At 26.4% G+C, this 57671-nt stretch carries 77 protein-coding genes and 1 riboswitch (2 of these 78 cut by a window edge); of the genes, 9 read left to right on the top strand and 68 right to left on the bottom strand.

What is annotated here, in order from left to right:
* The 6 genes from D3Z33_RS01555 to D3Z33_RS01580 all read right to left on the bottom strand — a co-directional run.
* Positions 1-407, bottom strand: partial view of an anaerobic ribonucleoside-triphosphate reductase activating protein gene (locus tag D3Z33_RS01555; RefSeq protein ID WP_160196039.1) — the 5' portion only. 274 nt of this gene lie to the left of the window's left edge; the window shows 407 of its 681 coding nt (coding positions 1-407); its start codon is at positions 405-407; the stop codon falls past the left edge of the window.
* Positions 408-412: 5 nt separating this feature from the next.
* Positions 413-2518, bottom strand: a complete 2106-nt coding sequence (locus D3Z33_RS01560) for a ribonucleoside triphosphate reductase (protein WP_160196040.1) — start codon at positions 2516-2518, stop codon at positions 413-415.
* Positions 2519-2670: 152 nt separating this feature from the next.
* Positions 2671-3636 (bottom strand): polyprenyl synthetase family protein, encoded by a 966-nt coding sequence (locus D3Z33_RS01565; protein ID WP_160196041.1) that lies wholly within the window; start codon positions 3634-3636, stop codon positions 2671-2673.
* 34 nt (positions 3637-3670) lie between these two features.
* Positions 3671-4186, bottom strand: a complete 516-nt coding sequence (locus D3Z33_RS01570) for a Gx transporter family protein (protein ID WP_130807858.1) — start codon at positions 4184-4186, stop codon at positions 3671-3673.
* Between the two features lie 9 nt (positions 4187-4195).
* Positions 4196-4573, bottom strand: a complete 378-nt coding sequence (locus tag D3Z33_RS01575) for a NusG domain II-containing protein (protein ID WP_160196042.1) — start codon at positions 4571-4573, stop codon at positions 4196-4198.
* Positions 4574-4678: 105 nt separating this feature from the next.
* Positions 4679-6511, bottom strand: a complete 1833-nt coding sequence (locus D3Z33_RS01580; RefSeq protein WP_160196043.1) for an FAD-dependent oxidoreductase — start codon at positions 6509-6511, stop codon at positions 4679-4681.
* A 285-nt stretch (positions 6512-6796) separates the two neighbouring features.
* Here D3Z33_RS01580 and D3Z33_RS01585 point away from each other — a divergent pair, with 285 nt between their 5' ends.
* Complete coding sequence (locus D3Z33_RS01585; RefSeq protein WP_160196044.1) at positions 6797-7843, top strand: FAD:protein FMN transferase; 1047 nt, start codon at positions 6797-6799, stop codon at positions 7841-7843.
* Between the two features lie 25 nt (positions 7844-7868).
* On the opposite strand, the gene D3Z33_RS01590 is transcribed toward D3Z33_RS01585, so the two are convergent.
* The 3 genes from D3Z33_RS01590 to D3Z33_RS01600 form a co-directional block, all read right to left on the bottom strand.
* Positions 7869-8216 carry a DUF2680 domain-containing protein gene (locus D3Z33_RS01590; protein WP_160196045.1) on the bottom strand — a complete coding sequence of 116 codons (348 nt, stop codon included), beginning with the start codon at positions 8214-8216 and terminating at the stop codon, positions 7869-7871.
* A gap of 76 nt (positions 8217-8292) precedes the next feature.
* Entirely contained in the window at positions 8293-9399 is a 1107-nt protein-coding gene (locus D3Z33_RS01595; RefSeq protein ID WP_160196046.1) for a mechanosensitive ion channel domain-containing protein, read from the bottom strand.
* Positions 9400-9502: 103 nt separating this feature from the next.
* Positions 9503-10012 carry a type 1 glutamine amidotransferase domain-containing protein gene (locus D3Z33_RS01600; protein WP_160196047.1) on the bottom strand — a complete coding sequence of 170 codons (510 nt, stop codon included), beginning with the start codon at positions 10010-10012 and terminating at the stop codon, positions 9503-9505.
* A gap of 136 nt (positions 10013-10148) precedes the next feature.
* On the opposite strand from D3Z33_RS01600, the gene D3Z33_RS01605 reads away from it, so the two are divergent.
* Together D3Z33_RS01605 and D3Z33_RS01610 are read left to right on the top strand one after the other, a co-directional pair.
* Positions 10149-10628: a hypothetical protein gene (locus D3Z33_RS01605; RefSeq protein ID WP_160196048.1), complete on the top strand. Its 480-nt coding sequence runs from the start codon at positions 10149-10151 to the stop codon at positions 10626-10628.
* A gap of 129 nt (positions 10629-10757) precedes the next feature.
* Positions 10758-12035 carry an SLC13 family permease gene (locus D3Z33_RS01610; protein WP_160196049.1) on the top strand — a complete coding sequence of 426 codons (1278 nt, stop codon included), beginning with the start codon at positions 10758-10760 and terminating at the stop codon, positions 12033-12035.
* Between the two features lie 41 nt (positions 12036-12076).
* Here the strand turns inward: D3Z33_RS01610 and D3Z33_RS01615 are convergent, their stop codons facing one another.
* Positions 12077-12727: an HAD family hydrolase gene (locus D3Z33_RS01615; RefSeq protein ID WP_160196050.1), complete on the bottom strand. Its 651-nt coding sequence runs from the start codon at positions 12725-12727 to the stop codon at positions 12077-12079.
* Between the two features lie 56 nt (positions 12728-12783).
* Positions 12784-12851, top strand: a riboswitch (Fluoride riboswitch).
* A 54-nt stretch (positions 12852-12905) separates the two neighbouring features.
* On the opposite strand from D3Z33_RS01615, the gene D3Z33_RS01620 reads away from it, so the two are divergent.
* From D3Z33_RS01620 to D3Z33_RS01640, 5 genes are all read left to right on the top strand, one after another.
* Positions 12906-14081, top strand: coding sequence for a cation:proton antiporter (locus tag D3Z33_RS01620; protein WP_160196051.1), 1176 nt, complete (start codon positions 12906-12908; stop codon positions 14079-14081).
* A 50-nt stretch (positions 14082-14131) separates the two neighbouring features.
* Positions 14132-14623 (top strand): superoxide dismutase family protein, encoded by a 492-nt coding sequence (locus tag D3Z33_RS01625; protein WP_160196052.1) that lies wholly within the window; start codon positions 14132-14134, stop codon positions 14621-14623.
* Positions 14624-15013: 390 nt separating this feature from the next.
* Positions 15014-15823: a TrmB family transcriptional regulator gene (locus D3Z33_RS01630; RefSeq protein WP_160196053.1), complete on the top strand. Its 810-nt coding sequence runs from the start codon at positions 15014-15016 to the stop codon at positions 15821-15823.
* Positions 15824-15833: 10 nt separating this feature from the next.
* The gene (locus D3Z33_RS01635; protein WP_160196054.1) at positions 15834-16724 is read left to right on the top strand and encodes a sulfite exporter TauE/SafE family protein; all 891 of its coding nucleotides are present in this window, start codon (positions 15834-15836) and stop codon (positions 16722-16724) included.
* A gap of 29 nt (positions 16725-16753) precedes the next feature.
* On the top strand, positions 16754-17761 hold the full coding sequence (locus D3Z33_RS01640) for an ornithine cyclodeaminase family protein (protein ID WP_347561168.1): 1008 nt from the start codon (positions 16754-16756) through the stop codon (positions 17759-17761).
* A gap of 43 nt (positions 17762-17804) precedes the next feature.
* Here the strand turns inward: D3Z33_RS01640 and D3Z33_RS01645 are convergent, their stop codons facing one another.
* Complete coding sequence (locus tag D3Z33_RS01645) at positions 17805-18713, bottom strand: DMT family transporter (protein ID WP_347561169.1); 909 nt, start codon at positions 18711-18713, stop codon at positions 17805-17807.
* Between the two features lie 114 nt (positions 18714-18827).
* A complete protein-coding gene (locus D3Z33_RS01650; RefSeq protein ID WP_160196055.1) occupies positions 18828-19691 on the bottom strand; it encodes a DUF1002 domain-containing protein in 864 nt (287 codons plus the stop codon).
* 179 nt (positions 19692-19870) lie between these two features.
* Here D3Z33_RS01650 and D3Z33_RS01655 point away from each other — a divergent pair, with 179 nt between their 5' ends.
* Complete coding sequence (locus D3Z33_RS01655) at positions 19871-20197, top strand: hypothetical protein (protein WP_160196056.1); 327 nt, start codon at positions 19871-19873, stop codon at positions 20195-20197.
* A gap of 39 nt (positions 20198-20236) precedes the next feature.
* Here D3Z33_RS01655 and ric read toward each other — a convergent pair whose 3' ends face one another.
* The 56 genes from ric to D3Z33_RS01935 form a co-directional block, all read right to left on the bottom strand.
* A complete protein-coding gene (gene ric, locus D3Z33_RS01660; protein WP_160196057.1) occupies positions 20237-20938 on the bottom strand; it encodes an iron-sulfur cluster repair di-iron protein in 702 nt (233 codons plus the stop codon).
* A 13-nt stretch (positions 20939-20951) separates the two neighbouring features.
* A complete protein-coding gene (locus tag D3Z33_RS01665) occupies positions 20952-21701 on the bottom strand; it encodes a DUF438 domain-containing protein (RefSeq protein WP_431768823.1) in 750 nt (249 codons plus the stop codon).
* A 14-nt stretch (positions 21702-21715) separates the two neighbouring features.
* The gene (locus D3Z33_RS01670) at positions 21716-22942 is read right to left on the bottom strand and encodes an FprA family A-type flavoprotein (protein ID WP_431768825.1); all 1227 of its coding nucleotides are present in this window, start codon (positions 22940-22942) and stop codon (positions 21716-21718) included.
* Between the two features lie 147 nt (positions 22943-23089).
* Complete coding sequence (locus D3Z33_RS01675; RefSeq protein ID WP_160196059.1) at positions 23090-23455, bottom strand: hypothetical protein; 366 nt, start codon at positions 23453-23455, stop codon at positions 23090-23092.
* 79 nt (positions 23456-23534) lie between these two features.
* Positions 23535-24152, bottom strand: coding sequence for an SGNH/GDSL hydrolase family protein (locus tag D3Z33_RS01680; protein ID WP_160196060.1), 618 nt, complete (start codon positions 24150-24152; stop codon positions 23535-23537).
* A 681-nt stretch (positions 24153-24833) separates the two neighbouring features.
* Positions 24834-26132 carry a DUF4179 domain-containing protein gene (locus tag D3Z33_RS01685; protein WP_160196061.1) on the bottom strand — a complete coding sequence of 433 codons (1299 nt, stop codon included), beginning with the start codon at positions 26130-26132 and terminating at the stop codon, positions 24834-24836.
* On the bottom strand, positions 26125-26646 hold the full coding sequence (locus D3Z33_RS01690) for an RNA polymerase sigma factor (RefSeq protein ID WP_160196062.1): 522 nt from the start codon (positions 26644-26646) through the stop codon (positions 26125-26127). The genes D3Z33_RS01685 and D3Z33_RS01690 overlap by 8 nt, the downstream gene beginning before the upstream one ends.
* A gap of 149 nt (positions 26647-26795) precedes the next feature.
* Complete coding sequence (locus tag D3Z33_RS01695; RefSeq protein WP_160196063.1) at positions 26796-27269, bottom strand: ASCH domain-containing protein; 474 nt, start codon at positions 27267-27269, stop codon at positions 26796-26798.
* A gap of 72 nt (positions 27270-27341) precedes the next feature.
* Positions 27342-28166 carry a GNAT family N-acetyltransferase gene (locus D3Z33_RS01700; protein ID WP_160196064.1) on the bottom strand — a complete coding sequence of 275 codons (825 nt, stop codon included), beginning with the start codon at positions 28164-28166 and terminating at the stop codon, positions 27342-27344.
* 1 nt (position 28167) lies between these two features.
* Entirely contained in the window at positions 28168-28434 is a 267-nt protein-coding gene (locus D3Z33_RS16860; protein ID WP_160196065.1) for a GrpB family protein, read from the bottom strand.
* A complete protein-coding gene (locus D3Z33_RS16865; protein ID WP_160196066.1) occupies positions 28415-28630 on the bottom strand; it encodes a GrpB family protein in 216 nt (71 codons plus the stop codon). Before D3Z33_RS16865 ends, D3Z33_RS16860 begins: the two co-directional genes overlap by 20 nt.
* Before the next feature lie 14 nt (positions 28631-28644).
* On the bottom strand, positions 28645-29202 hold the full coding sequence (locus tag D3Z33_RS01715; protein ID WP_160196067.1) for a GrpB family protein: 558 nt from the start codon (positions 29200-29202) through the stop codon (positions 28645-28647).
* Complete coding sequence (locus D3Z33_RS01720) at positions 29199-29489, bottom strand: hypothetical protein (RefSeq protein WP_160196068.1); 291 nt, start codon at positions 29487-29489, stop codon at positions 29199-29201. The genes D3Z33_RS01715 and D3Z33_RS01720 overlap by 4 nt, the downstream gene beginning before the upstream one ends.
* Positions 29490-29508: 19 nt before the next feature.
* Entirely contained in the window at positions 29509-29868 is a 360-nt protein-coding gene (locus D3Z33_RS01725) for a DUF6483 family protein (protein ID WP_160196069.1), read from the bottom strand.
* Positions 29869-29922: 54 nt separating this feature from the next.
* Entirely contained in the window at positions 29923-30396 is a 474-nt protein-coding gene (locus D3Z33_RS01730) for a GNAT family N-acetyltransferase (protein ID WP_201750392.1), read from the bottom strand.
* Positions 30397-30419: 23 nt separating this feature from the next.
* Positions 30420-31463 carry a S66 family peptidase gene (locus tag D3Z33_RS01735; protein WP_160196070.1) on the bottom strand — a complete coding sequence of 348 codons (1044 nt, stop codon included), beginning with the start codon at positions 31461-31463 and terminating at the stop codon, positions 30420-30422.
* 22 nt (positions 31464-31485) lie between these two features.
* Positions 31486-32259, bottom strand: a complete 774-nt coding sequence (locus D3Z33_RS01740; RefSeq protein ID WP_160196071.1) for a class I SAM-dependent methyltransferase — start codon at positions 32257-32259, stop codon at positions 31486-31488.
* 54 nt (positions 32260-32313) lie between these two features.
* Entirely contained in the window at positions 32314-32859 is a 546-nt protein-coding gene (locus D3Z33_RS01745) for a GNAT family N-acetyltransferase (RefSeq protein ID WP_160196072.1), read from the bottom strand.
* A gap of 54 nt (positions 32860-32913) precedes the next feature.
* Positions 32914-33465 carry a 2-phosphoglycerate kinase gene (locus D3Z33_RS01750; protein WP_160196073.1) on the bottom strand — a complete coding sequence of 184 codons (552 nt, stop codon included), beginning with the start codon at positions 33463-33465 and terminating at the stop codon, positions 32914-32916.
* 286 nt (positions 33466-33751) lie between these two features.
* A complete protein-coding gene (locus tag D3Z33_RS01755; protein ID WP_160196074.1) occupies positions 33752-34612 on the bottom strand; it encodes an AraC family transcriptional regulator in 861 nt (286 codons plus the stop codon).
* Positions 34613-34731: 119 nt separating this feature from the next.
* Entirely contained in the window at positions 34732-34902 is a 171-nt protein-coding gene (locus tag D3Z33_RS01760; protein ID WP_160196075.1) for a hypothetical protein, read from the bottom strand.
* Positions 34903-35022: 120 nt separating this feature from the next.
* Positions 35023-35493 (bottom strand): NUDIX hydrolase, encoded by a 471-nt coding sequence (locus tag D3Z33_RS01765; RefSeq protein ID WP_160196076.1) that lies wholly within the window; start codon positions 35491-35493, stop codon positions 35023-35025.
* Positions 35494-35563: 70 nt separating this feature from the next.
* On the bottom strand, positions 35564-36208 hold the full coding sequence (locus D3Z33_RS01770) for a CatB-related O-acetyltransferase (RefSeq protein WP_160196077.1): 645 nt from the start codon (positions 36206-36208) through the stop codon (positions 35564-35566).
* A gap of 85 nt (positions 36209-36293) precedes the next feature.
* Positions 36294-37118, bottom strand: a complete 825-nt coding sequence (locus D3Z33_RS01775; protein WP_160196078.1) for a class I SAM-dependent methyltransferase — start codon at positions 37116-37118, stop codon at positions 36294-36296.
* A 20-nt stretch (positions 37119-37138) separates the two neighbouring features.
* The gene (locus D3Z33_RS01780; RefSeq protein ID WP_160196079.1) at positions 37139-37636 is read right to left on the bottom strand and encodes a GNAT family N-acetyltransferase; all 498 of its coding nucleotides are present in this window, start codon (positions 37634-37636) and stop codon (positions 37139-37141) included.
* 21 nt (positions 37637-37657) lie between these two features.
* Complete coding sequence (locus tag D3Z33_RS01785; RefSeq protein ID WP_160196080.1) at positions 37658-38566, bottom strand: metallophosphoesterase family protein; 909 nt, start codon at positions 38564-38566, stop codon at positions 37658-37660.
* Entirely contained in the window at positions 38559-39218 is a 660-nt protein-coding gene (locus D3Z33_RS01790) for a Type 1 glutamine amidotransferase-like domain-containing protein (RefSeq protein WP_160196081.1), read from the bottom strand. Before D3Z33_RS01790 ends, D3Z33_RS01785 begins: the two co-directional genes overlap by 8 nt.
* Before the next feature lie 14 nt (positions 39219-39232).
* The gene (locus D3Z33_RS01795) at positions 39233-39700 is read right to left on the bottom strand and encodes a GNAT family N-acetyltransferase (protein ID WP_160196082.1); all 468 of its coding nucleotides are present in this window, start codon (positions 39698-39700) and stop codon (positions 39233-39235) included.
* 33 nt (positions 39701-39733) lie between these two features.
* Complete coding sequence (locus D3Z33_RS01800) at positions 39734-40201, bottom strand: hypothetical protein (RefSeq protein WP_160196083.1); 468 nt, start codon at positions 40199-40201, stop codon at positions 39734-39736.
* 69 nt (positions 40202-40270) lie between these two features.
* Positions 40271-40783 carry a GNAT family N-acetyltransferase gene (locus D3Z33_RS01805; RefSeq protein WP_160196084.1) on the bottom strand — a complete coding sequence of 171 codons (513 nt, stop codon included), beginning with the start codon at positions 40781-40783 and terminating at the stop codon, positions 40271-40273.
* Positions 40784-40859: 76 nt separating this feature from the next.
* Complete coding sequence (locus D3Z33_RS01810) at positions 40860-41582, bottom strand: TIM barrel protein (protein ID WP_201750394.1); 723 nt, start codon at positions 41580-41582, stop codon at positions 40860-40862.
* 168 nt (positions 41583-41750) lie between these two features.
* Entirely contained in the window at positions 41751-42242 is a 492-nt protein-coding gene (locus tag D3Z33_RS01815) for a GNAT family N-acetyltransferase (RefSeq protein ID WP_160196085.1), read from the bottom strand.
* Positions 42243-42280: 38 nt separating this feature from the next.
* Positions 42281-42568 (bottom strand): hypothetical protein, encoded by a 288-nt coding sequence (locus D3Z33_RS01820; RefSeq protein ID WP_243153387.1) that lies wholly within the window; start codon positions 42566-42568, stop codon positions 42281-42283.
* Between the two features lie 178 nt (positions 42569-42746).
* On the bottom strand, positions 42747-42932 hold the full coding sequence (locus D3Z33_RS01825) for a hypothetical protein (protein ID WP_160196087.1): 186 nt from the start codon (positions 42930-42932) through the stop codon (positions 42747-42749).
* Positions 42929-43465: a GNAT family N-acetyltransferase gene (locus D3Z33_RS01830; RefSeq protein WP_160196088.1), complete on the bottom strand. Its 537-nt coding sequence runs from the start codon at positions 43463-43465 to the stop codon at positions 42929-42931. Before D3Z33_RS01830 ends, D3Z33_RS01825 begins: the two co-directional genes overlap by 4 nt.
* Before the next feature lies 1 nt (position 43466).
* Positions 43467-44447 (bottom strand): DUF4003 family protein, encoded by a 981-nt coding sequence (locus tag D3Z33_RS01835; RefSeq protein WP_160196089.1) that lies wholly within the window; start codon positions 44445-44447, stop codon positions 43467-43469.
* A 73-nt stretch (positions 44448-44520) separates the two neighbouring features.
* Entirely contained in the window at positions 44521-44973 is a 453-nt protein-coding gene (locus tag D3Z33_RS01840) for an HIT family protein (RefSeq protein WP_160196090.1), read from the bottom strand.
* 109 nt (positions 44974-45082) lie between these two features.
* Positions 45083-45601 carry a hypothetical protein gene (locus tag D3Z33_RS01845; RefSeq protein WP_160196091.1) on the bottom strand — a complete coding sequence of 173 codons (519 nt, stop codon included), beginning with the start codon at positions 45599-45601 and terminating at the stop codon, positions 45083-45085.
* Between the two features lie 140 nt (positions 45602-45741).
* Entirely contained in the window at positions 45742-46395 is a 654-nt protein-coding gene (locus D3Z33_RS01850) for a CPBP family intramembrane glutamic endopeptidase (RefSeq protein WP_201750395.1), read from the bottom strand.
* Between the two features lie 267 nt (positions 46396-46662).
* A complete protein-coding gene (locus tag D3Z33_RS01855; RefSeq protein ID WP_160196092.1) occupies positions 46663-47196 on the bottom strand; it encodes a GNAT family N-acetyltransferase in 534 nt (177 codons plus the stop codon).
* 79 nt (positions 47197-47275) lie between these two features.
* The gene (locus D3Z33_RS01860; protein WP_160196151.1) at positions 47276-47482 is read right to left on the bottom strand and encodes a GNAT family N-acetyltransferase; all 207 of its coding nucleotides are present in this window, start codon (positions 47480-47482) and stop codon (positions 47276-47278) included.
* Positions 47425-48015, bottom strand: coding sequence for a hypothetical protein (locus D3Z33_RS01865; protein WP_160196093.1), 591 nt, complete (start codon positions 48013-48015; stop codon positions 47425-47427). The genes D3Z33_RS01860 and D3Z33_RS01865 overlap by 58 nt, the downstream gene beginning before the upstream one ends.
* A 24-nt stretch (positions 48016-48039) precedes the next feature.
* Positions 48040-48984 (bottom strand): hypothetical protein, encoded by a 945-nt coding sequence (locus D3Z33_RS01870; RefSeq protein ID WP_160196094.1) that lies wholly within the window; start codon positions 48982-48984, stop codon positions 48040-48042.
* Between the two features lie 102 nt (positions 48985-49086).
* Positions 49087-49812 (bottom strand): HAD family hydrolase, encoded by a 726-nt coding sequence (locus tag D3Z33_RS01875; RefSeq protein WP_160196095.1) that lies wholly within the window; start codon positions 49810-49812, stop codon positions 49087-49089.
* A gap of 106 nt (positions 49813-49918) precedes the next feature.
* Positions 49919-50791, bottom strand: coding sequence for an alpha/beta fold hydrolase (locus D3Z33_RS01880; RefSeq protein ID WP_160196096.1), 873 nt, complete (start codon positions 50789-50791; stop codon positions 49919-49921).
* A gap of 71 nt (positions 50792-50862) precedes the next feature.
* On the bottom strand, positions 50863-51303 hold the full coding sequence (locus D3Z33_RS01885) for a hypothetical protein (RefSeq protein WP_160196097.1): 441 nt from the start codon (positions 51301-51303) through the stop codon (positions 50863-50865).
* 100 nt (positions 51304-51403) lie between these two features.
* Entirely contained in the window at positions 51404-52282 is an 879-nt protein-coding gene (locus D3Z33_RS01890) for an SPL family radical SAM protein (protein ID WP_160196098.1), read from the bottom strand.
* Between the two features lie 109 nt (positions 52283-52391).
* The gene (locus tag D3Z33_RS01895; protein WP_160196099.1) at positions 52392-52937 is read right to left on the bottom strand and encodes a GNAT family N-acetyltransferase; all 546 of its coding nucleotides are present in this window, start codon (positions 52935-52937) and stop codon (positions 52392-52394) included.
* A 64-nt stretch (positions 52938-53001) separates the two neighbouring features.
* Complete coding sequence (locus tag D3Z33_RS01900; RefSeq protein WP_160196100.1) at positions 53002-53322, bottom strand: DUF3784 domain-containing protein; 321 nt, start codon at positions 53320-53322, stop codon at positions 53002-53004.
* Between the two features lie 35 nt (positions 53323-53357).
* Complete coding sequence (locus D3Z33_RS01905) at positions 53358-53870, bottom strand: GNAT family N-acetyltransferase (RefSeq protein WP_160196101.1); 513 nt, start codon at positions 53868-53870, stop codon at positions 53358-53360.
* Positions 53871-53910: 40 nt separating this feature from the next.
* Positions 53911-54381: a GNAT family N-acetyltransferase gene (locus D3Z33_RS01910; protein WP_160196102.1), complete on the bottom strand. Its 471-nt coding sequence runs from the start codon at positions 54379-54381 to the stop codon at positions 53911-53913.
* Between the two features lie 77 nt (positions 54382-54458).
* Complete coding sequence (locus tag D3Z33_RS01915) at positions 54459-54944, bottom strand: GNAT family N-acetyltransferase (RefSeq protein WP_160196103.1); 486 nt, start codon at positions 54942-54944, stop codon at positions 54459-54461.
* 72 nt (positions 54945-55016) lie between these two features.
* Positions 55017-55418, bottom strand: a complete 402-nt coding sequence (locus D3Z33_RS01920) for a GFA family protein (protein WP_160196104.1) — start codon at positions 55416-55418, stop codon at positions 55017-55019.
* Between the two features lie 70 nt (positions 55419-55488).
* Positions 55489-56259, bottom strand: coding sequence for an aminoglycoside adenylyltransferase domain-containing protein (locus D3Z33_RS01925; protein WP_160196105.1), 771 nt, complete (start codon positions 56257-56259; stop codon positions 55489-55491).
* Positions 56260-56413: 154 nt separating this feature from the next.
* Positions 56414-56920: a 2'-5' RNA ligase family protein gene (locus tag D3Z33_RS01930; protein WP_160196106.1), complete on the bottom strand. Its 507-nt coding sequence runs from the start codon at positions 56918-56920 to the stop codon at positions 56414-56416.
* A gap of 115 nt (positions 56921-57035) precedes the next feature.
* A protein-coding gene (locus D3Z33_RS01935) for a 5'-methylthioadenosine/adenosylhomocysteine nucleosidase (RefSeq protein WP_160196107.1) crosses the window boundary here: on the bottom strand, positions 57036-57671 show its 3' portion. The gene runs 60 nt beyond the window's last position; only the last 636 of its 696 coding nucleotides appear in the window; its start codon lies off the right edge, out of view; it ends in the stop codon at positions 57036-57038.

Below are 57671 nucleotides of genomic sequence, written 5' to 3' on the forward strand. Positions count from 1 at the left end.
TCAACTAAAGAATTAGTAACTTTATTATATTCACTAAATGAAGTCTTAATATCCATAGCTATATAATCTATAAGATTATCTTGAACTAATCTGTTAAGCATATCCGGATTTGTTCCATTTGTATCTAACTTAACATAAAAATTTTTATTTTTAATTTTACTAATTAATGTATACAACTCATTATATAATGTAGGCTCTCCACCTGTTATAGTAACTGCTTCTATATATTTTTTCCTGTTTTCTAAAAAAGTTAGTATATATGTTTCATCAATACTTTCCTTACTATTTAAAATATGTGAATTATGACAATATGGACATCTAAAATTACAACCTTTTATAAATAAAACTGTAGATATCTTATTAGGATAATCAATAAATGAACTTTTTTCCATTTCACATATATCCATAATTACTATATTACCCTTTCATTTTCTAGGCTATGTTGAGTATCAAACTCTAGCCTATCATTATATTCTTGCTTCTTACCTTTATTCCATGATTGAACTGGACGATGAAAGCCTACTACTCTAGTCCAAACTTCAGTATCTTCACCACATTGAGGACATTTGAATTGTTCACCTTTTATATACCCATGTTTTTCACAAATACTATATGTAGGGGTAATTGTTAGATATGGTATTCTGCTATTAGCAAATCCTCTCTTTAATAGCTGTTTAACAGTTTCTATATTATCTATTTCTTCTCCTATAAATCCATGTAGTACCGTACCACCAGTATATTTAGTTTGTAAATCTTCTTGGAGTTCTAATGCTTCAAATATGTCTTTTGTATGACCCACTGGTAATTGAGTGGAGTTAGTATAATATGGCTCTTCTTCTCCTTGAGTAATTATATTTGGAAACATCCTTTTATCCATCCTTGCAAATCTATAAGCAGCACCTTCTGCTGGAGATGCTTCTAAATTCCATAGACTGCCTGTTTCTTCCTGGAATATTTGTATAACTCTATTCATAAAATCCATTATTTCAACAGAAAATTCCATACCTTCTTTAGAAGTGATATCCTTACCTAATAAATTCATACAAGCTTCATTCATTCCATTTAATCCAATAGTACTAAAATGATTCTTAAAATACTCTCCTTCTCCATCTTTAATTCCTTGTAAATAGTATCTAGAATATGGATATAGTCCTACATCCATATATTTTTCAAGAACTATTCTCTTAGCTTCACAAATTTCCTTCGCTGTCTCCATCAATTCTCTAACTTTCTTTTTAAATTCCTCTCTTGTTTTTGACTTATATCCAATTCTTGGCATGTTTAATGTTACAACATTAATAGATCCTGTCATTGGATTTGCTCCAAATAAACCTCCACCTCTTTTCCTAAGCTCTCTATTATCTAACCTCAAACGACAGCACATGCTCCTAACATCTTCTGGATTCATATCGCTATTTACAAAGTTAGCAAAGTAAGGTGTACCAAACTTTCTTGTCATTTCCATTATACTATTTGATACTTCGGAGTTCCATGGAAAATCACTAGTAATATTTATTGTAGGAATCGGAAAACTAAAGCTTCTTTCTGCTCCATCTCCCTCCATCATTACCTCACAATACGCTTTGTTAAATATATCCATTTCCTTTTGAAATTCTCCGTATGTTTTATCCTTTAATTTTCCACCTATTATTACTTGTGTATTTTTAAGCATAGGATGAGGAGTTATATCTAGTGTTATATTTGTAAATGGAGTTTGAAAACCAACTCTTGTTGGTACATTAAGATTAAATACAAATCCTCTCATTAATTTCTTAACTTGGTAATAGCTTAAATTATCATAATATATAAATGGTGCAGCATAAGTATCTAAAGAACTAATTGCTTGAGCTCCTGCTGCTTCTCCTTGTAATGTATATAACCAGTTTACTATTTGTCCTAAGAATGTTTGTAAATGTTTAGGTGGTTTAGATTCAATTTTTTCCTTTGCTCCTCTAAATCCTTTTCTTAATAGTGCCTCCAAATCCCATCCACAGCAATAAGGTGCCAATAATCCTAAGTCATGAATATGTAAGTCTCCATTTATATGAGAATCTCTCATTTTTTTTGTATAAATTTTATTTAACCAATATTTCTTTGTTATTGATTCAACTATATGATTATTAAGTCCCTGAAGACTAAATCCCATATTTGCATTTTCATTTATTCTCCAATCTTCAAATGAAACATACTCATCAATCATTTTTTCTGCATCCATAAAAAGATTTTTTACTTCTCTTAATTCTTCATGTTTATTTCTATATAATATATATGCTTTTGCAGTTTTTGCATGTCCTTCTTCTATAAGTACTTTCTCCACTATATCTTGTATAGCTTCTACATTTGGTATGCCTACTCCATAAGCTTCATTTAAGATTTTTTCTACCATATTAGATAGCCTTTTTGTTTCTTTCTTATCATTTCCACCAACTGACTTTGCCGCTTTAAATATTGCATCTTCAATCTTTTCTAAAGTAAAATCAACTATATCTCCATTTCTTTTCTGTACCCTTGAAATCAAACTATTACCCCCTTATATTGTGTTATGTTATGATTTCATTCATATATATTGTATGTTATAGTGTTGAAGTTGTAAAGTAGCTTTTTATAATTTAATAATTTTTATAATGAAAAAAGGACCCTAAGGTCCAATTCCCATAAAAATTTATGAATTTAGTATTTTCTCTTCAATAATTTTTCTGTTATTTCATATATAATTTTTTTATTTTCACTTTCTGGAAGTAATTCTATATTTTTAAATGCTCTATTTGTATATTTTATAGCTAGTCTCTTTGATTTTTCTATTCCATCTGAATTTTTAACAATATTTATAATTTCTATTACATCTTGGTTATCAATACTATCTTTTTTTATTATATCTTCTAAATTATTATTTCCTTCTAAAATAGCATATATTAAAGGTAAAGTAAAAAATCCTTGTTTAAGATCATTTTTTATACTCTTTCCCATTATATTTTCATTTGCTGTATAATCCAATATATCATCTATTATTTGAAAAGCCATACCTATATTATACCCAATTCGTCCTAATTTCTTTGACAACTTTTCATCACAATCAGCTTCTTTTGCACCTATTGTAAAGCTCATTGCAAAAAGAGCTGCAGTTTTACCTGAAATTATTTTCAAATATCTTTTCAATGATACATTTTTATTAAATCTAAAATGATGTTGTCTTATTTCTCCAATACAAATCTTTAATATAGATTGAGATATCTTTTTTATATTTTCCATAGAATAATCTTCACTTAACATAAGAAAACATTTTGAAAAAAGATAATCTCCCATATATACTGCCTGATCCTTACCATATTTTGATTGTATTGTTACATTTCCTCTTCTTAATTTTGATTCATCTATTATATCATCATGAATAAGAGTAGCCATATGGAGCATTTCTATTACTGCTGCTAAGTTTTTATGCTTTTTATCATTATAATTACCAAATTTGGATGATAACAATAAAAATGCAGGTCTAAGCATTTTTCCACCTGAAAGAATCAAATCAGTCAAAGGTTCTTCTATATATTTCTCTGTTGTTTTTACATTTTCTATCATTATTTTATTTACATCTTGTAATTCATTTTTAATTTGAGGATAATCATCCCAAAACATATTCATATTATTTATCACCCTTGATATTTACTTTTAATTTTTAAGTCTTAAAAAATAAACCAGTATCTTTTAAAAATTTCAATATATATTTTACTGTAATACCTACAAATAACCCTGTAATAACTGAAGATAATAATAATAGAGGTAGATATATAAATATATTTAAATTTTCTATTATTAATGCCGCCATTAAAATTTGACCTATATTATGAAATACAGCTCCTACAATACTAATACCAATTACACTTATTTTTTCTCGTCCTATTACTTTTAATATATACATTATTAAAAAGCTTAATATTCCACCAGAAATACTAAATAGAAATCCTGATACATTTCCTCCCAGTAGACTAGCAAGTATTACTCTTAAAATTACTACAGTAAGTGTTTCTTTAAAACCAAATAAATATAAAGACACAAGAGTAATAATATTAGCAAGTCCTAATTTAGCACCTGGAACTCCAAAATTGAATGGTATCAATCTTTCTACCAAATGAAGTACTAATGCTTGAGCTACTAATAATGATATCACTACTATTTTCCTTGTTTTATTCATAATTCCCTCCTAATAAGAGGTATCATCTAATCCATCCTCTTTTTCTCCTATAATTTCTACTACAACTTTATTTGGAAGGCATACTAAAATCTCACCAGGTTCATCTATGGATCCATCCTCTACACAAACCTTGTCAGGACAATTTGCATCTATAATATTTGCTTTATTATCAGATAATTTTATAGTATTCTTCCCAAACTCAGTGTCTAAATTTATTGTTTCATCTGTTGTTTCTGTTAATTCAACAGTTTTATAAACTTGTCCATCTATTGAAATTTGAGCTTTCTTACTATTAAAATTATCGTCTTTTATATAATTTAAATATAAAAACCCTAATAATGAAATTAAAAGTACAGAAATGATAATTATCTTATCAAATTTTTTCATAAATATTCCTCTTTCTAAACTATTATCTTCTATAGTTTATCAATTTTCAAACCTTTAATCAAATAAAATCCTTTCGCAAAAAAATAGTGCGAAAGGATAATATTTCTAATCTATATATAAATATGATTTCCTTGCAAATGGAGTTTTCATCCACCATTTCTTTAGTATTGGCATTACATAATAATCTAATCCAAATACTCTTCCTGCACCACCTATTAAAGCTATCCCTGCTGCTAAATACCAAAGCATTTCATAAGGTGCCATACCTGATGTCCAAATCATTATACCCATTACTACAGATACTATAGAAGCTATCGCTGTAAATAACCCAAGAATTAATAGTCCACCTACTATAATTTCAGCTATTACCATTCCTGTTTGGAATACACTAGCAAGTATTGTGAAATCACCATCATCAGTATAGAAAAATATATTCATAAACCAATCCATAATATCACTTATAAAATCTGGTACTGGTAAAGCGTCTCCCCACTCTGCTGCTTGTTCTCCAGCTGCTGCAGTTGTTTCACTTGCACCTGTAGTCCCTTCTACAGATAAAGGAGATTGTGGAATTAAGAATATATCAGTTGGATCTTCTAATACTTGAGGTATCTTATTTAATCCTTCTCTTAACCATTTATATCCTACAAATACTCTTAAAGGTACTAACCAGAAATTAGGACTTCTATATGAGAAATGTCCTCCTAATATTGATCTATTCTCTTTTATAGTAAAGAATTGATGCATTATATAAGACCATACTACATTAAAGCCACCTACTCCAAATAAATAATGAACATTTACCATATGCTTCATAAACATTGCAAAGAAACCTGATAACTCCATATTTCCTAAATGAGCTACTGCATATCTTGACCCTATTGAAACCATAAATCCATGATAATTAGATTTAAATCCTTTTAAATCCTTATTATTAATATCAGATTCAATATTTTCTACTGCTGTTTCTGCTGTTTGAAGTGCTGTTTCAACTATTTGAGGTGTAGGTCCTGATTCTTCTTCAAAATATGAATTATCACCTATAACATATATATTTTTATGATCTACAGACTGCATATATTCATTTGTTTGAATACGACCTCTTTTTCCTAAAGTAAGACCTAAATTGGCTGCAAAGCTACTTCCTTGTACTCCAGCTGTCCAAATAAGAGTGTGTGTTTTGAACTCTTGACCATCTTTTAAAGTTACACTATCAGGAGTAACTTTAGTTATCATTGATTGAGTTAATATTTCTACTCCTAATTTATTAAGTCTTCTTTCTGCTTTTGCTATTAACTTATCATTTAATATAGGTAATATTTTTGGAAGCCCTTCTACTAATTTAAGAGAAACTTCTTTTTCATTTATGTTAAACTTTCTTGATAATTTTTTCTTCCATTCTGCAATTTCACCTATTGTTTCAACTCCTGTAAACCCTGCTCCTGCTATTACAAAAGTTAACATTTTACGCCTTTTCTCTTCATCTGTTTCAGTGCTTGCAAGTTCAAACATTTTATAAACATGTTCTTTTATTTTTACAGCGTCATCATATGACCATATTGTAAAACTGTGCTCTTTTGCTCCATCTACTCCAAAAAATGCTGGTTCAGATCCAGAGCCTAATACTAAATAATCATATTCATATTCTTTTGTCTTAGATATAAGCTTTTGAGATTCAAAGTCAATATTATCAATTTTATCAGTAACAACATTTACTTTCTTTTTACCGAATATTTTCTCTAAGTTAATCTGAACCCCATGTTTCTCAATTCTACTACCTGCAACTTCATGCAAATCAGTTAGAAGAGTATGATATGAATTTTTGTCAATTAAAGTAATTTCTACTTCGTCGTTTTTCTTAAATTTTTTATGAAGTAATTTAGCTGAATGAACGCCCCCATATCCAGCGCCCAAAATCACTATTCTTTTCTTACTCATTATGAGCCTCCTTATTTTTTATATTTACTCTGTATAAAATATATATTGATAAAAATGTAACTTTTATGAATAAAATAATAGCATGTCCATATATTATTGTTAATATTGTAACTATGATGTATACAGAGTTGTATTGATATTATAACATAAATTTTATATTAATCTATACTAATTTATTAAATTTATATTACAGTTTTTTTATTTGTTTACTAGGATTTAATTTTATTTATAAATATAAGTAGTTGTGATATAATTATTTACGAATTTTACAATTGGAGGTTATATATGAACTTTAAAAAATATTTTATATTATTAATATTATTTGTTTTATTATTCTTTACAGGGTGTAATTCAAATGAAATTTCAACTAATGAAAAAGTCGAACCTAAAAGTGAAAATGCTTTTTATCTTGGAACAGTTGTAGATATTACCATATATGATAACGCTCCTGATAATATATTTGAAACTCTTTTTTCAAAAATAGAAGATATTGAAAATAAAATGAGCTTAAATATAGATTCATCTGAAGTAAACAAAATAAATGAAAATGCAGGAAAGAACTTTGTTAAAGTGTCAGAAGATACGTATAATGTAATAGAAAAAGGAAGATATTATTCTGATATAACAAAAGGTAATTTCGATATTACAATTGGTCCTCTTGTGAATCTTTGGCAAATAGGAACTGAGAATGCAAAAGTGCCAAGTGAGACTGAAATAAAAGATAAACTTCCTCTAATAGATTATGAAAATGTAATATTAGATGAAAATGAAAAAAAAGTAAAATTAAATAAAGCAAATATGAAATTAGATTTAGGTGGCATAGCAAAGGGCTATGCAGCTGATGAATTAGCAAATATTTTAAAAGATAATAATGTAAACCATGCAATTATAAATTTAGGCGGTAATGTATTAGCATTAGGTGATAAACCTGACGGTTCATCTTGGAAAATAGGTGTACAGAATCCTTTTGAACCACGTGGAAAGCATATAGCTATAGCTAATGTAAAAGACAAAACTGTAGTATCATCAGGTGTATATGAAAGAAATTTCACTGAAGACGGAAAATTTTATCATCACATATTAAACCCTTTTACAGGTTATCCAGTAGAAAACAAATTACAAAGTATCACAATAATTTCAGATACCTCTTTTGATGCAGATGGACTCTCTACAGGTATATTTGCTCTTGGCCTAGAAAAAGGACTAGAATTTGTTGAAAAAACAGAAGGAGTAGATGCTCTTTTCATAACTAATGAAAAAAAAGTATATATTACTTCTAATATAAAGAAAAATATAGAAATGACAAATGAAGAATTTAAATTAATGAATTAAAAAAAGCTCAGAAACTGAGCTTTTTTTAATAGTTATGGCAATATCCTCCAAAACCGCCGTATCCACCATATCCATTTCTTTTTCCATCTCTTTGACCTCTTCTAAATCCCATTCCTGGACCATGATATTCTTCATTATCAAATCCATTTTCATTGTGATATTCTTCTACTTCATTCAATCTTTCCTTATAATCTTCTGCTTGTTCAGGAGTTATATCTCCATTTTTTACTCCTTCGTCAATCCTATCTTTTTGCCACTCCATTTTATCTCTAAACCATTCTGGAACAACACTTCCATCTCCATCTGCAAAGGCTACAACTCCAGCTGAAAATACTAATGCTGAAATCAATAATACGCTTAAAAATTTCTTCATAATTTACATCTCCTTTTTATATTTATATTTTGTTTAATATAATTATAAAAAAAGATTATGAAGAAATTATGAAGAATTATGATTCTTTTTTAAACTCATTTAGATTTAAATTATCTTCAAAATATAAACTGGTACTTGGAAATGCAATTTCTGCTTTTTCTTGTTCTAAAATATCCATTATTTTAAGGTTTATATCTTGTTTTATATTTAAAAACTCATTATAATCTATTGCTTTTGCAAAATATTGTATAAGTACATCTAAACTGCTCTCATTAAATATTTCAAAATTCGTAAGTATCATTTCATTATCTACATCAGGATGCTGTAACAACATATATTTAATATTATCAACTACTCTTTCCACTTTATAGGATGATGTAGAATATGTTAAGCCTAAATAAAATCTAACACGTCTAATTCCTCTTTTTGAAAAATTAGTTATAGCATTTTCAGATACTTTTGAATTAGGTATGGTTATTAATGCTTTTTCAAATGTTCTTATTTTAGTACTTCTAAAATTAATATCTTCTATTACACCTTCGATATTAGAAAATACTACCCAATCACCAATATCAAATGGTTTATCAATTAAAATTGAAATTCCACCAAATATATTTGCTAAACTATCTTTGGCAGCCATTGCTATAGCAATACCTCCAATTCCAAGACCTGCTATAAAAGCACTAATGCTATATCCAAATTCTTCTACTATAATAGCTATAGATATTGATATTATGATAACTCTAATTATTCTTGAAATAAAAGGTTTCAATATTTTTTGTGATTTTAAATTTAATTTTGCTCCTAATTTATCATAAATCCATTCATAAGTTCCTGCTACATTATATAATCCCCAGGTTATAATTATTATAATAGAAACTCTAAATAACTTAGTGATTACAGTTTGAGTAACTTCTTTAAATGGTAAATAAATAAGAGCTATATAAAGGCCTATTACAATAATTAATGTCCTTATAGGTTTTTTAAATTCATCCAAAATATAATCATCTACTTTATTTTTTGTTTTTTTGGTAAAAATGCTCACAAATTTATATATTATTTTAGTAATAACTGAACTAAATATTATAGAAACAAAAAATATTCCAACTGATATTCCAATTTGCATTAAAGAAACTGCAAAATTTTCATCAAAAAATTTTTTTATCCATTCTAAAACTTCCACAAATATTCCTCCATATTAAATTATATTTATTATTTAAAAGTATATACATGATTTTAAATTTTATCAATAAGATAAAAAAATAATCCCGAGCTCGGGATTATTTCTATCTATTTAAATTTTCTATAATTTTTGTGGTAAATGCTATTAAGTCTTCAGGACTTCTAGATGTAATTATATTTCCATCAACTACAACATCTTCATCTTTGTAAGTTGCTCCAGCATTTATTAAATCATCTTTTATTGTGTGATATGAAGTTAATTTTTTTCCTTTTATATCACAAGTAGAAGCTATCATCCAAGGTCCATGACATATTGCTGCAATAACTTTTCCTTTATTATTCATATCCTTTACAAAATCCTTAGTTGCTTTACATGCTCTCATTTTATCTGGTGAATAACCTCCAGGAATAACAACAGCATCATAATCACCTGAATTTATATCACTTGATGCTAAATTAGACTTAGTAGGAACTCCATTTTTACCTTTATAAATAGTATCTTTTTCAGTACCTATTAAATCAACATCAAATCTTTCTTCTTTAAGTCTATATAAAGGCCAGAGAAGCTCAATATCTTCATACATATTTTCTACTAATAAAGCTATTTTCTTCAATATTATAACCTCCTATATTTTATGACTCTATAAATTACTTACCCCCTAAGTATCTATTTATTCACTATTCTTAGAGTTTAATCTATTTACAATTGTGATATAATATAATTTAGAAAATAATTATAGGGGTGATTTTTTGAGAAAATATATGATTGCAGAAGCAGACATTCATTCTACTGCTCTTAGACAATTAGGAGCTGAAGTTCACGTCATGAATTCTTTATTATGTTATGTTTCATTCAATATTAAAGGCACAAAAGTATCTTATGTATATAATATAAACAAAAAAAATAAATACTTTTTACAAAGAATAAAGCCATATCCTGAAACTGCTGGGACTTTTAGTAGTGAAGATGAATTGATAAAAACTATTAAAATAGATATTGAACAATTTGAAAATGCAGCTAATTCACATCATTTCAAAGAATTTATTGAGTTTAATAAAAATTTAAATGAAACAATAAGAAATTTTGAAGATTTATATTTGTATTATAATGTTCCAAATGAAACTATAAGAGAAATTCAAGTTGAACTAAATAAAATGCAAGCACTTATAAAGAGAACAAGAGAAACTTCACAAAGAGTGTATAAGAAAAAAGATCCTGACACAATATAATATAATCGTTAACTTAAATACTATTAAGATTATATTAAATTTTAAAAAAACTTAGACTTGAAAGAGTTTTTCTTGTATTATAGATAAGTGTAGAATTTACAACTGAATATTTTAAAGGAGATGTTTTAAATGACTTTAGATACTGGAGTTTATATTGCAGTTTCTATATTTATACTAACTTATATTTTTATTATTTCAGAAAAGATTAATAGGACATCTATTGCACTTTTTGGAGCATCTCTCCTGATTGGTCTTAGAATCATAAGTCAAGAGTATGCATTTGATACTATTGACTTCAACACAATTGGCTTACTTGTAGGAATGATGGTAATTGTCTCTATAGTTAAAAAAACAGGCATATTTCAATATGTAGCTATAAAAGCTGCTAAAAGTGCCAAAGGAGATCCATTTAAAATTATTTTAATACTTTCTATTATAACTGCTGTATCATCAGCTTTATTAGATAATGTCACTACTGTTTTATTGATAGTGCCAGTTACTTTAGTTATAACTGAAACATTAAAGACTAATCCACTACCATTTCTAATCCCAGAAATTTTAGCAGCAAATATAGGTGGTACTGCTACACTTATTGGTGACCCACCTAATATAATGATTGGTAGTGCTACAAACTTAGGTTTTATGGATTTTGTTTTGAACTTAGGCCCTATAGTGGTAATTATCCTTATTGCTACACTATTTATAATTAAGTTTATTTATGGTAATTCTATGGATGTAAGTCAAGAATTAAAAGACAAATTAATGAAATTTGATGAAAATAAATCAATAAGAGACTATAAATTACTTAAACAAAGTTTGTTTGTATTAGCTCTTACAATGATAGGATTTATAACACATCAATATTTAGGACTAGAATCCGCAACAGTTGCATTAATAGGAGCATCACTTTTATTAATAATTAGTAAATTAGACCCAGAAGATATCTTGCTAGAAGTAGAGTGGTCTACTATATTCTTTTTCGCAGGATTATTTGTTTTAGTTGGAGGCCTTGAAAAAGTAGGAGTTATAGAATTCTTAGCTAAAGAAGTATTAAATTTAACTAAAGGAAATTTAATGCTTACAACTTTAATGATATTATGGGTTTCAGCATTAGCATCAGCTTTCATTGATAATATTCCATTTGTAGCTACAATGATACCTCTTATAAAGAGTATAGGATCAATGAGTGGTATTGCTATAGGTCCACTTTGGTGGGCACTTGCACTTGGTGCATGTTTAGGTGGAAATGGTAGTTTAGTTGGTGCATCTGCTAATGTAATAGTGGCAGGTTTCCTTCAAAAGACCGATCATAAATTATCTTTCGTTAAATTTTTAAAAGTAGGTTTTCCTATTATGATAGTTTCTGTAATAATATCAAGTATATATTTAGTATTGTTTTATGTATAAATAAAAAATAACATCCACATAAAAATTGTGGATGTTATTTTTTATTTAAGTAGCTCGTCCAAATCTAGTTCATTAAAATCTTTTATCACCATATCTGCATGGGATAAATTTTGATTTGAAGTTTCATCTCCTTCATAACCAATGACTTTAATCCCTGCATTATTAGCAGCCTTTACTCCATTTTCTGAATCCTCTATAACTATAGCCTCTTCTTTTTTTACCTTTAATTTATCTAAGGCATATAAAAATATATCTGGTGCTGGCTTTGAATCTTTTACAAAATCTCCACTTATAAGTTCCTGAAAATACTCTCTTATCTCTAATGTTTCTATAATTTTTTCTATCCAAGATACAGGAGAAGAGGATGCTACAACCATCTTGATTCCTTTGTTATGTAAATCCTTTATTAGAGGTATAACTCCATTTATTGCATTTACATTTTCTTTTAATTGAATATGATCTAAATATATTCCTCTTACCTCATCTACTAATTCATTTACTGTTTTATTTAAATTATATTTCTTTTTTAGTTTATCAAACATATAATAAGAATTAGTTCCCACAAATTCATCTAAATCCTTTTTTGTAATTTCAACTCCAAAATTGGCCATATATTCAATTTCTATTTTTACAAGTTCTGGCTCACTATTAACTATTACACCATCCATGTCAAATATAAATGCTTTAATCATAAAATCACCTTTACTTTCTTTGATATTATATGTATAATATTATCATAATTTATCAAAAATAAATAGGTGATGGAGCTCACCTTTAAATATTACATATAATGTAATTGATGGCTCCTACTTCTTTAGGATAACTCTATGGAAGTAGGAGTTTTTTTAATTTTAAAAAGGGGTTGTTTTTATGGCAATTAGTTTTGCAATTATAATTATTTTTGGCTTACTAGCTAACAAGATATTTACCAAATTAAAATTACCTGGTCTTCTAGGTATGCTTATAGTAGGTATCCTATTAGGTCCTTATGCATTTGACATTCTAAATAAAGAAATCTTAATAATTTCAGGAGATTTAAGAAAAATAGCACTTATAGTTATACTTCTTCGTGCTGGACTCGGAGTAAAAAAAGAAACATTAAAGAAAATTGGAATTCCAGCAATAAAACTTAGTTTTATCCCTGGTATATTTGAAGGTTTTACACTTATATTCATTACAATGAAAATATTTAACTTCTCATTTGAACAAGCGGGAATACTTGCTTTTATAATAGCAGCAGTTTCTCCTGCTGTTGTAGTTCCTTCAATGCTTTCACTTATTGATAAGGGAAAAGGAGAAAAGAAAGCTATTCCTACACTAATTCTTGCTGGTGCCTCTATTGATGATGTATTTGCAATAACAATATACTCTACTTTTTTAGGAATGTATAATGCAAAAAATGCAAATATATTAAAACAATTATTAAATATACCTATATCTATAGCTTTAGGTATATCCATTGGCATTATAATTGGGTTTATTATGACTTATATTTTCAAACATTATCATATAAGGGATACTAAAAAAACACTTATCCTTCTATCAACTGCAATAATATTTAATAGTTTAGAAGAACCTTTAGAGAAAATTGTTCCTATAGCTACTCTTTTAGGTGTTATGACAATAGGTTTCATATTACTAGAAAAATACCCTAATGTAGCAAATAGATTATCATCTAAACTTAACAAAGTGTGGGTATTAGCTGAAATAATACTTTTTGTACTTGTAGGAGCAGAAGTAAATATTTTTGTTGCAATGGATTCAGGTTTAATTGGAATACTTGTTATAACTATTGGTCTTATTGGCAGGTCAATTGGTGTAATAATATCACTTATAGGTACAAATTTGAATTTTAAAGAAAGACTATTCTGTATTATATCATATACTCCTAAAGCTACAGTACAAGCTGCTATAGGAGCAGTTCCTTTAACAATGGGAGTTAAAGGTGGAGAATTAATACTTGCTATTGCAGTACTTTCAATAATTATAACAGCTCCACTTGGTGCAATAGGTATTAAATTTGCTGGAGAAAGATATTTGGAGTAAAACTGTACCATTCAATTTATCACCTCATATTATATTATGAGGTGATAAATATGTATTACGATTTTGCAGTTGCTGAGATTGAAGGTGGCCCTTTAAAAAGCGATATTAGAGGATATGTAAGTTTTAGAGATATAGATGGCGGCATAATAGTTTGTGCATATATTTACGGATTACCTGAATATATGCCTGGAACAAATAAAAAAGATCCAATTGGACCTTTTGGTTTTCATATTCACGAAGGAGAATCTTGTACTGTAGGAGATCCAAACAATCCATTTCAAGCAGCAAAGGGACATTATAATCCTAGAAATGTTCCACATGGAAATCATCCAGGAGATTTTCCAGTACTGATTGCTAGTGATGGATTTGCTCAAATGTGCTTTTTCACAAATAAATTTAGCATAGATGAAATTATAGGAAAAGCTATTATAATTCATCAAAATCCTGACGATTATAGATCTCAACCTGCAGGAAATGCTGGTAAAAGACTAGCTTGCGGTATAATTAAACCTATGTATAATAAAATGCAAATGAGATGGTAAATAGATAGGTCTATTACCTATTACTCTAATGATAATAAAAGATTTAATATTTTAATATAATTATTGCCAAGGATATTTTTGTTCACATAGAAATACCCTTGGCAATAATTGTATATTTTTTTAAAAAAGACAGCATCCTACTATTATTAGTATTTAAGAATAAATATTCACATTTTTAAGAACCTTGAAATTTACACACTTTTGATTGTTATAAAAAAAACGTTAAAAAATAATCGTTTAATTATTGACATTTTTATTTTGTTGGTATATATTAGTTCCTGAAGGTAGCTACTATTAAAAAATATTTAAATTATAATTCTTTTAAAGGTTTATGTTATTATTATATTAGTAATTTATACTAAATAATATTGAATATAAAGGAGAATTATAATGGATAAAGTAATTAGGATTTTAAAAAGTTTTAATTTTAACGAATCTGAGGCAAAAGCGTATATTACACTGTTTCAACATGGTCCTTGTTCAGGTTATGAGTTAAGTAAGATGTCTGGTATTTCACGTTCTAAAATATACAATATTTTAGAATCATTATTTCAAAAAGGTTATGTATCGAATACCCAAGACGGAAAAGTTCTTTTATATAGATCAGAACCAATTGAACATATTTCTAGATTAATAAAGACTTCTGTAGAAGATGGATTAGATATGCTTCAAGAAAGTATGTCTAACTTTGAAAAAACTATAGATAGTGAACAAATATGGAATATAAAAGGATATGAAAATATTATAAATAAATGCATAGATTTAATAGAATCTTCAAAAAAAGAAATCCTAATTCAAGTTTGGAGTGACGATTTAACTGATCGTTTAGAAGAAATTATTGTAAAAAAACAAAAAGAACTCGGCCGAGTTTTAGTAATAATCTATGATTCAGAAGATAATTACAACACTAAAATTAAAAAATTCTATAAACATGGTTTTGAAAAAAATAAAATTGCAGATACAGGAAGTAGATGGATTACAATTACTATAGACTCTGAAGAGATGTTACACGCATCTATTAAAAACTATAACGTGGCAAAAGGTATCTATACAAAGAATAAAGGCATGGTATTTTTTGCAAATGAATACGTAAAACATGATGCATATTGTCTTAGATTAATAGATGCATTAGGTGATAAAGTAAAAGATGTTTTTGGAGAGAATATGGAGGGGATCCGAGATGTATTTGCTATAAATTAGGAGGATTATAATGGTATTAAATATTATTTTAACACTAATTGTTTTAGTAAATGGAACTTTTGCAGTAAAATTCATTAAGAATTTACTTGCTAATAAAAATGAGGCAATGAATGAACCTGGAAATCCTATTGCGATGGCAATTTCTTCATTCACACTTTTTTTTCTATCAACTTTTGGAATATCAGATTTTGCAATATCCACTGTATTATATAGAAAGTTAAAATGGACCAGTGATAAGAAATTACCAGGTACATTAAATACACAATGTGTTATACCTGTTGCAGTTATGGCTTTATCATATATTTCATCAATAAGTGTAGAACTTAAAACATTAATAATAGCTATATTAGCTCAAGTTTTAGGTGCTTATATAGGCCCTAGATTCGTGGTCAAAATGAATGTTGATGTAATCAAAAAGTTTATATCTGTAGGTCTTTTAATTGCTGCTGGACTTATATTAATGGGCAAATTTGGAGTATATCCTTCAGGAGGTAATGAAGTAGGTTTAGCAGGATTCAAATTAATATCTTTAGGTATTTTATCTTTTGTTTTTGGAGCACTTAATAATGTGGGAATAGGTTCATATGCACTAACTATGGCTACTGTTTATGCTTTAGGATTAAATCCTGGTGTGGCTTTCCCTATAATGATGGGAGCTTGTACTTTCTCAGTTCCAGTAGGGAGTATGCAATTTGTTAAATACGAATCATATTCAAGAAAAATAACATTATTTACTTCTATATTCGGTTCTATTGGGGTTTTAGTTGCTGCATTTATTGTTAAGAGTATGAATGTTTCTATGCTTCAATGGTTAGTAGTTGCAGTATTAATATATAGTGCCATAACAATGATTTCTGATATAAGAAAAGCTGAAAAAAGTGATGTTAAAGTCACAGCATAATTATATATAATTTATATTTTAAAAAGGATGTGTTTATTATTAAAGTTGTTGTTTTAAAAGATCATGATATTGAAAATGTATTTTCTATGAAAGATGCAATCAAAGCAGATAAAGATGCTTTAGAATTTTATTCAAAGGGAGAAACTTCTATACCTTTAAGAACTAATATAAGTGTAGATGAGCAAAATGGACAAAGCCTCTATATGCCAGGTTATGTATCTGGTGCAAATGCTTTAGGTGTGAAAATTGTTTCTGTATATCCAGATAATATTGAAAAAAAATTAAACTCTGTACCTGCAACAATGATACTTCTAAATAATGAAACTGGAGAAGTTTGTTCAATAATGGATGGCACCTATTTAACAAGAGTTAGAACTGGTGCAGTTTCAGGTGCTGCAACTGATGTGTTAGCAAGAAAAGACTCTAAGATTTTCACCATTTTTGGTACAGGTGGACAAGCAGAGGGACAACTTGAAGCTGTATTGGAAGTTAGAAATATTGAAGAAGTTAGAGTGTTTGATATAAGCAAAGATCGTGCTATAGAATTTGCTAATAGGATGTCTGAAAAATTTGCTGAGAAATTTAATGTTAAAATTTTTGCAGTTGATAGCTCAGATGAAGCAGTAAAAGATGCTGATATTATTACATGTGTTACAACTTCAAAAAAGCCTGTTTTTGATGGTAAACTTATCAAAAAAGGTGCTCACATAAATGGTGTTGGTTCATATACTCCAGATATGCAAGAAATTGATGCATATATTTTGAAGAACTCTGATAAAGTATATGTAGATACAAGAGATGGAGTCTTAAATGAAAGTGGAGATTTTATAATACCTATAAAAGAAAATAAATTCTCAGAAAGTGATATAACTGGAGAACTAGGTGAAGTAATAATGGGCAAAGTTCCATCTAGAACTAATGATGAAGAAATTACTTTATTTAAAACAGTTGGTAGTGGAGTATTAGATGTTGTAACTGCAAGAAGAATATATGAAAAAGCCTTAGAAAAAGGAATTGGAAGTATTATAGAATTTTAATAATTTAACACCTCTGAAATATTTCAGAGGTGTTAAATTATATTTATATATTTTCATTATTTATCTTTTGAGACTTTTTTCTTAAAAACTCCCATTTAGTTTCTGCAGTGATAATTCCAACAAAAATAATAGCACTACCTATAACCATTTTAATTGTAAATAATTCTCCCAATAAAAGAATTGAAAAAAGAGTTCCAAATACAGCTTCCAAACTAAGTATAATAGCAGTATGAGTTGAGGTTGTATATTTCTGTGCTATATTTTGTATTAAGAAAGCTATTAATGTGCTAACTCCTCCTAGATAAAGTACAGTAAACCAACCTTGTCCACTTATATCTAAATTTATAGGCTCAAACGGTATTGCAAGAATGATAGAAAATATTGCTGCAAAAATAAATTGTAATATTGTAAGTACTATAGGGTCATGTTTTTTTGCAAAATGACCTATTGATGTAATATGTGCTGCAAAAAGTAATGCACATAAAAGTGTAAGTAAATCACCACTATTTAATGCAACTCCACCTTCAAGAGTCAAAAATCCTATCCCTACAAGTGTTATAAAAGTAGCTAATATCTCAAGATTATGTGGCTTTCTTTTACTTATAAACCAAAAAAGAAAAGGAACCATTACTACATTTGTAGCAGTTAGAAACGCTTGCTTGCTAGCTGTAGTAAATTGTAAGCCTACTGTTTGTGCTGCAAATGCTGAAAATAAAAAACTACCTATTATAGCACCCGCTATTATATCACTTTTATTTACAGTTTTAAGCTTTTTAAAAAATACTACACTCATTAAAATAGAAGCTATAATAAATCTCATAGCATTCATAAAAAGTGGTGTCATATTATCTAATCCATTTTTAGTTACAACAAATCCACTACCCCATATAATGGCAACTAATACTAATGCCATATCTGCATATAAACTTTTTTTCTTATCTAATTTTACCACTACATCACCTCTTTATATTTAAGTTATAATTACATTATAGTCCATATAATATAAAAGGTAAATGAGAAAAAAGATATAAAATACCCTTAAGAATATTATTCTTAAGGGTAAATATTAATTAAATATACTATTAAAAAATTCTTTTATAGCATCTATTATCTTTCCAATAAATGATCTTGCTTCTGGGTTTTCATCTAATGCTTTATCAATCTTGTCGCCTAAACCTTTAATTTGATTTTTTATTTCATTTAAATCTAAATCAAGTCCAGATATCTTGTCCATTAATTTTGATATATCATCAATTTGTTCCTGAGTTAAGTTTATATTTAATTCATTTGCCTTATCTTCTACTACTTCTTTTATTTCATTTATATTTGTAATATTATTATTTATAATATAAATTTTAATCTCATTTATTAATTCTGTTGCCTTTTCTTTTCCTATATTCTCATCTTTACCTAATTCTGAAGTTTTTGCTAATTCCTCTGATGCTATTTCTTTTTCTTCTTCAGATATTTTTTCACCTGATAAATCTTCAAATGCCTTTATTATACCAGTAAGAGCTGCTGTGCCTGTAACTTTCATAGGACTATTTACCATTACTTTAGCATCTTTTATTCCTACTGTCACTAAAGCATTTTTATACATTTCATTAGTTACCCATGTAATATTATTACTATCTACTTCAATACCTGCACCGTCTTCAAGTTTTTCAACATAAACAGAAGACAATGCTCTAGTACCTATTATACTTTCATCAATATGTTCTAAAAAGTATTTTCTTTCTTCTTCATTTGTCACTTCAATAACTCTTACATCTTCACCTACTCCAAAGTATTCTTTCATTTCTTCTTTTTGTTTATCAGTTAAATCTTCTCCAATACTTACTACATTTTCACCCACTACTGCATCAGCAAAACCAAAAGATGATATAGCAAATATAGATATTAAAAGTATAGACATTATTTTCTTAATCATAAAAACACTCCTTTTAACTTGTTAAATGTATTATACCATATTGATAATATTTTAATCTATATTTGTAGTTATAATGAAATATGTTATTAATATTACAAAATTAAATTTTCATTAGTTTCTGATAATTCATGATAAATACTGTTTATATATGGTATAATTTTGTAAAGAAGGTATTGTATATGAAAAAATATGGTGCTCTTATAGGATTATCTAGCTTATCATTAATTGAATTTATATTTTATCTAAATAGTGGTAGGGATGATTTAGAGTCATTCTTTTTGATTTGGGCTATAGTTTGGTTATCCATTATACTGTTTGGGCTTGTAAATAATTTTCAAAATAACAATACATACAATACAGCAAGTCCTATGGGTAACCCCTATGACTTTCTCGTTAATTCACGATTAAAAGTAAAATCTAAAACATCTAAAATTTCATTTACATTAGTTTTGATGTTAATATTTTTATTCGGACTTAATTTACTTGGATATTTGATTTTTATGTAATATAAATGCTAGTTCTAAATTAGAACTAGCATTTATTATTTATTTAAGTCTTTCAAATAATATATTATTTTCCAAATGAATATGCTCAAATAAATCTTTTTCTATAGCTTCAATTTTTTCAAAAGTTATTCTATATGTGTTACAACCATCTTCTGGAACTTTAAATCCATCTGTTATTTTTCTCATTTCTTTTAATATATCTCCTGCTGCCTCATGTTCTGATTCTGTTTCTTCTAATACTTTAAAAGCTTTTTTTCTATTTTCTTCTGTAGGATCTTTTTCATATTGTTTAATCATAGGGAATAATAATTCTTCTTCTTTTATTAAATGCTCTTCTATTTCAGCTTTTAAGTTATTAAATAATCTGTGTAATTTTGATAATTCAGTTCCATGTGATACATAATGCACTTTTAATATTTTTGAAAGTAATTCCTGTGTAATAGGCATTTCTTCTTTCATAAATGTATGATGCTTATTTACAATATAATCTATTTGTTCACTCATAGTTTTTTCTTTGAAGTTGTCACTACTTTCTAATTCATCTTTCATCTTTTCATATCCACTATTCAATCTATCTAATAATTCATATTCATTTAAATCTTTTTCTTCTATAGCAACACTAAGTGGTCTGTCTCCACCACAACAAAAATCTATTTCATAATCCATAAATATATTTGTAGCTCCTGGAAAAATTGTTGCTATTTCACCTATTCTTTGCTCTTTATTTATTATTTTATTCATTGATATTACCTCCTTATTTATTAGGTGTAAAACTACAATATCCTATTTCATCACATCTATTCTTCATTTCATCCCAAGTATCTACTTTTTCTATTGATTCTAAAGCTGTAGGATATAATATATAATTTTCTTTGAATATATGATCCCTTAGATTAAAAACTATATATTTAGATACTTCATCTAACTTGATTTTAAATTCTTCAAAGTCCATATTTTCTACATTATGAGAAATTTCTTTTAATAAGTTTTTTCTTTCCCTCAAATTATCATGTTCCATTCTCATAATTCTAGTTGGTCCTGTAATCTCTCTATCTTCCATTTCTAAAAATAATACTTCTTCTTCTCTTTGATGATGCTTTTCCGCATCTAATATATTAATTGATAACTGTCTTAACTTTTTAAACTCTTCTCTATCTTTACTATAATTAGTCATTTCTTGTACTTTTAAATTTAATCTATCTAACTCTGTTAAGAATTCTAATATACTGTCATGTTCACTTATCAATGTTTCTAATACATGGCCTTCATCTATTTTTAACTTGAGTTTTTCTAATTCATCTTTTAACACTTCCATATGAATATCACATAAATGTCTTAAATCTTCTGGTTTCATTCCTTTATCAATCAATTTTTGCTCAGCTATTGATAATTCTAAAGGATTAATATTTTTAACTAATTCTAATGCTTCATTTCTTAATTCAGGAGTTATATTTCCTTTATTAAGCTTTTCTAATATATTTGATAATTTATCTATTTTATTCACTATAATCACTCTCCTTAACTTACTAACATATCTTTTATTACTCGTGTAGAAGCTTTCACTTCTTCTATATTTTCCTTATCTGGATTAAATTTTACTCTTATTGGAAACTTGATATTATCCATACCCGTTGTTTTAATTACATATGAACTATCTACTAATTTTATATTTGTATCTTGTAAATAGTCTTTTATAACTTCTACTGCTTCTCCACTCCATCCATAAGATCCAAATGCAATACCTAATTTTTCTTCTAAATTCATATATTTTAATATTTTTAATACTTTTTCTATGCCACCTACCATATCTGCATATCTTGTAGAACTTCCAAAGAAAATAGCATCAGAACTCTTAATTTTTTCTTTTACATCATCTATATCTACATTTTCTTTTATATTCATCATTTCTGTTTTTATTCCTTGTAATTCTAGTTCTTCAGCTATATGTTTTGATATTCTCTTTGTATTTCCTGTCATTGTAGAAAAAAGTATAAGTGCATTTTTATCTTTATTTGGTTTGCTCATTTCATCATACAGATCAATATATTTCTTAGGCTTATCCCTTAAAACATATCCATGGGATGGAGCTATTATATCTATATCAAGTTTTCTAATTTTTTCTATCATATCTTGAACATATGGTCTATGAGGATGCATAATCAAACTATAATAAACTTTAAAATCTTCTGTAATATCCTCAGGAGCTAAGTCATTAAATAATTTATCAGTAGCTATATGAGTGCTGAATATATCACAAGGATATAATACTTTATCTTCCACTGAATAAGTTATCATTGTTTCTTCTGTATGAAGGAAAGGTGTTTCAAAGAATTTAAGTGTCTTGCCTCCTATATCCAAAGTATCTCCATCTTTTATAATCATGAATTTTTTATGGTGAAGTTTATACATTTCCTTAAGTTCTTCTGCCCCTAGCTCTGTTGTAACTATTGTAGCTTGTTTAGCTTTATTAATTAATGCTGGTAATCCTCCAGAATGATCTGGCTCAACATGATTTATAACTATATACTGTATTTTTTCTAATTCTATATAATCTTTTAACTCTTCAACAAAATTTCTTCCAAAACTTATATCTACTGTATCTATAATTGTTGGTTTTTCAGTATCTAAAAAATAACTATTATAAGTTGTTCCTTTTTCTAATGTTAATCTATGAAAAGGTACCTTTCTGTCATCTACATATCCTACCCAATATGAATTTTTAGCTATTAATTTATCGTTCATTATAATACCTCCTAGAGTTTTTTCTCTGTATCTTTAATTACATTATAATGGAGGATAAAATATAAATCTGTGATAAATATCAAAATCCCGATAAAATTACTCGGGATTAAAATAAAAGTTGTTTTAACGCAAAAAAACTAATATCTTTAATTAGATATCAGTTTTCATATTATTAATCTTTCTCTTTTGTCCTTTTCGAAAAAAATTATTTGATAATCTAGATGTTGATAGTATATACATCCATATCATAAAAATAGCTGATTCTTTGTCAAGTAATATTTTACTTAATAAAAAATACATGGCTAAAATAGAAATAGTATTGTTAAAAAAATATAGAACCTTACTTTTATAATTTTTAATATAATTACTAATTAAGAGAATTACCATATATAATATGCTTCCTGTCCATGATATTAACCAAGAATTTCCATGATTATAATGTGATGAAGTAGAAAGCAGGATTATACCCAATATGATGATTGTAATAAAAATCATTATTTTGATTATTGGCTTCATAATGTAATCCTCCTTCAAATTATTATATGCTTAATTTTGTACGGCTAGTATACATTGTGACTCCCTTATATCTTGTAAATTATATGTATATATAATTTAAATACCCTGCAATAAATGCTGCTTGTAATTTTTTAATATTATCTTTAAAATGAACATGATCTGAATAAATATCTACCCCCAAATTTTTAGTAAAATTATATATGTCTATGTATGGTATGTTGTATTCTTTCATTATTTGTTTAGCAGCATTATCATAACTTTTTACATCTTCACCATATCTTAAAAATCCTTCTTTCCTTAAATTATGAATTTCGTCTATTACAGGAGTTAATCCAATCCATATAACTTTATTTGCAATTGTTTTCGATATTTCAATTATTTTAATTAAATTTAACTTGTATTCTTCTAACTCAACTTGAATTTTATTTGAAAATCTATCAACTCTGATATCATGTAAACCACAATTGATAATCAAAATATCATATTTAAGATTTTTTTGATACTCTTCTGTTAAATACTCTAGAACCATTCTACTATCACCTGCATTAGCACCAATTGGTTTATCCAAATTCTTTAATGCCTGTTCTATACCTCTTTTTCTATCATAATCAAATTTATCTTTTATCATTTTTCTAAGGTATGGACCATAGTGTATTGATACGCTATCACCTATAACAAATATTTTTTGCCTTTCCATATATTTCTCTCCTTATTATTTTTTAAATTTATAATGTATTAAGTTAAAAGATAATATAATAGTGCTTGTGATTTTTTTGATACTTCTTATTAGAAGCTACAGTAGATCCTATACCTAAAACTATTCCAATTACAAATTTTAGTGCTGTAATCGTTTTAAAAAACTACTTTCCAATTAGAGTCATAGGTATTATATATTGATTATCAGATTACGTTTTAGAATAGATATTACTACTTGGTACTTGTCCAGATTCATTATTTAACATACTATGATATTGATACAAACTTTCTATTTCTCATATACATATCCCTTTTCTAAATATCTTCCATAGCATCTAATCTATCTTCTTTATATTTAAGGTAAACATATACTAATTTATAATATTCATCTTTTTAGTACATAACTAATTGAACTAATGAGTCTTTATCTCCAGTTTTTGCTTTTTTCACTAGAGTTTTTTTCTGCATTATTTCACTTCTCTATTATATATAATAGTATCATATCTCTTAAAAAGTTCAATTTAATTTATAAATATAACAAATTAGGTATATATACATAAATTTTTTCATTTAAATACTTAATAATAGCAAATATAATATAAATCTGTGATTAATTTAAAAACTAAATATATGCATAAAAAATGCTAGATATCAATTTTCGATATCTAGCATAATAAAAACTCTAATCTATAGGTATATCAATAACTTTATTATACTCTTTAGAATAAGTCATTCTCCTTATATCTAATTTATAGTTTTCTCCAACACCTTCAAATTCTAAAGTTCTAGTATAAAGAATTTTTCCATCTTTTAACTTCTTATGTTTTCCATCAGTTGTTCTATTTAATTCTATTTTTTTTTCATTTGCCAATAAATATAATTCTGAAATAACTACATCTTCCTCAGTTGTAATAGTAATTAAAGTTTTTCCTTTTTTTTCTTCAATATTATTTATCAATACATTTTGATTATATATTTTAAAATCTTTATTTTTAATTTCCTTATTTATATCTATAATCTCATTTACATCATTATCCCCAGAAAAACTAACTAATTCCAATTTTAGAGATTTTAAATCTTTTGGTAATGGATCATATTCTTTATGAAATGTAATACCCTTAAGATCTGTACTACTCCCTCCCCCTTGAGATTGAAGTTCTTCATCATTTGCATATAGTTTTATTTCTATTCTATCTGGTCTTAATCTTTCATTACTTATAGTATCTTTAGCAAGTTCAAAAATATTTTGTATTGAACCTTTAATAATTGTTCGTGTAGGAGAAGCCAAAATAGAATCAAAATGTATATCCTCTCTGTCTATTTTAATGGTTTTATTAATAGAAGATTTTAGAGTGTTTCCCATAGCTTTATCTCTATCTATTTTAAATGAAATTTCTCCTTCTTCATTTATATTTTCATTAAATAAATGAATTTTAAAATCTAATGTTCTTTCAAAAAAATAAGGTGTCTCAAAACTTTGTATATACTTAATCATTGTTCCTTCATCATTAGATTTTCCTTGCCCTCCTTCAGGAGAATACTCATTTATTAATCCTTTTAAGCTTAATTGGGGTATCATATCTTGTGCATTTCCACTAGGATCTTTTATTGTATAAAATGCTAATAATTGACTGTCATCTATCATAATAGCATCTAATTTTACAGAGACATCATTCTCAAAAGTATAACTTTTATTAATAATTTGACCTTTACCTTGTTCATTTAAATCTTTTATGGCGCCATTCATTACATTGTCATATCCTAATATTTTTTTACCATAAAAGGCTAAAGCATCAAAGTTATACCCAATTAATAAAAACACTAAACTTGCAGCTATAATTCTGATTAATTTACTTTTGTTTCTTTTTGGAATTTGCTTATCTTCTAATGCTTTTGTAAGTCTATATTCTAAATTATCTGGAGCATTAATTTTATCTAATTCTTTTTTCTTGTTTTTTAACATCTTCTCTATATTATTCAATATCTTCACCTCCAATTTTATCTTTCAATTTCTTTATGGCATTAGAAATTCGAGATTTTACCGTTCCCAAAGGTATATTCAATATTTGTGATATAACCTTATATTCTAAATCTAAAAAATATCGTAATCTAATTACATCTTGGTACTTTTCTCCTAATTGTGATATGTATTTTTCTAATATAATTTTATTATCCCTTTTTTCAATATCTCCCTCATAATATAATTCATTTATAGAATTTAATGGAATTGTTTTTTTTCTTTCCTTAATAATCCTTTTACACCTATTAACTAATATAGTCTTACTCCAACTATAAAAAGATTCATGTTTTTTTAACTTATCAATATTTTCATATAAAATTATAATCATATCTTCCATAGCATCTAATGCATCTTCTTTATTTTTAAGATAAACATATGCTAATTTATAATATTCATCTTTTTGGTATATAACTAATTGAACTAATGCGTTTTTATCTCCAGCCTTTGCTTTTTTCACTAGAATTTTTGTCTGCATTATTTCACCTCTCTTTCATATATAAGAGTATCATCTATATTAAAAAGTTCAATTTAATTTATAAATATAACAAATTAGGTATATATCTTAAATTTAAGATATATACCTAATTTGTTTATCTTCCACATCATTTTCTCTATGTATTAATGCTATTTATATACTACTTCAAATTCCTCAAATACCACTGGCATATCTTCTGAAAATTTCATATTATATTCTTCTAATTCGTTTTCAAAGAAGTCTATATGAACTCTTATCCAATATTCTAAAGTCTTATCCCCTTCACCTTCTATTTCTGCCATTTCTTCATTTACATCTTTAAAAGGAAGAATAATTATTTTTTTAGTTCTTATAATACACTGAGCAGCTCCATCCCAATTAGTAATGATACTATAATCATAAACTTTAGGTAATTCTTCATCATCTATATTGTAAAGATCATAAAGTGATGCAGTTCCTCTTTTAGTTCCTTGTAGTACTAACTTTGCCAAATTATTAGCACTTTCTTTATCGCTACAAAAATACCATGATGTATAAGATTTATTAGTACCTTCTATATCTTCACCTATAGAAAATAAGTAATCTTCCCACATTTTAATTATTGATGCATGTTCATTTTCCATATTTTTAATCCTCCAATATTTATTCTAATTTGTTTTAAATATATAAGTCTATTTAATGCTTTATATGCTACTTTAAGTTAAAAACTCATATGCATAATCTAGTTGTCTTTCAAAACCCATAGATTCATATGTTTTCATTGCAGATTTATTTAAAACTGAAGTTACTAAAATTGGATTTTTATATTCCCTAATTGCAGTATCTATCATATGACCAATTAACTCCTTTCCTAATCCTTTGTTTCTATAATCTTTATCAATATAAACACTTGTAATCTCTGCAAATTTTCGTGTTTTTCCTATAAACCTTGCCATTCCTATAGGTTTATTTTCATAATATAGAATATAAACTCCCATTTTTACCTTTTCTAATATTTTTTCATTATTAGTAACAGATTTTATTTCTTCTTCTGTTTCTGCTTCTAAAAAAGATACTGTAAATTTTTTTATTATTTCTAAATCTTTATCTCTAAAATTTGCAAGTCTAACTTTAGTCTTATACCTTTTATTAATATTTTTATATTTATCTTGATTTAAATTATAAAAAATATTAGGAGTTATATTTCTTTTATAGCCTAAAATTCTAATTATATCTTTAACATCTGCCATTTTTCCTGATAACAAAATTCTTTTATAATTTAATTCATTAATTTTAAATGCAATATCTTTTAACCCAATTTTATTTGTATATGAAAAATTAGTTAAATATGAATTTCCATCATTTTTTATATGCAAAATATCAGTTATTCTTTCTTGAGTTTTATTAATATATAATTCACCTATATCATTTATATTATTTTGAATCAAATCAATTAATATTGTATTGTATATTTCATCATGATATAAGAATTTCAATATTTTATTTTTTAAATTATCTGTTATAATATTTATTCTTTCCATATTAATTTTCACCATATTCTAAAAAGTATTTCTTAGATTTTTCTATAATATCTAAAATAAAATCAACTTTTTTTGTAGTATATGTTTCTCTATCATTAGCATATTTCTGTGCAAGATTCTTCTTTAATTCAGCATATTGTTCTCTTATATCTTCATTTAACCTTAAATAATCAAGAAATAGTAGTTGGTTTAACCAACTTGTACTATCTATTTCTTCAATATGAATGTGATGAGTTTTATTGTTTATATCACCTTTCTCCTTCTTCAAGTGAAGTTACAGCAATAGCTATATCAATTATTGGTTTCGCTTCTAATCCTTCAATAGAAGTGCTCCCAACATGCTGAATATCTATAATGTTATTTCCAATAGAATCTTTTAGAATATCCCTTTCTTTTTCATATTCTAACACCCATTGAGGATTATAAGTTTTAAGCTTTATTACTCCTTTTGGTAAGCCTAACATTACAAAACTCCTTTTTATTTACTATTTATATTTTTAATTCTATCTAGCTCTTCTGATTCCATACCTTCTGATTTTAATATTGAAGTTATTAATTCAGTTTTCCCTTCAATATATGAATCAATATCATTAGTATATTTATCTGCTAATTTTCTCTTTAATTGACTATATAACACAACAGATTGCTTATTATTTCTTAGATGATTTCTTAATAATAAATGATTTATAAGATTTTCACTATCCTTCATACAAACATATAAATGATGTTCCATCCAAGTTATTTTAGGATTATTTGGATCATATTTTAACATTTCTCTTCCTTCTATACCTAAATTCCCTATATGCTTATATCCAACACTTTCTAGTAATTCTATTGATTTCTTAGAATCTTCTTTATTTTCAACAATAATATCAATATCTAAAATAGGTTTTGCCCAAAGTCCTTCAACTGATGTGCTTCCTACATGTTCAACTTTTATATTTATATTTTCTAGTAAATTTTCATAAAAGCATTTTGCTTTATTAAATTCTTCTTTCCACTTAGGATTATATGGTTCAACTATTATTTTTCTCATTTTTTACTATCCTTCCTAAATAACGATATTCCACCAAAGCCACTTATAATTGCTATATAAAATCCAAAATCATAAAACCATCCTGTATTCATAGTTTCATATACCCTTATATTTTCTTTAAATATCCCTGCTATAAGTGATATTGGTGCAATCCATCCATGCCAAACACCCCAAAAGAATCCAGCACGATCTGATGAAGTATATGTACCATCTCCTGGTATACACCCTGATAATATTAAAGGTACTCCTAATGCTACAATAAATAATAAAGATAATTTTTTCTTCATAATGTTCTCTCCTTCAAAATTATATTGATATACCAAATTCTTGTGCTATTTCCTTAAGTCCTAGTTCAATCTCTTCTCTAGAAAAATCATTTTCCTCAAGGAATTCATCACTTAGATTGTTAAGTCTATCATAAAAATCTAAAGCTAACAATATATGATCCTTATTTCTAACATCTAAATTCTCAAATAATAAATTTTCAGCTTCATTTATTTGTCCTTTTCCTATAAGCAATAATAATTGCTTATGTATATAATCAGTGTGAGTATAATGCTCATTATTTGTTATTTCATAAGTAACAGTATCTTTATTTAAAAGGACTTTAGCTAAAAACCTTATTATATTTCTTATAATTCTCATTACATAGTCTTGCTCAAACATTAATACCACTCCTAATTGTGAAAACCATTACTTACTTAAGTTATAAAATTTAATTTATATCTCTCTGCTTAATCTTATCATATCTATACATCTTATCCCATTTTCTATAATCTCATCAGGATAATGTTTAATAAAGAAATCTCTATCAATTCCAATTATACGAAACCCACACTTTTGATATAATGCTAATTGTTCTAAACTAGAATTACCTGTTCCAACTTCTAAAGTTTTTTGTCCTAGTTTTTTTGTTTTTTCTATTGCATCTAAAACCATAATTTTGCCTATACCTAGTCCTTGTTTTTCTTCCTTTACTGCTATATTTATAAGTTCCATTGTATATGGTCTAGTCTTTAACAAAATGTACGCTCCAATAATTTCGTCATGCATCAATGCAATATAGCAAGTTCCTCTATTAATATATTCATTTATTGCATCTTTAGAAGGATCTGCTAAAAGTAATAATTCAATTGGAATTTTATCATCTTTTCTTAATTTACAAATTACAATATCATTATTAATTTTATTCATATATGAACACCTCTTATATTTAACTAATCATCAGATACTCCTGATTCATTAATTTTAAATGTTTTATTATCACAATCTATTTCTGCTTCAACTCCATAAGGTAATATACACATTGGAGAGGTATGTCCAAAATTCATATTATACATAATTGGTAAATCATATCTTTTTGATTCATCCCTTATAACTTTTAAATATTTCTCTTTATATTCTTCATAATATTTTTCATCTTGAGGCTTACCTATAATTAAACCATTTATTTTATCAAGAATACCTAGAGCATTATATGTTCTAAGATACCATTTTATATAATTTGGTGTAGGTTTATCTTCACTAGTTTCTAAAAATAAAATTTTATTTTCCCATTCTTTTAAATCAGGCCATAATTCTGTTCCTCTTAACCAGTCAAGTACCTCTATACAACCACCAATTAATTTACCTTTTACTTTGCCTTTTCCTTGAAGAATTTCATAACCTATTTTTTCAGTTTCTAACTTTCTTTTTATTTTACTATTTTCTTGTCTATCCCATGTCAACCACTCAGAAGTCCAATATTCACTTCCTTTTATTTCACCTATCATTTCATCACTAAATAATACTTTTTTTATCCAATTTATAGTATAATCATTCATCTCTACATTTTCAGCAAATTCTGCTAAGATACATGGTCCATAATAACTAGTTAATCCAGCTTTATAACACATAAAATGATTTATAGTTGTATCAGAATATCCCATGAATATTTTAGGATTATTTCTTATAACCTCAAAGTCTATATATGGTAAAAGTCTGATCGTATCATCTCCACCTATATTAGAAAATATTGCTTTAATTTCTTTATCTCGAAATGCATCCATCATATCTTTAGCTCTTGCCTCTGGATTTTCATTTAAATATTTACTACCTTTTAAACTATTTTTCATTTCTACAACTTTAAGTCCAAATACCTCTTCTAACCTTCTTTTTCCTATTTCATATCTATATCTAAATTCTTTATCTCCTGCTCCCCCCCATGATAAACTTACAATTGCTACTTTATCTCCTCTTTTTAGTTTCAAAGGTTTAATCATAATTCTCTCTCCCTAGTACTATTTATAATTTCAATGCTTTAGTTGCAATAAATGTATCTATATATTCATCTAATAAATCTCCATGACCAGAACTATCTTCATAGAAACCACCAATTAAAAATCCTGCATCAATCTGTGCACCAATTTGGCTTTGTAAAGAATGTCCAAAGTCTAATGTATCATTATTTTTTATTCTTTCTTCTAATTGTTCCTTAGGAAGATCATCTATATCTGAATATGGTATACTATTTGATACAATTAATTTATTATTTTTTTCCCATTCATATAAATCAAATATAAATGAAATAGGATTTACAAATCCAGATATTAATACTCCACCTTTTTTTAATATTCTATAACATTCTTTCCATACTAATTCAATATTTGAGATAAAACAGTTAGAAACAGGATGGAAAATAAAATCAAAGCTTTCATCTTCGAATCTCGATAAATCTCTCATATCTCCTTGTTCTAATTTTATAGATAAATTATCTCTTTCTGATACCATTTCATCTTTTTTTAACTGTTCTTTACTATTATCAAAAACTGTAACATTAGCTCCTAATGCTGAAACTATAGGACCTTGTTGTCCTCCACCAGACGCAAGACATAATACATTTTTACCTTTTATATCACCAATCCATTCTTTAGGAACAGGCTTTGTAGGAGTTAGCAACAATTCATATTTTCCTTTTTTTGCATCTTGTATTTGAGCTTTAGTTACAGGTATAGTCCATTTATTCCCTAATTTAACTTCATTATCCCAAGCCATACTATTATGTTTTAAAATATCCATATTTAAATCCCCTTTGTTTTTTATTACCTAATAATTCATCTCTTCTTAAATTCTCTATTTTAATCTTTCATAATCATTTTTAGTTAAGTTATAATATAACACATTTACTTTTTTATTATCTAATAATTTTATGTTTTCATTACGATTAAATTTATATCTAAAACCACATTTTTCATTAACTCTTCTAGACCTTTCATTGAAATCATAATGTCCACACCATATCAAATCTAAATTCATTTCTTCAAACCCATATTTAATTAAACGATTTACTGCCTCTGGAATATATCCATTTCCCCAGTATTCTGGATTTAAAACATAACCTATTTCTCTTTGTTTTAATTCTTTTAATTTATTATCTGGAGTTCTTTTATGTAATCCTATTCCACCAATCACCTTACTTTGTGACTTTAATTCTATGGCATAGACATCATTATTTTCTATAAATATTTTTATTATTTTTTTACTTTCATCTTCATCTTTATGTGGTTTCCATCCTGCATTAGGTCCAACTAAATTACTCTTTGCATATTCATACATATCCTTACTATCAGATTCTACCCATTTTCTTAAAATTAACCTTTCACTCTCTAATTTTTTCATAATATCTCCCTTCTTAATATTATAGGCTGTCCTATTTTAAAAGAATCTGTTAAATTAATTTATTTTACTATCTATGAAATCAATTACTCTATTAATTTCTTTATTATAATTATTATTTATTTCAAAATAATTAACTCCATTTTTATAACATTTTGCTCTAAATTTATCATGTTCATTAATAAAATCATCAACAGACCTATTTTCTTTATAAATTCTAGTTTCAATTATATTTCTATGTGAAATTATTCCTGATTCAAAATTTTGAATAATATACTCTCTAGAAAACCCTAAAAACACACTTATTATATTGTCCTTATAACAATCTTCAAAGTCATTAATAAGACTTGGCATTAAATAACAACCTTCAATAATTATATTTTGATTATTTTCAACACATGTCATTATAATTCCTTTAATTATAGGCCATAATTTCTCTGCTATTAATTCATCACTATCTGTAGATTTAAAGCCAAAATCTATCCCACTTCTATACAATCCCATTTTCATATGATCAATTGAATAATAGGGTATATTATATTTTTCCATTAATATTTGAGAAAGATTTGTCTTACCAGTACAACTGTTACCTCCAATTAATATAATCATTATTACCATCCTTTAATTGCTTATTATAAAATTTAAATCTAACTGAATTTAAAATTTTAATAAGTGATATTAAAATAATATTTTTTTCAATATAAATTCCTTGGAAACAAATTATGTAGAATAAATATGATATATCATATTTATTCTACATTTATCCTTAATAACCCTTTTATTCTAAAATTTTTTTCTATTTCTCATACTTTGTTAGATTTTTCAGAGATATTCATTATCTCATTAAAACTAATATTAAAACTTATTCGTATCTCTAAAAACTGTATTTATAAATTTATTTTTTCTCAACAGGAATCCATATTTCACAAAAGCAATTTGATTTAAAATCTTCTGAATATAATTCAAAATCAGTATCATCAATCATAGTATACTCTGAGCTAGGAAGAAATTCTGAAAAAATTCTCTCCCATGTTGAACCTATACAATCTGCAGTTTCACCAATACATTTAAATACAGCCCATAATGTAGGTTTTACATCCCATATAGCATATCCATCAGGTATACTTTCACCATTGAACTCCATTCCGATACCATAATCAAAATATTTACTTTCTTTTGATATTGGTGCACAAACACCGTAAATATCATTATTAGTAGTATTTTGTTTTAAAGTATCAAATGTCCCATTGGCACCACATTCTTGCCAAAAATCTGGTATTTCAGTATTTCCCTCCTCTGAAATTGATTCATTTCTAAATTTTCTGACCTTAGCTAATAACTTAAATTCTTCTCGCTTCTCAATTCTGTAATCCATAATAGTACCACCTTCCAATTTAATTTTAATTACAAGGCGATTAAATGATTTTAACTTCGTACCTACACGTTTTGCCATACTTGGTGTAATGCCATGAAATCTTGTAAATGCCTTTGTAAAGCTTTCAGGTGAACTATACCTATATTTTAAAGCAATATCAATTACTTTTGAATTAGATAAGGAAAGTTCTTGACCAGCCATAGACAATCTTCTATTTCTAATATACTCATTAGATGTAATGCCAGTAACTAAACTAAATGTTCTATGAAAATGATAACTTGACATATAAATGTGTTTTGCAACATCTTCATAAGTAATTGATTCTAATAGATTATCTTCCATATAATCTATTGCCTTTTGTAAGTTTTGAAGAAAATCCATTTTCTCACCTCCTATATAAATTGTACTAAAGTGTAGCTATTATTTCCTATCTTCCCTTGCTTTTATCTGTCTTTATAAACTGTAGGATAAGAATTTTTATAATAAAGAATGTAAATATACTATTTTTTATACCTTCTGAATAGTTCAATAGAAGTCAATATACATACTATTAACATAAAAATACCGTTAAAATATCTTCTAGAGCTTATATTAAACACTCCAACAATAAGTGAAATAATTGCAGATATAATAAGTGATATTTTTCCTTGTTCTTTCTCTCCATTCTTCATAATAATTCTCCTTTTCATTTCTAATATAAATATTCTATTATCTCTAACTATAATTATTCTACATACCTTATTAAATTCATTTTTAAATAGAATATTAATATAGTTTCAAATAAAACTATACTAATATTCTCTATCTACAACATGTAAAACCTTATTATTAGATATTAAATTTTCATCTTTAAAAAACTCTGGATATACTTCATAATTCTTTATATCTTTAAGTGAAATCCATTCCAATTTTTCTTCAATACCATCTTCTGTTAGATTTTCATTAATCAAAAGATAATTATCTATTGGCTTCATATAATAATAAATGGATATTTCATGAAAATGCTCCCCAGTAGAGTCTAAGGTAAAGAAATTTTCATGAATATATCCCATTCTATCTATTTCAAATAATATTCCAGTCTCTTCATAGACTTCTCTTATTACTGCTTGTTCCATACTTTCATGTAAATTTACACGTCCACCAACAGAATAATAATAAGGCTCCCTATTACTTTTAACCATCAGTACTTTATTTTCATTAATAATAATTGCTCCAACACGATAATTAAACTTACCCTGTTCTGTTTTAAAAGTACAATCCATTATGAACTTTCACCATCTTTCTTATAAATATATGATTATTTTTTTAATTCTAACTAAATTATTCTAATTATTATATAAAAGTATATAAGCCATCTATATCATCACTACAAATATAAGGCAATGCTTCATTGATTTGTTCTATTTCCCAGTTCCACCATTTAATTTCTAATAGTTTTTCTATATCTGAAGCAGAAAATCTCTTTTTAATAACTTTACCAGGATTACCACCAACTATAGTATAAGGTTCTACATCCTTACTTACTACAGCTCTTGCTGCAATTATTGCTCCATCACCTATTTTTACTCCTGGCATAATAACTGCTTCTGTACCAATCCATACATCATTCCCTATAACTGTATCTCCTTTACGTCTAAATCCATCTTTAGCATTTGGAAATATTTCAGAATCAAAAGGATATACAGAAATCCATTTATTATTATGTCCTTGATTACCTGCAAGTAGAAAACTTGCACCTGAACCTATTGAACAAAATTTCCCTATTTCTAATTTATCAAATAAAAAATCTTCCCCATAAATTTCCTTATAATTTTTAGTGCTTCCATCTCCCAATAAATATCTTACACAAATATCTTCAAATTCTTCTTTATGATAATATCCAGAATAATATGTAAAATCTCCAATTTTAATGTTTGGATTCTTTATATTTCCCTTTAAATATTTACTACTTAACCAGTTTTTAAATTTATTTTCCACTTAAATCTACCTTTCCTAATTTTGTTTCCTTTTCTATTTAAAAGATTAATATTTCCTAAAAATACTATATTCAAAAAGATACTTGTTATTCTTTAATTCCTTTAGCAAGTAGAAATTCTCCATTATCAACCATTGTTCTTTTAGTATAGGTTTTAAGTTCAATATCAATTATAGTTTCTAATGCTTTTTTATCTTTACATATTTCTTCAATTGATTGCGCATTGCCACAACTAAAACATGGACTTCCTCCCAATATAATATTTTTAAAATCTCCATCTGTTAATAATTTTTCTAACTCCTTTCCTTCAAAAAAATGTCTAGGTGGATGAGTAATCTTTTCATGTTTAAGTAAATCGCCAGTCTCCATAACTTTATTTAATAACCAGTACTTCGGATTGCTAAAAAAGTCTAAATTTTGATTTCCCAATAACATTTTTAAAATTCCCCATTTATTATTAACACTTACTGCAAGTACACCTTTGTCTTTTAATACTCTATAAAATTCAGAAATAACCTTCTCTCTATCATCTATAATATATGAAAGTGGAGCACCATAGCAAATTATCATATCAAAACTTTCATTTTCAAAAGATGATAAATCTTTAATATCTCCTTGAAAAATTCCTTCAATATTGTGATTCACATTTTGTTCATTTATCTTTTTCTGAGCAATTCTAAGTTGTTCATCAGATATATCAAACAATGTTATTTTACATCCCATATTTGCAAATTCAATACTATATCTACCAGCTCCACAACCTGCATCAAGTATCTTAATACCTTCATGTAAATGTTCTTTTATAAAATCCATATGAAGTATAAAATTAATTCTGCTATATATATCTTCTTCTAATCTATTCCATTCTCGAATCCCATACTCGTTATAAAACTCTCTTATTTCATTATCCATACAGTACGCTCCTTATGATTTTAAAGTTTTAACTCATAATACTCCTCTTTTTCATCTTCTGATATTTTATAGAATCCTACAGATTTAAACAGTCTTTTTGAACGTTCATTATATTTATATATACCTTTTAATTTGATACATGATAATCCAATATCTTTTGCTCTTTCAATAAGGATATGTAATACTTTTTTTGCAATTCCCTTTCCCCAGTATTTTTTATTACCAATAACTATTGGCATCATTTTATCTGATAATGTTACATCACCAATAGGTATCCATGATCTCTCATGTAATATTTCTATAAAATACAACTCTCCATTATCACTTAAGTAAGTATACATTCTATTTATTATTTCTAAATCGTAAGTTTTTTCCCTTATACCTTCTGAGTAATATAATACTTCAGAATCCTCATACCAAGGCAAGGCATATTGCCACTCATTCTCACATGATTTCCTTAATCTTAACTTTTCATCTATATTTATAATATCGGGTTGTACAAAATTCTCTATTGCCATTTTAATCACTCTTTCATTTACTTAAGAATCTTCTATTATCTTGTCCCTCTTATTATTCCATTGCTGTTCTGTTATTCTCCAAACATCATTAGGAATGTATTTATAGCTTGAGTATCCTAATTTCTTTGCGTTTCTGTTAGCCATTTCTATAAATTCAATATTTCTATTTACCCCTTCCTTTAAACTCTGAACTACAATTCGTGACCAAATCCCACCCTTATGATATAAACCTTTCATTTGAAAATCTTTTTCTAATCTATCTATATCATATTTCACTTTATGATGTTCAACAGTCCATTCATCATTTGACCATGATAGGATTGAGAATTCTGCTGAAGTCTCCTTATTAAAATGTCCTCCAACTGATCCAGGATTTAAAACAAGTTTGCCATTTATAAATTTACTCCATTGTTGATGAGTATGACCACAGATTAATACTTTTTCATCTATATTATTTAGAATTTCTACAAGTCTATCCTCTTTGTGGGGATAAAGATGTTCGTAAATATCTTCTGTAGAACCATGAACTACTCTAATAGAGTCAAAATCTTGAATTTGTATTGTTTCTTGATCAGATAGTTTTCTTATAAACTCAATGTTATGAGATTCTAATTCATCTCTAGTCCAAACCATAGAGTCTAATTGTCTATATTTATTCCAATCAACAGTTGTATCATCAATAGTTCTAAATATGTACTCTTCTCTATTACCACGTATAATCCATCCCTTTAATTTAGATATCCTGTTAAGAACTTCATTAGGATGAGGACAATCACTAATATGATCACCTGCTATAATAAAATACTCAATTCCTTGATTCATTGAGTATTCAATCACCACTTCTAGTGCAGTCAAATTTCCATGAATATCTGATAGCACTGATATTTTCATTTTTTCACCTTCTTTAGTATTCCTATAATAATTAATCATCAATTTTTATTACATTGCCAATAACTTCTATATTATCACCATTATATATCAATCCAGATTCATCAGATATAGCATATATTATTTTATTTTTTTCTTTCAAGATTGGAAATTCATTTTTTAATGGACTTCCTTCATAATGTACTTCAATGTAAAAATCTGAGCTTGTCAAGCCAAGTCCTTTATAAAAACTAAATTCAGTGTAATCTTTATCAGGAGTGCAGAAATATTCAGGCAACTGAATCAATGCTCCGGCACTTGCACCCATTACTATACCTTTAAAAGATTTGATGATATCAACAAGCCCCTTTTCTCTTAGACGTTCCATTGCTTTATCAGGTAATCCTCCTGTCAAAAAAATGACATCAGAACTAGAAATCTTTCTTTTCATTACATTTAAATCATCGTTATAATAATGAACTATATCAATATTACTATCAGAAACTCCCAACTTGCTAAATTGTTCTGCAATTAATTCATAGTACTCTCCACCTTTATTACAATAGCGGTCATACTCTGAAACTGTAGGCATTTTTTGTTGTGAGTGTGAAAATGGTATAACCACTACTTTCATACTATCGTTAATATAATCTAATAGTTTTTCTCGTAATTCTCCCTCACCAAAATCATAAAAACTAGTCAATATATTAATCATTATTTACACCTCATTTATAGATTTTTTCTCATTTTTACAAAATCATATTTTCCTCCATTTGTCTCCTGTATGTAATCCTCTACTATATCAAACCCTATTTTTTGATATGTTTTTATTGCCCGTTTATTAAACTTTGCAACTGCTAACATCAAATAATCTCTAATATAATTGAAATGTTTTACTCCAAAATCTATGCCAGATATGACAAAGCTAGGGCCATACCCTTGTCCTGTAAATTCAGGTTTTAAACCAAAACCAATCCACATGATATTATTTTTAAAATAGTATGAATAAAATCCAATTAATTCTTTATTTTCATTTAAAACTGCAAATTTATACTTCCACTGTTTTGAATCTAAAAATTCTTCCAAATCTTCTTTATCTGCCGTCATATTGTAAAAAGAATAATCCCCTTTATATTTCCAGTTATATGAAATTTCATTTGCATATTTCTCATTCATTGGTATAAAATTATACTCCATAAAAAATCAACTCCTATATATAAATATTAATTGCTAAAATAAAAAATCTATAAAGAAAGAAATAATAAGACCAAATAGAATACTATAAAGAATCATTTCTAATTGAAATTTTAAAATAGCTTTTTTCTTTAAATATTCACTTTTAAAGTAAACGTAACCTTCTATATTGTCTATAAAGGGTGATGTTGCAGCTATATGTGTATATATGAACATTAAACCAGAAAAGAATAAAAATTTTAACATAAAAGAAAATTCTACCAAATTATATATAAATGGATATAAAACAATTGACATTAAAAACCCTCTTAAAATTTGAGCAGGCATAAAATATCGTGACACATGTAAACTTTCTTCTTTATTTGACATGTCTCTTAAAAAACTACAAAGTCTTTTTCGACTTTCATAAATATCTTTGCTAATTTTTAGAGCTATTACTCCTGCAATTAAATATGATAATACATGAGACAAGACAAAAAACAAGCTAAATTTTATATGTTCCATAATATCCCCCCAAATATTTAAATAGTATTCTAACCAGATTACTCTAACTATACCGTATTTTTCTTAATCCTATTTCTCATATTCACGATTTAACTCATAGTCTACAGTAGATTGTAGTACCCCCAGCTGGTCTTTCCATGAATCAATTCGTATGCCTTTCTTTTTAAAACCTATTTTCTCATATACATGCTGTGCTCTTGTATTATTAAGATTAGTATCTAATATAATTTTATTTACTTTCATATCTTCAAATAAATATTTTATCAACAGTTTTATAGCCTTTGTTCCATACCCTTTCTCTTGATAAGTAAAATCACATATTTTAATACCTATTTCAGCAATTTTATTTACTATTTTATAACTCATCTCACCAATTTCTTTATTATCAATTTCTATTATTAACCTTCTCGTATTATTAGTTTCATTACTTAAACTATCAATTAACTCATCAATATCAATGTTAAGTCCCTTTGGAAAACCAGCATGAGCCATTATTTTTCCATCATTCCACCATTTGCAAAGAATTTTAGCATCATTTTCATCTGCTTGTCTTATGACTAAATTTTCATTTTTTAGATACATATTAGGCCCCTTAAATAATTAATAGTTTTAAATAATATTTTTGATTAAAAGTTATTTTGTATTAATTGTTATAAATCTATAAATTAAAATATTCTTCTATTTTAACTTTTGAATTAATTATATCTTCTGAACTCTGCACTATTTCTAAGATTATCTTTCCATCAAATTCATTCAATATATTAGTGAAAATATAGCTATAATCAATATTACCTTGACCTATAGGTAGATGTTCATGAACTACCTTCATACGTCTATCTGCTACATGTAATATTTTAGGAATCTTTATTTCTATCATAGATTCAAGATGTTCATAATCATCTATATGAGCTATATCAAGAATAAATTCTAATTTAGGATTTTGTTTGAAAATAATTTCCATTTCATTTGTTGTATTAAATATAGGATCTAATCTACTGTTATTTTCCAAATATAAGGTGATATTTTCTTTTTCTAATTCTTCTAAAACAAATGTCACTTCATCTGATAGTTTATAGATTGTATTCCTATCTATTGTTTCACTTTCACATATTGGATGTATTATTAAATCATCATGTCCTAAATATTTTAATATTCGGACTAATTTGGGTACATGTTCCCTAAATTCATTTATATCTAAAACCGCATGAATTATTGTTGGAAAATTATACTTTTTAATAGTTTCTATTGGAGTTAAATCTTTATTTAATGCAATTCCATTTCTGTCATACCATAGCTGCATAAATTGAAATTTATTATCTTCAGCAAACTTTACTTCTTCTTTATAGGGATTAAAATATCTTGCTAAATATCCTATTCGCATAATTTCCCCTCCATGTAATTATTTAATTTTAAAATTATTATTTTTTATTTAATATATATAAATTCATATATTTCATTGTTACCTGAGAAATTGTATAGATAGTATTTTCCATTATATCTTCAACTACAAATTTCTTTACCATAATCTTTCATTTTTATTTAACTTATCCTATATTGTTTTTGCATATAATAAATTATCATAATAGTTCTTATTAAATTCTACAGCCTTACTAAGTAATCCTTCTTTTATATAATTATTTTTCATGGCTACCTTTTCACTTGCTTTATTTTTGGGATCCATTCTAATTTCAAGTCTCACTAAATTTAATGTATTAAAAGCAATTTTTTCTAATTCTTTTACTACTTCAGTAGCTATGCCAAATCCTGAGTAATTTCTATCTATAAAATATCCTATTTCACCTATATAGTCATATTCTTGATAAATTGTAATTCCACATCCTCCAACAACTTTACCTTTAAATATAATTGCATAATTATATTCTAAGTTATTTTCTCTTTTATATCTCCTTTTTTCTATCCATATACTTTCCATTTCAATTGAATCAGGTATAGTTGAATAATAATATGTAGAGTCAATATTATTTAGTATTTCATAAAAATCTTTAGCATCTTCTAGTTTTGGATATCTTAATTCTATCATTTTAGCCTCCTAATTAATGTTATTTAATAATATAACATTTATGGTCCCCATATTATAGTTCCTAAAATCCAATATGCAAAAGGGAGAAAAAATAATAATGTATTAAATATAATACTTAATTTTGCTAAATTATTAGAATGTCTTTTAAATGATATATTAGCTAAAATAATCCCTATAATTGAAGCTATTGGAGTTAACATTAAAGGTAATCCTTGATACCTTTGATAGGGGGTTATTTTAAAATACCAGTTTAAAATAAATAAAGTCATAATTAATGGTATAATAAAGGAAATAATACTAATTATATTTCCATGATTTTTTTGCAAATTATATACCTCCATAACATTTAAAAATTATTCTTTTATTTTAAAATATGTTTTCTAAAGAATTCTTTAGTCTCTTAATGAGGTAATTTAAGTAAAACTTCTTCTTTTATAAAAAATTTTATGTCATCAATTTCTTCATCCTGAGATTTGAAATCATCTTTATCACCAGAATAATCAACTAAAAACATAGTAGTTTGTTGTTTTTCAAAACCAATTTGTTCTTTTGTTTTACTACACCTTTACAAAAATCCCAATGTCCTTGCATTTTCTTAGGTTTATTTTTAGTATCCATTAAATTTATTTTATGAACTAACATATATTCATTATCTTGTTCTACAATTACACCAATTGCTTTTCTTATCATTGAACTTTCTCCTCTGCAATATTTGTCATTTGTATTTTTGCAATTTTTTTCTTCATAATAATAGCTGGTAAAATTTTATCTCCCCAATTTAGTTGAATTTCTTTAATATTTTTAAAGCCATTCCTACTCCAAAAATCAATTACATTCTTATCATAATTAGTTACTACATCTATTCTTATACAATTACTTTTAAATAATTTAACATATTTTTCTAAAGATTGATATATAGATTTACCAACTCCTTTATTTTTATATTTTTTATGTACCATTAATAATGATAAATAAGTTTCTTTACCTATCTTAAAATCTATTAATCCAATTATTTCATTAGTATTCTTTTTAATTATTTTACATGAATAAAAATTAGCTTTCTTCATTGTTTCTAACTCATTATCCATCCATTCATAAGTTACCGTACCAGTATTTAAATGATTCTTTAAAAAATCTATATTAGAATTATAAATTTCAACAATATCTTTTAAATCCTCTTTTTCTAATAAGTCTACATAAAAATCTTTGTTTTCAAAAATCATATTAATTACCTGCACTTGTAGCTGCTACTGTAGAAGCAGTTATTGCAGCAATCATTGTAGCTTGTTGAGCTGCAATAATAGCTTGAATTGAAACATTAAGAGTTGTATCAACAACCATGTCACCTGATTTCTCTTTAATATATTCACTAGTAATAATTGCTGAAGCCATTAGTAAATTCATACCTTTTCCTAACCATTTATATCTCTTTTGTTTTTTTAAATGAGTAGCAATTTCAACTAAATCAACCATTAATTCATTCTTATCACTGTCAATAAGACTTATTAATCCAATAGCAGGATAATAATCTGCATAAATTTTAAATTTATTTTTCTTCAAATAATTATATATATTCTCACATTTATCAACAGAATATCTGACATCTTTTTTACTGAATGCCATGACATGAGATAACATTTGTAACCCATTACTTTTACTAAATCCTCTACTATTAAGTTCTTGGTAATAATCTTCCAATATATCAGTATTATGATCTGTACTTGCAAGTAAAATAGAAAGAGCATAATCATCTCCACTAGTTAAAAATGGATGATTCTGCTTCATTTCCTTATATATCTGCATTGCTTTTTCACCATAAATAGATACATCATCACCTTCATAAACACTTAATAATGCATAGAGTGCTGTTGGCAAATAAGTAGAATTCTTAAATCCAATAGATTTTAAAATCTTCTCATTATCAATCATAAATTTAAACTGATCTTTAGGTGAATCTGAATTAGCGCATAATAAACCACTCATAGCAAACATCATGTGTCCTCTAAAAGGAGAAAACATACCTGTGTTACTTTTAATATAATCTTTGACTTCTTTAATCTGAATAGTATCCAGTTCCTTTTCCTTCATCGCATAAGTCAAGGCAACTAGATGTCTTGCCATATCATTTTCCCATTTAAATGATCCCCTTATATCTTCATAGCATTGAATCATCTTTTTGATTTTATATTCATATATTGATTTCATATTTACCTCCTAAATTTCATTACATATCCTGCTTATTATATTCCTACCATCAAAGTATACTTTATGCCTATTCTTATTTTATCAGCAACTGATTGATCTCCTTCTTTAAATCATCTACCATTATTTTAAGTTCATTATCATCTGGACGTTTTGAATCATCCCACATTTCCTCTCTTGGAAGCCACCATACTGGACCTTTTTGTGGAGTATCACAAGTTATCCTTGGAAATAGATGCCAATGAGCATGAGTATCTCCATTTCCAAGTAATTCATAGTTTATTTTTTCTGGCTTAAATACATTAAAAATAGCTTCTGCTACAATACTCATTTCTTCAAGATATTTCATTTTAAAATCTTTACTCAAATAATGCAATTCTGTTACATGTTGTTTGCATAAAAACAATGAATAACCTTTAAAGTGTTGATGGTCGCCCATTACAACATATCCTGTTTCTAATTCTATAACGAAATATGGATTTATGCCTTCTTTAATCATTTGAATTCTTTCACAAATTAAACATCCCATTTCTAATCCTCCTATTTTATATTTGTATATTATATAATAAATCCGTATATATTTATTGATTATGTAAATTGTTTTTATTTATAGTTTTAATAATAAATCTCTTCTTAAATTATTTTTCAATATCTAATATATTATCAATTTTCTCAATAATTTCATCATTTATATTTCCTTTTATATTGTAGTATTTAGAATTTATTTGAAGCACACTGTCTTTAGGTTTATCTTTTATTATGTATAGATGAATGATTTTTCCTGTATCAAAGTCACTGGTACTTATTGTTATTACATCAGAAGATTGAAATCTAACTCCATCTAATATAGCTGTAGTAGTTCTATTAAAAGTATGATTGTTTATAATATTTAATATATCATCTATATTTTCTTGACTTTCAATTTTCTTATTTTGAATCTTTGGTAAATGAATTCTCATATATGTAAATTTATAATCTTCTATAATATTTTTCTTGGGAAAATAGTATACAGTTAAACTTAAAATTATAAATACAATTAATAGTATACTAATTAATATTTTTTTGTTATTTTTTCTTATAATATTTATGATTAAATAGACGAGAATAATTATTAATATTGGTGTCATAGTATATACAGCAAAGTCAATAATTTTCAAAAAAACACCTCATTCTATGATTTTTGATTATTTTTCATCATTAAAATATTCTAATTTTAACAATTCATTATATGGATTCCCTTCTATATTCAAAGATTTAGTAACTATAATTTAATCTAATTTTTCAATTTCTCTTCATTCTAAGATATTTTAAAATGTTCACCATGCATAAAGTCTCTTCTTTGATTATAGATAATTCCTAATATCACAGCAACAATAAATTCTATAATATATAAAATAAATATTTTAACCCCTATGTCTAATCTTAAATATCCATCACTACCTATATATACTGCTAGACCAATACAAGCGTTATACCAAGCGTGTGCTACTACACATAAAGTTATATTTTCACTATACTTATATAACGTAGAAAAACTAAAACTTAATATAATCGTCATTATAATATACAAACTAAAGCTAATTTCACTTTGAACTGTTCCCTTTATCATCCACAATGGTAAATGCCATATAGCCCATATAATCCCTACAACTATAGTAGCAGGTATATACCTAATTACTCTTTCTAGTTTTGGTTGAAGATAACCTCTCCATCCTATTTCTTCAAATCCTCCACCTACTATCATAAGAGGTAAATTAATAAACATATATATAATTGAAACAGGATTTTCTATTCCAAGACCAAACCAAACCATAAAAAATCGCCATAAAATATATAATGAAAATATTAAGCCGACCTTCTTAGTAATATTCTTATTAAATATAAATTGTCTAAATGAAGTAAATGAAAATTCTTTAGGATATTTTTTATAAAGTATATAAAAACTCACCATAGGACCTAATGCTCCTAATAAATAGGGAATCCAAAACAATATTTCTCCGTACCAGAGTGTATTAAAAAATTTATTTCCTATTATAATCAGACCCCAAAATAACCATGTTATAGTAAATGTATATAGCAAAAACAATAATATTTTCTTTTCTGTTTTATTTTTCGTATTAATAATTATCCCCCCAATCTATATCCTATTTTCCAAATATACTCTGTTAATTATTTATGCTTTCAAATCTCAATTATATAGATAAAAACTTAATTACTTTTAGTCTTTATTATTATAAATGTGTACTTTACTATATAATAAGCCATCTACCCATTTATAATTTATTTTCATAACTTTCTTCTCACTACCTACCAATGTAAATCCATTTTTCAATAGCACTATTTGTGATCCAATATTTTCTGTAGATGTTCCTGCTTCAATCTTTGTCAAACCATATTTAGTAAATCCTTGTTCAGTAACTTGTTTTACTGCTTTTGATGCATAACCTTTTCCTTGATACTCTTTTCCTATGCGATAACCTAACTCTGCTTTTCGTACATGTTGTCCTTCTATTGAATGAAGATTTACTCTACCCACTATTTTCCCAGAATTATCACGAATAATATGCATATAACATTTACCACTTAACTGTTCTTCTATTAATTCTTTCATAATTTCTTCAAATTTTTCAATTTCAAAATACCCTTCTGGTCTTGGAGGAAGTACACTTTCAAAATACTCTCGATTTTCAAGCTCAAATTCATAAATATCTTCAATGTTCTTAATATCTATATTCTCAATTCTTATGCTCATATAAAAACCCTTTCTTATGAATTATTTATATTTATTAGAAATATTACTAAACTCCTGTTATAATACTCATATTCTTTTGTTAATTGTATAATGTTAATGAAACAATTACCTCTGTTGACTTAATTTCAAAACCTAAACTTTCTGCAAGTTTAATAGATGGTATGTTTTCAATATCTACTAAATAAATTGGCAAAATGTCTTTATCTAAGCACCAGTTTATGTACCCTTTTACAACTTGTTTCCCATACCCTTGATTTCTATATTTAGGGTATGTAAATACTGCAATATTCCCACCAAAAAATCTATATCAGATATTTTTGCTGAACTAACAATTTTATTTTCTATTAATACTACATACTTTCTACCTTCCTCAATTTCTTTTCTCCTCTTATTCCATATCATTATTTTCTCTTTTTCATTCATGTTTTTATTTGATTCAAATAATATGGACTTTGTAAGTGGAATAGCTTGTCCATTATCTAAATTCATAATATTTTCTTCTTTCAATGTTAATCTATAGATTTGCCTTACTTTAAAATCATTAAGCTTTGATTGAAAGAAATCATGGGAAATTTCTATTACTTGATTTAAACTCTCTATATTTTTTCCATTAATAAATTTAGTAAAACTATTATAAAACTCTGGAGCAATTGAAAAAACAACACTGTCTTCTAATACAGTAGCAATCATTTTATAAACATACTGAAAGTTCAAAGGTACATTTCTCTGAACTGAGGAAAAAACTCTTTTGCTACTTTTAAATTGTTTTTCATCTATTCCAAGATAATCATTATAGTACTTTTTAAAATCAACTTTCAATAAATTATCTCCTTTCACATTATATTAATAATGTCTTATTACTTCTCCTAATTCTATCCTATCAAACTTCAACAATATTAATAAGGCTTCCAGTGTTCTTATTCCTGTCCACTCTTTTTTAGCTTTTTCCCATTCATTAAGGTATCTATCCCATTCCCATGTTGGACTAATTTTTCCATCTTCATTTAATTTATCTATTAAATAATCTAATTCTTTATTTAAAAATTCACTATCTATTCCAAAATAGTTTTTTGAATCAAATTCTATAAATCGTAGTGGAGTGGGAACATAATTTTCCCATTCAGATTCATTAGTATTAATCAATTGCTTAATTGCTAGTTCTAATTTATCAACTAATTGGTTTGAAAAATCTTCATCTAAAGCATTATACAAACGAATATAACAATATATTTCATGTTCTGATTTAAACTCTGTATGACTATTCAATTTATCAATTGCATATTTTATTAAAGACTCAATATCTATATTTTTAAGATGTTTTTTATATTTATATAGATATCCTATTAATTCAGCTGTTGGATTCCCCCAATAATAATCAATAACTGTCATATTAATATCTTCTTTATACTCCCACCAATATGCATGTGGATACTCGTTTACTTTCTTCGAGACACTATACCACCTATTTCTTTTACTATCAAAAGTTTTTTCTAGGTATTCAACAGCTCTAAATATCATTTCTTCTGCCTCTTCACTATCATCGATAATACTTAAATATTTCAACCCAATAGATGTAGCCATAGGTGATGATTCTATTAGTTTAAAGTCTGGCTCTATACCATTCCCGAAGCCTCCATCATCATTTTGAAATTGTTTCAATGAGTTCAGTACATTATCTGCATCTCCATCATTAAAATAATAATTGAAAATATCTCTTTCTAGTGGTCTACTTTCTTTATTCATATATCTATTTAATCTGTTAAAAACATTTTCAGATAGTTTCTTCATATTTAAACCTCCCATTTTTGAACCAATTCACTTCTCCAATATAACTTATCTAATTTCATATAATGTCTATTTATTTCTAACATTTAACCTTATACAGTTAAATTATAATAAATCTACTAATTCTCTTAGTTTAGATATTTCATTGTCTGGTTTAATATCTGTATCATTTAACACAGAATTCTTGTTGAACCATATTCCAGTTAAACCTAATTTTTTTGTTGGTTTAATATCACTTTGAAGGTTATCTCCTACCATTATAGCTTCTTTTGCATCAACTGACATTCTAGCCAAACCAGTTTCAAAAATTTCTTTTTTAGGTTTGCTTGTCTTCAAATAATAACTAAATGTAAATACATCGATATACTTAGCTAGTCCAACTTTCTTAAAACAATTAATCATAACTTCATCATAAAGACTTGAATTTGAAATTACACCAATTCTATATCCTTTTTTCCTTATATTCTCTAGTGTTTGTTGAAGACCATCTTCAATCCAAACATTATTTCTATATTCTGTATAAAAAATGTCTAACGCTTTTATACAAGTATCTAAATCTAGTTTTATATTATATCTTTTTAAAAAAGCATTTAAATATTTTTCTACTGGATATTCTGTATAATCAACTCTTCTTGATAAAATACCATTTTGCCATGTATCAAAAAAATATTCTTTTACATCTTCAAATTCAATTTTACAATCAAAACCTTTAAGAAAATTTGTAAGATAATATACTCCCATGGCATCTTTTTCTTCATCTGTTTTCCCAAAATGAAAATGTAACAATGTATTACCCATGTCAAAGAAAACTACCTTTAAGCCTTTTATCATTTTGACCTCCAAAATAATATTTTTATAATTAATATATACTCGCCAAAAATCTTAGTTAATATAATTAGTTGCTCAGAACATAACTCTTATAATTCATGAAAATTCTTTATTTAAACCAATTTAATATTTCTTTAACTACTTCATTAGGCTTATCCCAATGAAGTAAATGACTTGCTCCATCAATCCTTTTCACCTTTGAACCTGTACTATTCTTAAATTTCTCAGCTAAAGTTTCCCTATATTTATTCATAGATTCTGGCAATGTGCTTTGCAATAAATAGATTGAGCTTGGTAGCTTGTCATAAATAGAATCAGGTGGGTAATAATACATTGACTTTATAGCTCCTGTTGCAGTAAAACTATTTGCATGCCATTTATATTTATCATCTTCTACTCTTACTAAATCTCTTGCAGCTTCTTCTAATAAACAAGACCATCTAATATAGTTATTCTTTTCTACTTCAATATGTTCTTGCAAAGTATCAAAACAGTATTCATCAAAGTCTTTAATATAATAATCAATTTCACTTTGTAATGAGTCTATCTCTCCTGATATTGAAGTTTGATAAGAATACCACTCAGTTTTCAAATAATATCCACCATCTAATAACATAGTATTAATCACTTTTGATGGATATTTGGATAGATAATGAAGAGCGATATTTGCTCCCCAAGAATGTGCTAATAAATAGAATCTACCTTTTGTTAAATGAGAAATAACTTTATCAACCCATTTAATCATATTAGGTGCTTCATAATCTTCTACTTTAAAAAATTCAGGTGTTTTCCCATGTCCTGGTAAATCTATTGAAAGAATATGGTATTGATTTTTTAACAAATGTGCTAGCTCGATAAAACTAAGACTTGTACTTCCTAATCCATGAATACATATAATTGTTGGATTTTCTGAACTTCCCCACTCATGAATTCTAGCCTTAACATCTTCTTTATCTATATAAATTTCTTTTATAATCTTCACCTCCATAGTTTTAATGCTTTTTAGTATTAATAAGATTTCAAATAACTCTTTATATTAGCTAAAGTATTTTATCAATCTCTTAGTAATGATTCAAACTCTGTAATATTAACAATTGTTTTATTATTAGATCCAGCAGAAATATAAACATCTTCTCCCTTATCGCTATACCAGATTTCCCAATGTATATATGCAACACCTTTTTTGCTTAAGGAAATTATTTCATCTGCCTTTCTTTCTGGCAAATTAACATCATTATCCCATACTAGATTAGATTGAAATTCTAGCCACGCTTTCGCTATATTGCTGTCTCTACTAGAACTTGATAACTCCCACCAATCCTCTGTATAGATATTTTCTACAGTTATACCATCTGCCCCTTTTGTTTTTTGTTCCTGCTCAACATATGTACGCAAATGGTAACTATTAGATTTACTCCAATTATTTAAAAAATATATAGACATTATTATTAATGCTACTAATATTATGATCAAAATATTTCTCTTATTTTTCATAATACTCCTTTCTTAATTAAGTAATATTAAAGCAATTGCATTTCTTGTTTATTAACATTTTACTTTTTAAATTGACTACTATACTCTAATATATCTTTAATTATTCTAAACCAGGTAATTTTAATTGCTCATACTGATTCTTTTCCTCAAATTTATAAAGATAATTGAAACATTCCTCGATACCATACAATATGCCATTGGATTCACATGCTCTTTTCACCATATTCATTAATCTATCATTATTAGGACTTGGTATCTGATATGCATATCTATATTTTTCTATATATCTACTCTTCATTCCCGGAAAATATTCATCAAGTTTTTTATAAAAATATTCTCTATTTCCTTCTCTTAAGGTTAACCCCATTCCAAAACAAATAATGCCATGTACCTTAGCTTCTATACAATAATCTAAGATTCCCCTTATATTTTCCTCTGTATCATTGATAAATGGTAAAATAGGACTTAGCCAAACTATAGTAGGAATTCCATTATCACGCATTATTTTTAGCACCTCAAACCGTTCTCTTGTAGTGCTTACATTCGGTTCTATAACTTTACATAAATCCTCATCATAAGTGGTTAATGTCATCTGAACTACACATTTTGTCTTTTCATTGATTTTTTTAAGTAAATCCAAATCCCTTAGAATTTTTGCAGACTTTGTTTGTATGGCCAATCCAAATCCATAGGAATAAATGAGTTCAATACACTTTCTGGTGTTCTCTAGGTTTTCTTCTAAATGGATATATGGATCCGTCATTGCTCCAGTGCCTATCATACACTTTTTTCTTTTTCTTCCAAGTGCATCCTCTAGAAGTTTTGGTGCATTAATCTTTACTTCTATATCTTCAAAATCATGATTCATCTGATAGCAGTTACTTCTTGAATCGCAATAGATGCAACCATGAGTACACCCACGATATATATTCATTCCATTTTTAGCTGATAATATCCCTTTTACCTTTGTTTCATGCATAATATTCTCCTTATTTTTAAATACTTTTTGCTCTACATATTCTTTGTATCTTTTGTTTGTTCTTTTGAACAGTTAATGGTGTTTTAAAAATTATTTGTTACGTGATTACCTATATAATTTTTCCCATAACTATCGTATTTAAATATTGGTTATTCCCAATATAATGGTCATCTATTTTCCTTCCCTCTACTTTGAATCCATACTTTTTATATAATTCTATACCTCTAATGTTTTCTTCTACAACATCTAATTCTAATCTTCTTAATCCAATTGATTGAGACCAGTTTAACATTTCTTCCATAAAATACTTAGCTATTCCTGTACCCCAATACTTTTTCTCTACTCCTATGACAAAACTTCCAATATGCTTAATTCTTTTTAAATTTCTTGATGATATTGCAAGAAATCCTACTATTTGATTGTCTACTAGTGCAACTAGTAATAGTCCTTTATCACTTTGTAATAAATTTTCTATCTTTTTTTCTTGATCTTTAACTTCTGTATTAATTTCATCAGGTTCTCTCATCATAAATTTAGTTTCACTTGCTAATTTTTTTAATAGTTCTACCATTTGGTCAGCATCAGAAGTTACAGCATTTCTGATTTCTATCTTATTGCCATTTATTATATAATTCTTTGAATCAATAATTGCCACTCATAATCTCCCCCTTTTACAACTATATTCTTAATCCTAGAATAATAAATATAAAGTTAATTCATTACTTTATCCAAAATAATCCACCGTTATATTTTTGTTGAGATTTAAACATAATAACAAATCCTATTACAAAGGAGATTACAAAAATTAACCAACCATAACCACTATCTGTCATAAAATTAATTATCCCTGTAACTATCATTCCTATTCCAATAAAAATGTATGATTTACCTATCTTTTCAGTATAAACTTTTTTGTTATTTTCAGAAATTTTTGTATGATGATATTTATGAATTAGATTATTTTTTTCTTTTTTCCATATATACAATCCTAAAAATAATAATAGTAACCCTAAAACTAACATTAATATAAGACCAAACACTCAAATCACTTCCACTCAATAATTTTAAACTAAATCTATTTATCAATACTATGATATATATTTTTATCAAAATAGTATAATTTCCCTGAATTATTTCCACATTTGTTATCTTCTTTAAAATTAAGTCTTTTAATTAAACGAATTGACCTTGTATTTTCTGGGTGAATCTCAGCAAATACTCTTTCAATTTGTGTTTCTTCAAATGAATTTTTTATTAATTCTGTTGCTATTTCTGTACAATACCCATAACCCCAATACTTTGGAATAAAATTATAGCCTAATTCTGCTTCATTGTCATTAGAATCTTTTTTAAGACAAATGAAACCAATGCTTTCCTCTTTTGCTTTTAATATAACTTTATGGACATTAAATATATAATCGTTTCTATACTTCTTTATCCATTTATTTATCAGACTATTACAACTTTCCATTGATACTGAATTAGTTCCTAAATATTTATTAACTTTTCTATTATTGTTTAATTTATATAAGAATTCATTATCATCATACTTAAAAGGTTTTAAAAATAATCTTTTTGAACTTATCACTAAACTATCCCCCTTGTATTCTAAGATTTTACTATATTATTTACTTACCAATATATTTTGCTAAAAATAAGCATGGATTCTCTAAATTCCAAATTAAAGGAAATACTTCTAATGGATAAAATCCATTTTTAAAATAAAACCTCCTTGTTCGTTCATAAGGTTCATATTGTATTGATGAGTCTAGTGTTTTTACTGTAATAAATTTATATCCACTTTCTTTACAATAATTTTCAGCAGGAATTAGTAGATTATGACCTATACCTTGTCCATGATATTCTTCTAATACTCCTAAATTATATATGCTAACTGTATACTCATTATGTACTTTTAAAGCAATAAATCCAATAACTTTACTTTTATCAAAAACTCCAAAGAATAACATATCTCTATGTTCAATAGACTTTTTTTTTATATCTTCTGGTGGACTAAACCATTTTGGCAATGCATTCATAATTTTAAGTGTAATACTGGTTATTAAACCTTTATCAACTATTTTTTTAATCTTAATCAAATTCATTTCACTCCTTATAATTAAAATGCTTTTTTATTTAAAATAATAGCCCAAAACTTTATTAGCATTAAATATATTTATATATATTCTAAAATAGTTGTTCTTGGAAAAAATCCATATCTAGCATAAAATTTAAAAGATTCCTCATTTCCTGATGCAACTCCAATTTTTATTCTTATTACACCATTATTTCTAATCCAGTCTAATGAATTTTTCATAAGAGTATCTCCTATTTTTAATCCTCTATAGTTATCTTCTATATAAATTGAATCAATTTCTCCAATACTTTCTTTTGATATAGATGCTATTACATATCCTATATATTTACCTTGTATCATATCTTTTGCCAAAGTTATAAATACTTGTTTATCTTTATTTTTCTCTATGACTTCTCTTCTATCCTTGAAATTAAAGTTTTCAAACCTTTTTTTAAAGTCAATAGAATTTTGCATATGGTGATTATTAAGCTTTTTCCATAAAGGTTCAACAAAATCTAACAATTCTTTTCCACTTTCTATATAATCTATAGTTTTCTTATTGAAACTATTTTCTTCTACATTCATCACTTTAACACCTCACTTCTATCATCACTCAACTTTCAAAAGACATCAATAAACTTTATAATCATATTTTATTTATTTTGGTAGTTTATCAAATTTAGTTACTTTATCTAAGTCATTATCCCAGTTAGCTTTGCTTTCTAAGTAAATATGACCTTGAGGTTTAATAGGTACTTTGGTATCAAGAGACCCTGCTGGAACAACTAATAATTTTCCATCCATCTGAATATTTGGAAGTGCAGATCCACAATTAGAGCAAAAACTTTTTATGTGTCCACTAGATTTATAGTTAAAAATTTTTGCTTTATTTTCACCAGATAACCACTTTAACTTAGCTGTGGAAGAAAATAGATTTGCAGCATGTGCTGATCCAGTATCTTTACGGCAATACTCACAATGACAAAGAAAGAAATTTTCAAAATCTCCTTCTACTTCAAATTTAATTTCACCACAAAGACATGATCCTGTATGTTTCATAATTATTGCTCCTTCTTTAATTTTTTTGATTTATTCATCCATAATTAGGTAATTAAATTCTAATACTTAGTTATAAATTCTCAGCCTTTTTTCTAAGATTTATATCAATTTGATTTAAAATATAATCCGAAAAATCAACATATAAATGTTTCCTATATCTCATTTTATATAATTTATCTCTATAAACATTCAATGCATCTTCTATAAGACATCTGTATTTCTGTGGTAATATATTCTTTGCCCAAATTCCCCCTTCAAGCTTTGAGGAAATGATACCTTCTTTTACGAAATATAAAACTCTACATAAATTAAGAATAATATAAATAGGATTATCTAGTATTTGATCCTTTGCATTTTTGACATCATCAAGTATTGAATTTATATAAGCTTCCTTTGGTACATTATTAAATACATCATCTATATCTCTACCATAAAGACAAATCCCTCGATGTTTTATAACAGTCATATGTGCTGCCAGATCTTGATCTACGTCTCCCCCACAAATATAATCTTCATTAGCAAGATATTTATCTCGGTGCAAATCAGAGTAGTGTAGTTCAAAAGGTGTAGGATAGACAAATTCTTTTGCATATTGTTCTAATATAATGCTCATTTCTATGCCTTTATCAGGTAAATTATATATATATACTATTGATGATATAAGTTCTTTTTTTATTTTGTCATTAATAGGTTGTCTAACTACTACAAGAAAATCAATATCACTTGAATCAGTATAACAACCCATTGCTAATGAACCATGTAAGTATACTCCAACAAGATTATTCTCTAATATTCTCTTAAATTTATTAATTATTATATCTAATATTTTAAATGGACCCAAATATACACCCCTCCTTTAGATAATTAATTAAATTATTACTTGTATTGTGATATGCCTCTTTCAAAGGCTACTTTATCATTATTTTCTATTCCAAATAATGCTTCTTGCAAATCAAATGTACTAGCATAGAATTTTGCTCTTTTTATATATTTATCTATAGTCTAATGACGAACTCAATATTTGAATTTTCATTTTCATCAATTTTCTCAACATATATTTTTTCAACTACTGTTTCAAAAACATTCACTATATTTTCTGTTTCAATAAATGCTGACTTAAAATTACTTATATCATCTAGTTTTCCAACGGTAAGATGAGGAAAATACGTAAGTTTCTTATATAAGAATTTGTTTAAAATTCCTGTATATAATTTATCATGTATTTCAATTATTTTATCATTCCCCTGTTTAATATTTAAAAATAAATAATAATCTGATGTTCCTGTTATACCTCTTAACCTAATCTTAAATTTATTTATGTCTTTCAATATTTCTATCATATGTTTTTTAAGTTCTTCTGTACTTATATCACTTTCAAATGGAAAAACTAGAGTAATATGAGGTTTAATGCAAGTATATAGTGGGTCATATTTACTTCTAATTTCTTCTATAATTTCAATATCATTTAATTTAGGAAAAATAATTATAGATCTTTTTTTCATATTTTCACTTCCTTATGCTTTAATCATTTGAATTATATATAACATTTTAAATCTTCCTTATGTTTTAATATTTAGATATATCAATATTATGATTTAAAATAAAAACAAGTTTTTACTAAAATGTGTAACTTAGTTGTTCTAAAAGTGCTTTTAATATTTTAATAGAGTTCAAAGAAACATCTACACAATTTTCTTCAAATGCTTCGATTCCACATTCTTCTTCTGTATCAGTTATAGATCTAATTGCTAAAAATGGTATTTCATTTACATAACAGACATGGGCAATACTAGCAGTCTCCATATCCACACATAAAGGATTATATTTTAAAATAATTTCTTCACGTCCATTTTGAATTATAAAGGATTCACCTGTAACAATTTTTCCAAAACTCACTGTTTGTTCAAATTTATTTTGTTTCAAGGCTTTTTTGCAGTAATGAATTAATATAGCTTCACTTTTGAAATAAATACTTTCCATCCAAGGATGATATTCTGTTAGTATACCATCATCAACATCATGATAAGCTATTTCAGTGGCTATGACAGTATCACCAATTTTTAATGTCTTATCTATACCTCCAGCTACACCTACAACAATAATATGCGAAACAGAAAACTTATCAATTAATATTTGTGTTGCAATGGCTGCATTAACCTTACACACTCCACAATATAAAGCAACAACATTGATATTTTTATAAACTCCATTATAAAACTTCAACATTGCAGTTGATACAATTTTAACATCTGA

Origin of the sequence: Senegalia massiliensis (assembly GCF_009911265.1) — a bacterium.
In the GTDB taxonomy this organism is placed as follows: Bacteria; Bacillota; Clostridia; order Tissierellales; family SIT17; genus Anaeromonas; species Anaeromonas massiliensis_A.

Coding starts and splice junctions, on each gene's coding strand:
- D3Z33_RS01890 (WP_160196098.1), bottom strand. CDS start 52,282: ATGCATGAAACAAAGGTAAAAGGGATATTATCAGCTAAAAATGGAATG.
- D3Z33_RS16865 (WP_160196066.1), bottom strand. CDS start 28,630: ATGTTAGGCTTACCAAAAGGAGTAATAAAGCTTAAAACTTATAATCCT.
- D3Z33_RS01750 (WP_160196073.1), bottom strand. CDS start 33,465: ATGATTATATTAATTGGAGGTAACAGTTGTACTGGTAAGACAAATCTT.
- D3Z33_RS01855 (WP_160196092.1), bottom strand. CDS start 47,196: ATGAGCATAAGAATTGAGAATATAGATATTAAGAACATTGAAGATATT.
- D3Z33_RS01840 (WP_160196090.1), bottom strand. CDS start 44,973: ATGGGATGTTTAATTTGTGAAAGAATTCAAATGATTAAAGAAGGCATA.
- ric (WP_160196057.1), bottom strand. CDS start 20,938: ATGAATAAAATAATAAATAAAGAGCAAAGAATAGGTGAAATAGCAACA.
- D3Z33_RS01785 (WP_160196080.1), bottom strand. CDS start 38,566: ATGATTAATTATTATAGGAATACTAAAGAAGGTGAAAAAATGAAAATA.
- D3Z33_RS01765 (WP_160196076.1), bottom strand. CDS start 35,493: ATGGATTGTACTTTTAAAACAGAACAGGGTAAGTTTAATTATCGTGTT.
- D3Z33_RS01870 (WP_160196094.1), bottom strand. CDS start 48,984: ATGAAGAAACTATCTGAAAATGTTTTTAACAGATTAAATAGATATATG.
- D3Z33_RS01930 (WP_160196106.1), bottom strand. CDS start 56,920: ATGAAAAAAAGATCTATAATTATTTTTCCTAAATTAAATGATATTGAA.
- D3Z33_RS01810 (WP_201750394.1), bottom strand. CDS start 41,582: ATGCGAATAGGATATTTAGCAAGATATTTTAATCCCTATAAAGAAGAA.
- D3Z33_RS01760 (WP_160196075.1), bottom strand. CDS start 34,902: ATGAAGAATGGAGAGAAAGAACAAGGAAAAATATCACTTATTATATCT.
- D3Z33_RS01700 (WP_160196064.1), bottom strand. CDS start 28,166: ATGGAAAGAATAAATATTATAACAGATAATTTAAAAAATAAAATATTG.
- D3Z33_RS01780 (WP_160196079.1), bottom strand. CDS start 37,636: ATGGCAATAGAGAATTTTGTACAACCCGATATTATAAATATAGATGAA.
- D3Z33_RS01725 (WP_160196069.1), bottom strand. CDS start 29,868: ATGTTTGAGCAAGACTATGTAATGAGAATTATAAGAAATATAATAAGG.
- D3Z33_RS01885 (WP_160196097.1), bottom strand. CDS start 51,303: ATGAAAAATAAGAGAAATATTTTGATCATAATATTAGTAGCATTAATA.
- D3Z33_RS01755 (WP_160196074.1), bottom strand. CDS start 34,612: ATGGATTTTCTTCAAAACTTACAAAAGGCAATAGATTATATGGAAGAT.
- D3Z33_RS01620 (WP_160196051.1), top strand. CDS start 12,906: ATGGCAATTAGTTTTGCAATTATAATTATTTTTGGCTTACTAGCTAAC.
- D3Z33_RS01915 (WP_160196103.1), bottom strand. CDS start 54,944: ATGAATGTAGAAGAAAATAGTTTCAATAAGAAAACTATAGATTATATA.
- D3Z33_RS01585 (WP_160196044.1), top strand. CDS start 6,797: ATGAACTTTAAAAAATATTTTATATTATTAATATTATTTGTTTTATTA.
- D3Z33_RS01745 (WP_160196072.1), bottom strand. CDS start 32,859: ATGAAAAAATTAGAGAGTGAAAGGTTAATTTTAAGAAAATGGGTAGAA.
- D3Z33_RS01730 (WP_201750392.1), bottom strand. CDS start 30,396: ATGAATAAAATTAATAATGATATTGTAATTTGTAAATTAAGAAAAGAT.
- D3Z33_RS01735 (WP_160196070.1), bottom strand. CDS start 31,463: ATGATTAAACCTTTGAAACTAAAAAGAGGAGATAAAGTAGCAATTGTA.
- D3Z33_RS01625 (WP_160196052.1), top strand. CDS start 14,132: ATGTATTACGATTTTGCAGTTGCTGAGATTGAAGGTGGCCCTTTAAAA.
- D3Z33_RS01630 (WP_160196053.1), top strand. CDS start 15,014: ATGGATAAAGTAATTAGGATTTTAAAAAGTTTTAATTTTAACGAATCT.
- D3Z33_RS01875 (WP_160196095.1), bottom strand. CDS start 49,812: ATGATAAAAGGCTTAAAGGTAGTTTTCTTTGACATGGGTAATACATTG.
- D3Z33_RS01720 (WP_160196068.1), bottom strand. CDS start 29,489: ATGAAGAAAAAATTATCTTTATTATTTATTGTAGCATTAGGAGTACCT.
- D3Z33_RS01850 (WP_201750395.1), bottom strand. CDS start 46,395: ATGGTGAGTTTTTATATACTTTATAAAAAATATCCTAAAGAATTTTCA.
- D3Z33_RS01690 (WP_160196062.1), bottom strand. CDS start 26,646: ATGCAGACAAAAATTCTAGTGAAAAAAGCAAAGGCTGGAGATAAAAAC.
- D3Z33_RS01795 (WP_160196082.1), bottom strand. CDS start 39,700: ATGGAGTATAATTTTATACCAATGAATGAGAAATATGCAAATGAAATT.
- D3Z33_RS01565 (WP_160196041.1), bottom strand. CDS start 3,636: ATGAATATGTTTTGGGATGATTATCCTCAAATTAAAAATGAATTACAA.
- D3Z33_RS01610 (WP_160196049.1), top strand. CDS start 10,758: ATGACTTTAGATACTGGAGTTTATATTGCAGTTTCTATATTTATACTA.
- D3Z33_RS01655 (WP_160196056.1), top strand. CDS start 19,871: ATGAAAAAATATGGTGCTCTTATAGGATTATCTAGCTTATCATTAATT.
- D3Z33_RS01775 (WP_160196078.1), bottom strand. CDS start 37,118: ATGGATAATGAAATAAGAGAGTTTTATAACGAGTATGGGATTCGAGAA.
- D3Z33_RS01695 (WP_160196063.1), bottom strand. CDS start 27,269: ATGGAAAATGAACATGCATCAATAATTAAAATGTGGGAAGATTACTTA.
- D3Z33_RS01570 (WP_130807858.1), bottom strand. CDS start 4,186: ATGAATAAAACAAGGAAAATAGTAGTGATATCATTATTAGTAGCTCAA.
- D3Z33_RS01650 (WP_160196055.1), bottom strand. CDS start 19,691: ATGATTAAGAAAATAATGTCTATACTTTTAATATCTATATTTGCTATA.
- D3Z33_RS01815 (WP_160196085.1), bottom strand. CDS start 42,242: ATGATAGAATTAAGATATCCAAAACTAGAAGATGCTAAAGATTTTTAT.
- D3Z33_RS01920 (WP_160196104.1), bottom strand. CDS start 55,418: ATGAAACATACAGGATCATGTCTTTGTGGTGAAATTAAATTTGAAGTA.
- D3Z33_RS01590 (WP_160196045.1), bottom strand. CDS start 8,216: ATGAAGAAATTTTTAAGCGTATTATTGATTTCAGCATTAGTATTTTCA.
- D3Z33_RS01805 (WP_160196084.1), bottom strand. CDS start 40,783: ATGTATCTAAAAAATGAAAATTTAGTCATAAGACAAGCAGATGAAAAT.
- D3Z33_RS01790 (WP_160196081.1), bottom strand. CDS start 39,218: ATGATTAATATATTGACTAGTTTTTATGATTTTGGTGAGGGAGAATTA.
- D3Z33_RS01825 (WP_160196087.1), bottom strand. CDS start 42,932: ATGATAAGAAAAGCAATTGGTGTAATTGTAGAACAAGATAATGAATAT.
- D3Z33_RS01680 (WP_160196060.1), bottom strand. CDS start 24,152: ATGGAAAGGCAAAAAATATTTGTTATAGGTGATAGCGTATCAATACAC.
- D3Z33_RS01830 (WP_160196088.1), bottom strand. CDS start 43,465: ATGATTTTTGAAAACAAAGATTTTTATGTAGACTTATTAGAAAAAGAG.
- D3Z33_RS01835 (WP_160196089.1), bottom strand. CDS start 44,447: ATGAAATCAATATATGAATATAAAATCAAAAAGATGATTCAATGCTAT.
- D3Z33_RS01580 (WP_160196043.1), bottom strand. CDS start 6,511: ATGAGTAAGAAAAGAATAGTGATTTTGGGCGCTGGATATGGGGGCGTT.
- D3Z33_RS01800 (WP_160196083.1), bottom strand. CDS start 40,201: ATGGAACATATAAAATTTAGCTTGTTTTTTGTCTTGTCTCATGTATTA.
- D3Z33_RS01615 (WP_160196050.1), bottom strand. CDS start 12,727: ATGATTAAAGCATTTATATTTGACATGGATGGTGTAATAGTTAATAGT.
- D3Z33_RS01575 (WP_160196042.1), bottom strand. CDS start 4,573: ATGAAAAAATTTGATAAGATAATTATCATTTCTGTACTTTTAATTTCA.
- D3Z33_RS01675 (WP_160196059.1), bottom strand. CDS start 23,455: ATGAAGCCAATAATCAAAATAATGATTTTTATTACAATCATCATATTG.
- D3Z33_RS01715 (WP_160196067.1), bottom strand. CDS start 29,202: ATGAGAAAAATAATAGTTGAACCATATAATCCTAAGTGGAAAGAAGAA.
- D3Z33_RS01740 (WP_160196071.1), bottom strand. CDS start 32,259: ATGGATATTTTAAAACATAATAGTATGGCTTGGGATAATGAAGTTAAA.
- D3Z33_RS01635 (WP_160196054.1), top strand. CDS start 15,834: ATGGTATTAAATATTATTTTAACACTAATTGTTTTAGTAAATGGAACT.